A 57,671-nucleotide genomic window follows, 5' to 3' on the forward strand; every position below is an offset into this window, starting at 1 on the left:
ACCTCCGGGTTCTGAGGCCGACCATGCAGGCGCCTCGGAAGTTGAAGTGAAAAACAAGTTTTAATGCGGGGTAGAGCAGTCTGGTAGCTCGTCGGGCTCATAACCCGGAGGTCGTTGGTTCGAATCCAGCCCCCGCTACCACTATTGAAAAAAGCCAGTCAGAAACGACTGGCTTTTTGCGTTGCGGGAAAGTCGAAACGTCGGGCTCGCTTAATTCTTGTCGCGCTGCTTTTTAAGCCAGAGGATGATTGCGGCGGGCAGATGAGCTACGCCAAAAGAGGTCACGAAAACCCATGACGCAGCGAGCCCATGAGTGTCCGTGTAAACCTGGCTCATCGCCCAGCCAAAGCCTGCCCCAACCAACAGAAGCATGATGCGCCCGGCCCAAAGCTGGACGGTACCCCGAACCTGGAAAGCCAGGTGGTAATGAACCCACCCGGTGACCCCGAGGGCCAGAATTACAGCTGCTATCATTTTGCTTGGGCCCCGGTTGTATTATCAGCGAAACGGGTCCGGCCTTGCCCTGTGACCCTGTGGTCTTTTTGATCCGCTCCGGAGACCCGGCCGGATCAGGGCAGTGCGACGACCAGGCCGCTCTTTGTGGCCGCCATGGGAGTCTTGAAGACCCCTGTTTCGGTAAATTATCCTGAATTTTCAGCTAACCGCAAAGCCATCGTGGCTTTAAATTGGTACCCTTATTGGCAATATTGGTTTATGCGCCAGGCAGTAATCGCCCAGGAAACAACCTATATCCAACGTAAAACGGCGAAGGGGAGCTCCGTTGCTTTCTAAATGGGCGTTTACACTGGTGAGTCTTCTGGTTCCGCCGACCATCAGTGCCATGTCATTAACCCAGGCGCTGGGGATTGCCGGGCAGGAAGCTATCGCGCTGCGGGCGCTTTCGGCTGAAACCCGGCAGGCAGAGGCTGTTCATCAACAGTCCAGACAGGCCTGGTTCCCTTCTATCAGCGCTGACGCCTCCTGGCTGCGCGCGGACTCCTCCCTGATTACCGGGGTCCCGGTTCCCTCTCCGGGCATCCCACCCACCATCCAGCGCACGGATTTCGGCCCGGTGGAAGGCACAGTAAGTGGCGTACAGGTGGTCCAGCCTCTGTTTAATGCGGATGCCATCCAGTTACGACGAGCGGCATCATTGCAAGTTGATGCTCGTCGCCATGCTGAAGGGTGGGGGCAACAGGCCCTTCGTCTGGAGGTATCCCGTCTTTATTTCAACGTCCTGCGAGCGCAGCAACAGGTGGAAGCAACCCGGACGGCCGGTGATGCAGCGAGAGAGGCCGCCACGCTTGCACGTACCAGTTACCAGGAAGGGCTCTCATCGCTACTGGATACCAAACAGGCAGATGCCGAACTTGCTGCCATTCAGGCGCGTCTGGAGCATGCACAGGCAAACAGACGGCAGGCTCGGCTTGAGCTGAAAGGTCTGCTGGGAATGGCTTCTGATCAGCAACTGAAACTCTCAACCTCCCTGCCACGGCCGTCGCCGCCCGTCAGCCTTGATGCTGCTCAGGCACGAAAAGACCTGCAGGCACAGCAAAAAGCTGTGGCGGCAGCCCATGCAGATACCCGGGCATCTGAGGCCGGGTGGATCCCCAGAGTAAATCTTCTGGCCAGACAGCAGTGGGTTGAAGGCAATGAGCCTCTGGAACAAAATGCAGACGGTTGGCTGGTGGCCATCAACCTTCAATGGAGCATTTTTGACGGATTTGGCCGGCGGGGCAGAATTGCCGAATCCAGAGCGAAGGAACAGAAGGCCCGAATTGAACTAGATGGAATCAAACGTCGCATTCAACGGGAACAGGCCATCGCCATGAGCCGCTGGCAAGCCAGCTGGGCCGGCTGGCATGCAGCTCAAAAGGCAATTGAGGCGGCCAGTCGGGCGGAACAGCTCGCGTCACGACGCTATGAAGAGGGCATCGGTTCGATGACAGATCTCCTTGCCTCGCAGGCACGGCTTGACCGGCAACGCATGGCGCTTATCGACGCACGGTATCAGACCGTAATGGCGAGCATGAATTATTATCTTCAGTACGGTTACGACCCGATTGCCGCGGTTCCGGAGCAACTGCGATGAACACCTTCATACGCCCTCTGATCCTGCTCACTGTCCTGTTCTCTGCGATGGCAGGCTGTTCTGACCAGACGCCACCAGGTGTAGAGAAAACTCCTGAAACCCGGAGGGTAACCGTGGCTGAAGTCAGTGAATGGGATTACCCGTCAACCCGTCAGTTACCAGGCATTGTCAGGCCCGGAGCCCGCGCCATCCTCAGTACCCGAATCGCCGGTACCCTGATATCCGTTACCAGGGAGCCAGGGGACCCGGTAGTCACCGGCGAATTGCTGGCAACCATTGACGCCAGAGACATCAAGGCTGCCATTGCGGCCGCCCGGGAAAAGGTCACAGCAACCGAGGCTGCGGTTCAGCAAGCCCGGCTGGATAATGAGCGACTCCAGAAGCTTTATGAGGAGGATCTGATCGCGCGGGTGCGCACCGAAAGGGCCGGTGTCAGACTGAGGGAGCTGGAGGCGCAGCGCCAGGCGGCGCAATCCGAACTCAAAGCGCAGCAGGCCAATCTCAGCTATACCCGATTGAAAGCCCCGTTTGACGGGCTGGTCTCTGAAAAACTGGTGGACGCGGGCAGTTTTGTCGGCCCGGGACAGCCGCTGCTGATTCTGGAGGAGCGCCAGACCATGAGGGTTGACGTGCCCGTCTCCAGTAATCAGGCCGCCGCAATGAGGCCGGGGCAATCGCTCTCGGTCATTGTCGGTCCAGACAGGCAAATGCTCGAGGCACGATTGGTCGGGGTGATACCGGCGTTGAACGACACCGGCACTGGCCAGCGACTGCGGCTTGACCTGAGTGCGGATACCTCGGCCATCGCGCCGGGTCAGGTCGTCTCGGTAGTGGTGCCGTTGGCCGGCGTGGAACGGCAACAGCAGAATGCTGCATGGGTGGGCTTGCCGGAGGCGGCGCTCATCCGCCGGGGGCAACTGACCGGAGTGCTGGTGGTGAAGAGCCCGGATGAACAGGGGTCCGACGAACCGGCTGTGATTAATTTAAGATGGATCAAAACAGCGATCACGCCCGTTAACACGAGCGGCCTGATCCCCGTTAGTCACGGGCTTGACGTCGGTGATCGAGTCGTTCTGAATCCTTCTGCTGATCTGCAGGATGGCCAGCCGGTGATTATTGATAATGCTGGTGCAGTCGATGGGTGAGGATAAGGCACGGCTGGGTCTGGCAGGGCACATTGCCAACCGGCTGCTGGATTCTCCCGTGGTACCCCTTTTCGTAATCGCCTGTTTACTGCTGGGCGGTTACGCGCTTTTGATAACTCCCCGAGAGGATCGACCAGACATTGACGTGCCTACAGCCCTGGTGCTTCTGCCGTGGCCCGGCGCTGGCGTCCATCGGGTTGACGAGCAGCTTGCGCGTCGGGCGTCCAGTTGGGTCCATGAAATTGCTTCGGTCAACGAGGTGCGAAGCAGCAGCTCCAGTCATGCGGCCCTTCTCTCCATTGAATTCAAGGCGGGAACCAGCAAAGCCACCGCCTTTTCCCAGCTCAATGAAGTGTTTGACGGCCGCGCCGACGAACTGCCTGAAATGGCCGGCCCTGTAAAAATCCAGACCTTTGGCGAGGCAAGGCTGGTGGTTCTCCTTGCTACCATCGGCAGCAAGGTCCTTGGGCCCGGCCGCCTTGACGACCTGGCCGGCGAACTATCGGCAGAGGTTCTCACCATTTCCGGCGTGCGGGATATTGCGCGCTTTGGCGGCGACCGGGCTGCTATCAAGATCTTGCCCCGGCCAACGGATCTGGCTGCCAGGAAAATCCCCCTTAACCAGCTGGCCGAATCCGTTGCCGGGGCAACCCGCCAGGTGCCGGCAGGCCGGCTGGAGGGCAGGCCAGTAACAGACCTTCAGGCGGGAATGGCTTTTACCAGCACGACACAGCTTGGCCGCATACCGGTGGGTAGTGACGGTGGTGGCCCGGTGTATCTGGATGAAGTGGCGGATATCCGGATGGGCCGGGTCGAGCAAAATCAGGCCGTTCTGCACTGGCAACAGGGGCAGTCAGCTCCCTTTCCCGCCGTCACCCTGGCTGTAACCACGCTTGAAGGCATGAATGTCAGTGACATTACCCGGCAGGTGAATGAGCGTCTTGCGAAATTTGCGGACACAACACTGCCAGCTGACGTGCAGCTGGAAATCACCCACGATGCTGGTGCAGACGCTACAGACCGGGTTTACAATGTGCTGTTCCAGCTCCTCTCGGGTACCCTTGTCGTTGTCGGTATTATCTGGCTGGGGCTTGGCTGGCGGGCTGCCCTGATTATTGCCATCATGATGCCGGCCTCGCTTTCAGTTGTTCCCTATCTCTACCACCATCTCGACTTCACCCTTAACCCGGTATCCATCGCCGCAATGATCCTGGCCATTGGCATACTCTCGGACGATGCGGTGGTGATGCTGGAAAATGTGTCCCGTCATTTTCAGAGGGCCGGAGAAAAAACCCGCGAGTTGACGGTCAAGGCGGTAAACGAGGTGGGAAACCCGACAATTCTGGCCGACTTGCTGGTGGTGGCTACGCTATTGCCTACCGCCTACATCACCGGGGAAATGGGGCAGTATGTTCGGGCCATTCCGATTGGTGCCTCGGCCGCCGTTCTGTTTTCACTCCTGATTGCCCTCACCATTACGCCCTATTTCGGCTTTCGGCTTCTGACGGTGGATGCCGCTGCATCGGATAGCACCAGGGAAAACGGCCATGCCGGAAATCAGGCAACCGAAGACACCCCTTTCGTTGCCCGTTATCGCCGGATTCTTGCTCCGTTCCTGGCTGCAAACTGGCTGCGTTGGGCGTTCTATCTGGGCCTTGTGATCCTGCTTATAGCCAGCATGTCACTGGTGGCTTTCCGAAATGTCCAGATCGGGTTGACCCCTCTGCTGGACCGCAATCTGTTTGCCGTCAACATCGAACTGCCGCCTGCATCAACCCTGACCGAGTCGCTCACGGCTGCCTCGCAGATCAACCGCCACCTGCGGGCAATTCCGGAAGTCAGGGCAGTCACGGTCTATTCCGGGCTTTCCGCTCCCTTGATTTATCCACCCGAAACCATGCCTTCTCCCGAGCAAAGCGCACCCGGCGACCTGACACTGCATGTGATTCTGGTTCCGGAACACCAGCGGGACCGACAAAGTTATGAAGTCAGCCGGGAAATTGCACACAAGCTCGGTGATTGGCTGGAACCCTTTGACGGAAAAGGTCATGTAAGCCGAATCCCTTCCGGGCCCAGCAGCGACAGGGCCGTTACGGCAGAGATTTACGGGCCGGATCCGGAAACCCGGCGCGCGGTCGCTCAACAGATTGAGCAATGGCTCAGTAAACAGAAGGGCGTAATCTCCACCGATCAAAGCCCCTCACGACCACTTCCCACTCTCAATCTCGATGTTGATCCGGAGCGGGCCGCAACCTTCGGCGTTATCCCGGCGGAAGTAACCCGCAGCCTTTATCTTGCCATTCAGGGAGAAACTCTTGCTAACTGGTCAGGCAGGAAAAACTCCCGGGAGCCCATTCCGATCATACTGAGGTTGGCAAAACCGGACCGGGAAACAGAGCGGGCCATTAAAAGCCTGTATGTCATGAATGTCGACGGCCAGCCGGTATCCCTGGAGTCCGTCGTTGATTTCAACTACACAGCCGGGGAAGCCCCCCTGTTCCGGCGCGGGCTTTTGCCGGTAACAACGGTGTTTGCCGATCTGGACCGTTCCCGGGCACAACCCTTGACGGTACAGATGGAATCTCCGGTCCAGGTTGGCGATACCGAAGCACACTGGCTTGCACCACCGGATGAAGTCGGCAATTCACTGCTCTACTGGTCGGGCGAATGGGAAATGACACGGGATGTTTACCGGGACCTGGGAATAGCAGGGCTGATTGTTATGATTCTGATCTACGTGTTGCTGGCCGGCTGGTTTCGCTCATACCGTTTGCCTTTGTTGATCATGCTGCCAATTCCACTGATCTTCATCGGCGTGATTCCGGCACACTGGGCCTGGGGGATCAATATCGCCGGAACCGGTGTGCTCGGCGTCATCGCATTGGGCGGCATTGTCACCCGTAATGCCATTCTGCTTGTCGACTTCATTGAGAAAAGGCTGGACGACGGGATGGATCTGAAAGAAGCCGTCGTCCAGGCAGGAGCGCAGCGCACCAGGCCCATTATCCTTACCGCCGCCACCGTCATGTTCGGAAGCGGGGTTCTTATATTTGAACCCTCACTCGAACCACTGGGCCTGACCCTGGCAAGCGGTGTTCTTGTTTCCACCCTGCTCACCCTGGTGCTGATTCCTTTGCTTTACTTCCACGCTTTCAATAGCAGCGCGGGGAACAGCGATAAAAGATGAACCGGCTTTACTAAAAGACGCCGTAAGCCATCATGGCGTCGGCAACTTTTTTAAAACCGGCGATATTGGCCCCGCCCAGCGGCAACCCGGTCAAGCTGTTTTTGAATATCTGTTCGAAACCGAGAAACTTGAGAATACTTTGCGTAACCGTTGGATGAAAACGCAAGCCGCCTTTATACGGGCCCAGCGCGTGGTTGAACTGAACACGCCAGGCACGGTTCGCCCGAATATCGCCGTCATCGGTCTCCCACGAAACGCGGAAGGTGATGATACGATCAGGTTCAGTCAGTCGTTCAAGAATCTGTGCTTTGCGGTAGTCTTCATGCTCCAGATACCAGGGCATCACCGACTCGGCGACCTCTTCCACGGCTTGATGGAATTCCGCCTCGTGTGGATTCCGTTTTTTTAATCCCTTCATAAAGTGCTTAATTTCAGATGGATGTGCTGACATTGGGTTCTGCATCCTTATTCATCTGACAGTTTGTTAGTTTGAATTCCGACTATACCGCAGTTGCCGTCGCTGAACCGTGACCTTGCCTGGAAAGTAAATCCACATAGCTATCAAAGACCTACCGAACTGGTCATCCCTGAAGCCGCGACTCGGCTTACCTGCGCCTGAATAAGAGCGCTGCTTTTGGTGGCGAAAAAGGTCTGCTTTATTTTTAACGACACTCATTCGGCCCCGGAGTTTCAGCGAGGTGTTGAGTGTGATCGAGCGCTTGCATCCGCGTTTCGACGTGGAAGAGTATGGCCGGGTCGAGTGCAGCGAATCATTTCCGTTGCCGGCTTTGTGGCCTATTATTTGTTGCAACGTCGCGAAAGGCTACGTTGTCCCGCACTAAAAACAACAAGAGGTCAAAATCATGATTTACGCAAATCCTGGCAAAGAAGGCTCAGTCGTTTCTTTCAAATCCCGTTACGAGAACTACATTGGTGGCGAATGGGTCGCCCCGGTAAAAGGACAATACTTCGAGAACATCACACCGGTAACCGGCGAGGTGATCTGTGAAATTCCGCGCTCTGGTGCGGAAGACATCGAACTGGCTCTGGATGCCGCTCATAAGGCCGCTCCAGCCTGGGGTGCCACGTCCACCACCGAGCGCTCCAACATTTTGCTGAAAATTGCCGACCGCATTGAGCAGAACATCGAGATGCTTGCGGTCGCAGAAACCTGGGACAATGGTAAGGCCGTGCGTGAAACCATTAACGCCGACCTGCCACTGGCAGTTGATCACTTCCGCTATTTCGCCGGCTGTATCCGGGCTCAGGAAGATACCTCCAGTGCGATTGATAACAACACGGTTGCCTACCACTACCATGAGCCCCTGGGCGTGGTCGGCCAGATCATTCCGTGGAACTTCCCGATCCTGATGGCAACCTGGAAACTGGCGCCCTGTCTGGCGGCGGGCAATTGTACGATCATGAAGCCTGCGGAGCAGACCCCCGCCGGTCTTCTGGTACTGATGGAGCTGATTGGTGACCTGTTGCCACCAGGGGTTCTTAACATCGTTAATGGCTTTGGTATGGAGGCGGGCCAGGCGCTGGCCTCCAGCAAGCGCATCGCCAAGATCGCTTTCACCGGATCGACTCCCGTGGGTGCGCGCATCCTTGAATGCGCGGCAGAGAACATCATTCCTTCGACAGTCGAGTTGGGTGGCAAGTCTCCCAATATTTATTTCTCCGACGTTATGAAGGCAGAGCCCGAGTTTGTCGACAAGTGCATCGAAGGTCTGGTACTGGCGTTCTTCAACCAGGGCGAAGTGTGTACCTGTCCGTCTCGCGCTCTGGTGCAGGAAGACATGTATGAAGAGTTCATTGCCAAGGTTGTTGCCCGTACCAAGTCCATCAAGCGTGGCAACCCGCTGGATACAGACGTTCAGGTCGGTGCCCAGGCCAGCAAGGAGCAGTTCGACAAAATCATGTCCTACCTCGATATCGGCAAGCAGGAAGGTGCAGAAGTGCTGACCGGTGGCGGCCGTGAGGAAATGGGCGACGCCTACAACAATGGCTTCTATGTCCAGCCGACCCTGTTCAAGGGCCGCAACGATATGCGGGTGTTTCAGGAAGAAATCTTCGGGCCGGTTGTGGGTGTGACCACCTTCAAAGACGAAGCTGAAGCGGTGGCGATTGCCAACGATACCGAGTTTGGTCTGGGTGCCGGCCTGTGGACCCGTGATATTAACCGTGCCTACCGTGTAGGCCGTGCCATCCAGGCTGGTCGTGTGTGGACAAACTGTTATCACCAGTATCCGGCCCATGCCGCATTTGGTGGCTACAAGAAGTCGGGTATTGGTCGTGAAAACCACAAGATGGCGCTCGACCACTACCAGCAGACCAAGAACCTGCTGGTCAGCTATGACACCAATCCGCTAGGTTTCTTCTAACCCCGGCAGATTGAAGTTCTGGTACAAACAGGGCCTGATCACTCGGGCCGCATGTTGAGTCGGCACACGGAAGTGCCTTGCTGCCCGGCGACGCCGTCACCCGCTTGTTATGGGAACCCGGGCCGATGATCAAGAGAAATGACCTGCCGGCATTATTTGTTGGCATGATGGCAACGCTGGCAGGCGTCGGGGTTGCCCGCTTCGCTTATACGCCGCTGCTACCGGCGCTGGTGCAGCAGGACTGGTTTGCTGACAGTCAGGCAGCGTACCTGGGTGCAGCCAATCTGCTGGGTTACCTGATCGGCGCGCTGTCAGGTCACCGACTGTCTGAATGGATGCCACTTCGCCCGCTCATGGGCCTGTGTTTCGCCGCGATTGCCCTGAGTTTCATACTTTGCGCGCAACCGGCCAGCTTCGAGTGGTTCTTCGTCTGGCGGCTGGTAGCGGGGATCGCCGGCGCGATTCTGATTGTGGTAGGCCCTGCGACGGCCCTGACTGCGACACCTCTGGCTCGTCGTGCGACTGTTGGCACTTTGGTCTTTACCGGCATTGGCCTGGGTGCGCTGCTGTCGGCCTCGGTGGTTCCTCTGGTCATGCAGATCAGTCTGACGGCGACCTGGCTTACATTGGGAGGGCTCACCTTAGTGGCGGGTCTGGTCTGTGATCGCAGTTTGCGCCAGCTTTCCCGCTCCCCGGCGCCAGCCGCCATGACATCAGGCTCGCCACCTGAATTCAGGAGTGCTACCGGACTGGCGGTGCTGTGTGTCATGGCGGCTTATGCACTGGATGCCGTCGGCTTTGTTCCCCATACGGTATTCTGGGTGGATTACCTGGCTCGGGAGCAGGCACTTGGCACCGGGGCCGCTTCAATGCAGTGGGCGGTGTTCGGAATCGGCGCAGTCTGCGGACCATTGATCGCAGGATGGGTGGCTCAGAGATTGGGTTGCCAGACTGGGCTCACCCTGGCCTACATAACCAAGGCACTTGCCGTGGCTCTGCCTCTGCTGTCAATTGCCCTGGTCAGCCGGACCCTGTCTTCTTTCATCGTCGGTGCCATGGTACCTGGCATTGTGGCTCTGACCTCCGGGCGCATCGCCGAGTTGGTTGGCCCCGCCGAACATAAACGTTACTGGGGTTTTGCCACGGCAATGTTTGCGATCGCCCAGGCGCTGTCCGGTTATGCCATGTCGGCACTCTATGAGGCCTGGGGAAGTTACTACTTCCTGTTCTATATCGGCAGTGCCGCGCTTGCGTTCGGAGTAGCACTGACCGTTTTCAGCCGGTTCCTGAGTAAGACCAGAACCTACCCGGCCCCCTGATACCGAGGAGCTTGACAGAATGAGTTCGATGCAACACGGTTATTCAAATCACCAGAGGTACTGATGGAGAATCTATTGTCACCAGCAACCGGCTTTGAAGTGACCAGCCTGGAAGAGCTGGCTCCGATGGCAGACTATTCGCTGATGGATAGTCTGAACCCTGATCCCGATGCAACTCCGGATGGGGTTGACCAGAGGCCGCGGCAGGTCTTTACCGGGCATTATGTCCCGGTCATGCCAACACCCATTGAGGCACCTGAATACGTCGCTCACAGCAAAAGTCTGTTCCGCGAGTTAGGCTTTGCTGACAGCCTGGCACAGTCCCCTGATTTTGTCCGGATGTTTTCCGGCGACCTTTCGCAGGTTCCGGAGCCGCTGCGCAAGGTCGGTTGGGCATCTGGCTATGCGCTTTCCATCTATGGCACCGAGTTCGTTCAGCAGTGCCCGTTCCAGACCGGCAACGGCTACGGTGACGGCCGTGCAATTTCGGTGCTTGAGGCCAGTATTAACGGTCAACGCTGGGAAATGCAGTTAAAGGGTGGCGGTCGGACTCCCTACTGCCGCGGCGCTGACGGTCGGGCAGTCCTGCGTTCAAGCGTGCGGGAATTTCTGGCTCAGGAGCATATGCATGCGCTGGGAGTGCCTACCTCCCGGTCGCTGAGCCTGTACGTGTCGAAAACCGAGAAGGTGCGGCGGCCCTGGTACTCGAAGGGCTCCCGTATGTGGGATCCGGACCAGCTTATGGCAGAGCCGGTCGCGATCTGCACCCGGGTTGCACCATCATTCATCCGCGTGGGCCAGCTCGAACTCTTCAGTCGTCGCGCCCGCAAACAGGAGCATCCCGCGGCGATGGCGGAGCTCGAACAGCTCGTGCTTCACCTGATTGACCGGGAGTACGCGGATGTTATTGATCAGCAATCCGAGACACCCACAAAAGTCGTGACGCTCGCGCGCGAGTTCCGCAGCCGGCTTGCCTCCCTGGTTGCCAACTGGATTCGCGTCGGCTACTGCCAGGGCAATTTTAACAGTGATAACTGCGCCGCCGGCGGCTTCACACTGGATTACGGCCCCTTCGGGTTCTGCGAAGTGTTCGACCCCCATTTCCAGCCATGGACCGGTGGCGGAAGCCATTTCTCCTTTATGAACCAGCCCATGGCAGCGGAACAGAACTTCAGGATGTTCTGTTCGGCGTTGCGGCCGCTGCTGAACGGCCATCGGGAGGAACTGGCTGAGCTCGACCAGATTCAGGGCGACTTCATGACTGTGATGCAGGCGGAAATGGAAAAGATGTGGGCAGCGAAGCTGGGGCTTGATGCTTTTGATGCCGGGCTGTTCCGCGAACTTCTGACGTTGATGATGCAAACGCCAGTGGATTATACGCTTTTCTTCCGCGAGCTTTCGGCGCTACCAGACGATGTTGGACCACTTGAAAGGAGCTTTTACAGCTCGCTGGGTGAAGCAGCATCTGCCGATTCTGAAGGGCTGCGCAGGCGCTGGTCAGAATGGCTTGCGCAGTGGAAGTCGCGTGTTGGACTCGGCCCGGATAATGCGGACGGCAACCTGCTCTCCAGACGCGACAAGCTCTCCCGACAGATGAAGCTCGTCAATCCAGCCTATACGATGCGGGAGTGGTTGGTGGTACCTGTCTATCAGCAGGCAGCCGCGGGTGACTACCTGCCACTCAGAGAGCTGCAGGAGGTACTGACCCAACCCTACGAAGAGCAATCAGAAGAGACCCGGGAAAAATACGGCAGACTGAAGCCGTCAGCGCTGTTTAACCTCGGCGGAGTCTCTCACTACAGCTGCTCGTCCTGAGCGGGCCACCTGAACTCTGCACTTTTGACTTACTTATCGGGAGCGTGTCTTTATAATCCAATAATGCCCAGCTCCCTCCATCGATTCAGGTCGCCGGGATAACACCAACTCCTGACAACCCCGAGAGGTGGAGTGGCAATGAAAGTTTTATTGAGCGTTGGCGTGCTTTTCGTATTGGCAGGCTGTACCTCACCGGCCCTGGAATCGGGGACGGCAAGGGTCACTGGTGAAGCGCTTTACCTGGAACGAATGGCTGCGCCACCCAATGCCTGGCTGGAGGTCGTACTGGAGGACATCAGTCGTGCCGATGCGCCAGCCAGGGAAAACTCGGCAGGCTGCCAGCAACTTTTTCAGGAACGCTGCCCTGCGCAGATTGTCCCGGCATTGACCTGCACCTGAACCTGCTGCCTGATGGTGTTTACGTGCTGCGCGAGTCGTATCAGGATCGCGAAGCTGGTCCGTTTTTTGATATCGGGCCCTGTTCGCACGCTCGTTCCGGAGCGTTTTATTGGTGCCTGGCCGGACCAGTCCTGTCCGTCTGCGGTCCAGCGGGCGACGCTGGAGAATACCTATTGGCGGCTGACTCTGTTGGGCTCAGAGGGAGTTCAGCGGGTGCCAAACCAGCGTGAGCCCCACCTGGTATTTCACCTGGACGGGCGAGTGGCCGGTTCTGACGGTTGCAATGCCCTTGCTGGTTCGTACCAAAAGGAGGACTCGACGGTGACGTTTTCATCAATGGCGACAACTCTGAAAGCCTGCCTTGAGGGTATGGGGCAGGCAGAACAGTTCCGGGCCACGCTCGATAGCGTGACCGACTACCGGATTATTGGTCAGCATCTCGAAATGCGGGATGGCTCGGGCGACTTGCGCTTGCGGTTCGAGAGAGTTGCGCTTTATTGATGACGCAAGCCAGCGCTGAATGAGCCTGTTTCCTGCAATTTCCGGGTAGCACTGATTTACTGTTACCGACGGCATTGCCCGGGCACCAGGGTTCAGGGTGCGGAATCGTCAAGAGATTTACTGAGTTCGCGAACAACCACCCGGGCATATTCGTTCGCTGCTTTTTCCAGTGATTCCGGGTTGACTGTGCTTGAAAACATCTGCCAGACACTGGCACCGGAGTCTGCCTGAAAGAGGGTAGCCCGCAAGATGTACTCTGTCGTTTCCTTATAGGTGTCAGGAATCGACATTGCCTCCATATAAGTCGCCGAGGCCAGAGGGCCATAACTAACCGTAATAGGATTGAACACAACGTGATGAGGAATATGCTCAACCTGTTTGTTTTTACGGACCAGAGACACTGTTAAAACGCTGTCGGCGCGGTCCGCCTGCAGCCGCGCCTGAACCTGCTGCTTCAGTTTCTGGGGGTCTTTCCATGACAGAGAGGGGGCAGGGCCGTACTCAGTGGCCTCAAAGCCTGCCTTATTGAGGCGAACGACCAGCGCCGACTCCATCACATTCCTGTTTGGCTCCCTCGGGCTTACAGCCAGAACCAGAATATGCTCTGGCGACTGGATAGTGCCGGGCGCTGTTTTGATACTTTTTACTTCAGGACCGCCAGCGCAGCCGGCAAGCGCTACCAGGCCAAAAATCAAGCTCAGGGCGGTTGCCGCCAGTGTTGTTCTTGTCATCATGGTTTCCTTGCCAGATTAATGATTACAGTTTGCGTCCCGGACTACCGATATAGAGATAGATCGATTGACTTGACCGCTCCTCGATACGGTGCACCGAAACCGCCGGAGATTGTCCGCCCTTTTGCAGAAATACCGTCGCCATGCCAGCTGCCTCGCCATTACGCTCACGAACTTTTTCTTCCGGTTGCCATTCCGGCCCAAGGCAGCCGGATATCTTTTCCACTGTCTGGCTGTAGCGGGCTCGGGCGACCTCGGGGTCCGGCGCGCCAATCGAACAGACATACGCAGAATCCCCGTCACCCCATGCCCAGATTTCACAGTGTCCCCTGATAAGTTCTTCCTTAGCACGATAGATCGTCAACGATCTGAAGTTAGAGCCGCTTTTACGGAAATCTGAAAACCCGGTGGGGTAATCAGTCACGATATTCTGCATAGTGGCGCAAGGATCGTCGGTGCCACTTTGAATAGTTTCCTGAAAGGCGCATCCGCCCAGTGAAAGAGAAAGTGCCAGCAAGGTGAGTGAGAAGGGCAGTCGGCGCATCATTCTTGGTCCATACAAAGTGTTGATCGAAGGTCTGGTTTCCTCGACTTCGCGTATTTAGGTGCGACCTGCAGTAATTAGCGTTTGTAGGTTACCGAACCATCGCACCGAGTGGAAGAGCTCCCGGTTCTTTCATAAAAAGCGGCAGAGACACCCAGGATCTCTGAGAATAATAAGGAAAAGCAATGTTGAAACAAGGATACGCCCGCCCCCACGTGTGTAACCAGCCTGGAAGCTCGTGTGCCCTGATCGTCTGCCTTTCTCATGTTGCTGCTGGTCGCTCCAAGCCGGGCTGGGCAGCTTGTTTTGCGTTAGTCATGGCGCTGGCAGTGCTACCGTTCACGCTGGCCGCTGCTGAAAACCCCGATTGGACCGGAGTCTGGGACACCAAGTGGCGAAACGGTGGTACCCTCATGGAACTTCGGCAAAGCGGCGATCGGGTTGTCGGTTCCTACCCCGGTTTTGGCGGCTCGGTTGAAGGCGTGATCAAAGATAACCAGTTATCGGGTACCTGGTCCGATGCGGCGGGTGAAGGTGTATTGACGTTCGTCATGTCACCGGACCAACAAAGCTTCATGGGGCGTTTCGGCACCGGAGAGTGGTGGACAGGTGTCCGTTCGGACAAGCAATTAGGGGAAACCCTTTCCGGTTCTTTCGACGCTTCGAGTGCTGAATCCGCACTGCTGTCCTTTCTCGAAGCCGGTAATAACGCCAGCGAAGGAAGAAGTGACCGGTTCGGCGTTGTTTTACCTCTGCTGGACTTTTCAGAATTTGAGCAACCACTGACGCTCTACGATCGCATTGATCTCGCCCGCCTGTTGTTTCAGATTGTTGACCGCCTGACCTTCAGAATTCAGGCACTGCGGCCGGACAGCGATCTTGATGGTGCCCGGGAGTACACCGTCACGCTGAGTCAGGCAGGCACCAATGCATCCTACCCGCTAACATTCCATGCAAGCACGACTGCAGGAGCAACAGGCTCCCGCTCGTGGCAAATCATTGTTCCCCCGGAACAGGACATGAAACAGTCGCTCGCGGCTCTACTGCAGAGTCGCGACGGAACGGTACCGCATCCGGAGGAGCATCACGACCTCAAGTCACCGCGCGATACCATGCGAACTTTTCTGGAACAGTGGGCGAGTGCCCGAAGCGGCCAGTCAGAGCTGTTTCTTAAAACAATGGATCTGTCACAAATTGCAGCGGCCGTGCGTGAGGACGAGGGAATGCTGCTTGGCGAATATCTGATCGGCATTCTCCATCGCATTGGCCTGCCATTACGCCAGGAAATACCTGACGACCCGAATCGTCAGGCAGCCTACACGCACTTTATACATCCTGAGGGGAAAGTGGCAATTCAGCCAGTCGAGCAGGCGGATGGATCGCTTCGCTGGCAGTTCAATTCCGACACCATCGCTAGCGTGCGCCAGCTTTTTATTGCAATGGAAGATATGCCGCTGGCCCAGGAAAGCCGGACCTGGGAGCCAACGCCGTTTTTTGAAATTCGTAACAGCGCTCGCGGCATTCATCGTGCCCTGCTTAAAGAGTCTGGTGCGGGGATGGAGATGTGGCAGTGGATTGCGCTGTTGCTGCTGTTGGTCATCAGTATTCCGGTGAGTTGGGCCTTTACATGGCTGACTGCGAAAATATTCCGGCTCAATGAAAATGGGGAAGACCAGTCGCTATCACCCAAGGCGCGCTTCCTATGGCCTCTGCGCCTTATTCTGGTTGCCGGTCTTGGCCTGCTTGCGCTCGGGATTCTGGGTCTTCCCCAGCCCGTGGATATACCACTGCGCGTTTTCATCGGGGTGATCCTCTCCATTGCCGGCGGCTGGCTTGCCTATCACCTGGTAGATAAAGTAAGCGAAGTAATGGGTGTCCACGCCCATAGTTACTTCCGCTACCGGAATGAAATTCTGCGGTCGCTGGTCACGTCAATGGCCAAACTTGCAGTCGTCATCGGTGCAATCCTGTTGCTGGCAGAGATTCTGTCAATTCCGTATCAGGGCGTGATCGCAGGTCTTGGTATCGGTGGACTCGCAGTTGCACTGGCTGCTCGCAGCACGCTGGAAAACCTGATTGGCGGCATTACGCTTTATGCTGACAAGCCGGTTGAAGTAGGGGATTTTTGTTGCTTCGGAGACCATATGGGCGTCGTCGAGGGTATCGGCCTGCGATCCGTAAAAATACGTTCTCTAGACCACTCCATCATTACCGTGCCCAACGCTGAGTTCGTAAACCTGAACATCGAAAATCTCACGCGGCGCCACCAAATGTTGCTGCAGACCAAGATAAATTTTCGTTATGAGACCAAACCAGACCAACTACGCTGGCTTCTGGCAGAGATTCGCAAGTTGTTGCTTCAGCATCCTATGGTGGCGCCCGAACCCGCACGTGCCAGATTCGCCGGCTTCGGCAACCACTCGATGGACATCGAAATATTCGCCTATATCAAAACGAACGACTTCAGCGAGTTTTTCAGTATCCGAGAAGATATTTTCCTTCGCTTGATCGATATTGTCGAAGAGTCAGGCACTGCCTTCGCGTTCCCCTCCACCATCAATTACCTTGCAAGGGACTCAGGCATGGATGGCGAGCGTGCCTCCCGGATCGAGGCAATCATGCGCGAACTGCGCGCAGGCCAGAAACTGCCTTTCCCGGAATTTGACAAAGAAACCCGGGCAGAGTTGAGCGATTCCCTCGATTACCCTCCGAAAGGCTCGGTCGATTCAGGGCACAGGGATAACACTAACTCCTCACGCAACCCAGGGGCGGATTAGATATGAAAGTATTATTAAGTATTTTTACAGTTCTCGTGCTGGCAGGCTGCGCCTCCCTGACGCCGGATTCCGGGACTGCCAGGGTTACCGGCGAAGCTATTTACCTCGAACGTATTGCCATGCCACCGAATGTCCGGCTGGAAGTTACACTGGAAGACATCAGTCTTGCCGATGCGCCGGCTGAGCGAATTGCCGAAGTTACGATCAGGGAAGCAGGTCAACCACCTTACCCGTTCACCATCGAATACGATGAGGAACAGATTGATCCACGCCATACCTATCGACTGGCAGCGCGCCTTTATGATGGTGAGAACCTGTTGTTTGCGACCGATGAGATCCATCAGGTTATTACCCGCGGCTTCCCGTCCGAGGCCACTTTGCGGCTACGGCCCGTTCGGAGTGATGATGCCCGTGGAAAAGCGAGCCGTTTGCCAGCGACATTTTCAGGAACCTTACCCTGCGCCGACTGCCCGGGCATCGATATGCACCTTAATCTGCTGCCCGATGGCGCATATATGCTGCGTGAAGCCTACCAGGGTAAGGATGCCGGTCCATTTTTTGACATCGGGCGTTATCTTCACTCATCGGATGGCCGGGAGATCATTCTCCACGGCGGAAAAGAGGCCCCGAAGAGGTTTGAGAGGATAGGCACGGAAGAATTGCGATTGCTCGACATGGATGGTCAACGCATCGAGTCCGAACTTAACTACAGCCTGTCCAGGCTCCCCACATTCGAGGCGCTTGAGCCACGCTTGTTACTCGGGGGCCAATACCGCTATATGGCCGGCGCTGGCCGGTTCAGAGAATGCCTGACCGGCCTGGAAATGCCGGTGGCTACCGAGGCTGATAATCGGGCCCTTGAGGAAGCGTACCTCGCCGCCAGCGGGGAGCCGGGAGAAGAAATGAGGGTCAGTCTTGAAGGTCAGTTGGCCCAGCGTATGCCAATGGAGGGTCCGGACCCGGTCCTAACGCTCGTTCCGGAACGTTTTATTGGTGTCTGGCCGGACCTGTCCTGCCCGTCGCCTATTCAGTTGGCAACGTTGCAGAATACCTACTGGCGTCTCACTTCACTGGGTTCAGAAGGCGTCCAGCGGGCGCAAAACCAGCGCGAACCGCACCTCGTTTTCCATGAAGGCGGGCGGGTAGCCGGCTCCGATGGCTGCAACGCGCTTACCGGGTCTTACAAAACAGAGGGCTCGAAAGTGATGTTTACCCAGTTGGCTACGACCCGAAAAGCATGCCTGGAAGGCATGGAGCAGGCAGAGGAATTCCGGGACACCCTCGACAGTATCACCGACTACCGGATTGTTGGAAATCATCTCGAAATGCGAGACAACACAGGCCACTTCCGCTTGCGGTTCGAGAGGGTTGCGCTCTATTAAGCTCACTTTTCCAGCCTCGGATCGTTCAGTGACAGATTCGTTTTTCCTGAAACACACAACAGGCGAACAAAAAAGATGACATCTATCCTGATGCTAACATTTGGCCTGGTGGCTGCGACCGTGCTGATTCATACCGCCTTTTTAACCTTGTCGATGAGATGGCTGTCAGGTCTTAATGCTGGACATGAGCGTAATTTCGATTTCTGGCCGCTTACATGGCTTTTTGTAAGGTTGGTATGGATTCTTCTTATCAGTCACACGGCCCAGATAGTCATCTGGGCCTGCTTTTATTATTGGGGCGGCGCACTTTCGTATTTTGAATCTGCTGTTTACTTCTCAGGTGTAACTTACACGACCATTGGGTATGGCGATCTGGTGGTCACCCCCCCCTGGCGCATTATCGCGACGGTCGAGGGGCTGACCGGCATTGTCATGTGCAGCCTTTCTGCGGCTTTTTTCTTCTCGGTCATGACCCGTTTATTCCTTGACCGCCAGCCCTGATTTGCCAGCGTTTCAAGGGAGTCCGCTAGAGAGTTAACCGTCCTGACCCAGACAAAGGATATTAGAAGATGAAAGCGTCATTTTTTCACTCTGTTTTTGCTTTCAAGTCTGTTTCCCAGATTTGGCGTATTTAGGTAGGATTAACATTAATTAGCTCTTTTAGACGAGCAAATCATTGATCCTGGCGACAAAGCGCGCCCTGCTACCACCCGAGCAACAGAGATACTCAGGCCCCAGAGAACAAAAAGGAAAATCAATGTTGAAAATCCGGCACCCCCAGAATCGCCTCAGCATGAAACCCGCAAGGTTTTTTGCGCTGTTTGTGTGTGTTGCTTTTCTTATCGCTGGCTGCTCAGAGCCAGTTGAGACGACACAAAACGCACCGGTCGCGGTTTCCGTGGTGACGGTTAGCAGCTCTGAAGTAAGGCCATCCCGGGAGTTCGTAGCCAGAACCGCCCCCTCCGCGAGAGCGGATATTTCGGCCCGCATCGAGGGTGAAATCCAGGAAATCAATTTTAAAGAAGGCGCCCGGGTCGAAAAAGGTCAACTGCTGGTTCGCCTGGAAGACACTGTCGCCAGTGCAACCCTTAGTCAGGCTCAAGCGGAGCTGACGGCATCCCGTGCGGAGCTGGCCTCGGCCACCAGAAACCTGGAGCGAGGTGAAGAGGTTGCTGGCAAAGGTTTCCTTTCAGCGGCTGACCTGGACAAACTCCAGGATCGTTTCAGTGCTGCGCAAGGGCGCCTGCAAACTGCACAAGCCGCTTTGCAGAAAGCCCAGAACAACCTGGGCTATACCGAAATCCGGGCGCCATTCGATGGCTGGATCGGCAAGCTCAATTTCGATGTCGGTGCTGTTGTCAGTCCCTCTAGCGGGCCGATTACCGAGATTCTGGTGACAGATCCTATCTATGTAGGTTTCCAGGTTAACGAGGCGGATTACATCGGTTATCGCCGTGCCGGAGAAGAAGCTGCCAGCAACCTTGCCAGCAACCTTGAGCTTTACCTGACCTTACCGGACGGGCAGCGATATGCTGCCGCTGGCGTCCTGGATTTCGCGGACGTCCAGACCGACGCGTCCACTGGCACCGTTGCCATGCGCGCGGTCTTCCCCAATTCAGCCTCAGTTCTGGTGCCTGGGCTTTACGTCACTTTGCATATTCAGGGCCAGGCAGGTGAAGACCGGATTCTGGTACCTCAGGTGGCCTTGCAGGAAACACTCGAGGGCAAATTTGTGCTGGTAGTCAATGACCAGGAACAGGTAGCGCAGCGCTTTATCACCACAGGCCCTCGCAGAGGCGCCATGATCGTTGCCGAGACCGGCCTGGAAGTCGGCGATCGGGTCATAGTCGAAGGCATGCAAAAAGTGCGGTCCGGGGTAACTGTAGCCCCGGTACAGAAACTCATCGCCCCCGAAACAGGCGTACTCACCACTGGTGATGGGGCCTCGAAATGATAAGCAGTGTCTTTATTCAGCGACCGAAGTTTGCCTTTGTCATTTCCATTCTGATAACCCTTGCAGGCCTGCTGGCCCTGCGAGGACTGCCGGTCAATATGTATCCGGATATGGCGCCACCCCAGATTCAGGTGTCGGCTTCTATGCCTGGTGCCGGTTCGCAGGTTGTAGAGGAGTCGGTTATCCGGCCCATTGAGCAACAGCTCAATGGTGTGGAAGGAATGATTTACATCGAGTCGACCGCATCCAGTGATGGTGCGGCCAAGATAACGCTGACCTTTGAAAGCGGCACTGATACGGATATTGCTCAGGTAAACGTGCAGAATCGCGTTGCACTGGCTGAACCCTTTTTGCCGGATGAGGTACGACGGCAGGGCGTGGTTGTCAGCAAACAGGCTGGCAACATGTTGATGGGTATCAACCTGACCTCTGAGCGGCCGGATCTTGACGGTGTTTTTCTCAGTAATTTTGCGTCCAATAACCTGGTCGAGGCCCTGGGACGTGTGCCCGGTGTTGGCTCCGCTGAAGTCATGGGCGCGAAAGATTACAGTATGCGGATCTGGCTGGACCCCCAGCGTATGTCGGCGCTTGACATTACCGTTTCCGAAGTAGCCGCGGCATTGAGGGAACAGAACCAGATTGTAGCTGCCGGTAAGCTGGGCCAGTCACCGGTGCCCGCTGGTCAGCAATTTGTGTACAGCATACAGAGCCGCGAGCGGCTCTCGGATCCCGACGAATTTGCCCAGACCATTCTAAGGGCGAAATCCGATGGCGGGTTCGTGCGCCTGCAGGACATCGGTCGCATCGAGCTGGGCTCGCGCTCCTACGCGTCAACGGCCAAGCTGAACAATCGTGATACCGCATTCGTGGTGATTTATCAGCTACCGGATGCCAACGCACTGGATGTTGCAGAAAAGGTCAAAAAGGTTGTCAATGACGCAGCCCCCGCGTTTCCGGACGGTGTAAAGCACAGCATCCTGTTCGACAGCACCGATTTCATCAGCCGCTCCATCGACGAAGTCGTCATCACCCTGTTACAGGCCGTCGGGCTCGTCATACTGGTGGTTTTCCTGTTCCTGCAGAACTGGCGGGCCACCCTTATTCCCAGTATCGCCATTCCGGTCTCGCTCATTGGCACCTTTGCCGTCATGGCGGCGCTCGGCTATTCCATCAATACCATTACCCTGTTCGGGCTGGTGCTCGCCATCGGCATTGTGGTGGACGATGCCATTGTCGTCATTGAAAACGTCGAACGGCTGCTGAAAGAAGAGAAATTACCGATCCGCGAGGCGGTCACAAAAGCCATGGGCGAAGTGACTGGCCCGGTCATCGCCACCACCCTGGTTCTTTTGGCTGTGTTTGTACCGGTTGGTTTCATGCCTGGCATCACCGGCGAGTTGTACAAACAGTTTTCCGTAACCATTTCCGTCGCGGTAATCATTTCATCCATTAACGCCTTGACCCTGAGCCCGGCACTTTGTGTTGCTTTATTGGGTCGCACTGACAGCAAACCCATAAAGTGGTTAAGCCCTGTCGAGAAAGCGATTACCAGCAGCACCAGAGGCTACGACAGATTGGTAACGCAGCTGCTTCGCAAGGGCGCTCTCATGGGCCTGGCACTGGGGGCAATCCTGTTGGCAAGCGCGGGCCTGTTCAAGGCCGTACCCGCTGCATTTGTGCCACCGGAAGACCAGGGCTTCCTGTTTGTGGATGTTCAGTTGCCGGATGCCGCAGCACTTGAGCGTACCGATGCTGTGCTGGAAAAAGTCACGGAACTGGTTCTGCAAGACCCTGCGGTGACCGACTTTATTACGGTATCGGGGTTTTCCCTCTTGGGGGGCGCAAACTCGAACAACGGCCTGGGCATCGTCACCCTGAAAGACTGGGAGGAGCGTGAAGACGAAACTCTTGGTCTGGGACAGGTGATTCCCCGCCTTTCGTCGAGCCTGTGGTCTATTTCAGAAGCGCAAGTCATGATATTCAACCCGCCGCCCATTCCGGGGCTTGGCACATCCTCCGGATTCGACTTTCGGCTTCAGGATAGCCAGGGCCGGGATGTGTCCGATCTGTCCCAGGTGATGAACGGGCTTATTTTCGAGGCCAACGAGCATGAGGCGCTGTCTCGGGTCTACAGCACCTACCGCGCCAACACCCCCCAATATCTTTTGAACGTGGACCGGAATAAAGCCAAAGCAATGGGCATCCAACTGTCAGACATTTTCTCCACCCTTCAGACCCAGATGGGCTCTTTGTACGTCAACGATTTCACCCGTTTTGGCAAGAACTACCGGGTATTGTTGCAGGCAGAAGGCAGCTACCGACAAGAGCCCGAAGACCTTTCCTACTACAAGGTCCGCAATCAGCAGGGTGACATGGTGCCACTTACGACGCTGGCTTCCCTTGAACCTGTTCTTGGCCCATCCACTATCCAGCATTTCAATCTCAAACGCTCGGTAACCATTTCCGGTGAAGCAGCGTCCGGTTATGCCAGTGGTGATGCAATTCAGGCAATGGAAAGCCTGGCTGAGAGCTTGCCACAAGGCTATGAATTCAGCTGGGCAGGACAAAGCCTGCAAGAGATACAGGCTGGCAGCCTGGCAGCGGCGATCTTCCTGCTGGCCATTGTGCTCGTCTATCTGTTTCTGGTTGCCCAGTACGAAAGCTGGACCCTGCCATTAGCGGTTATTGGTGCCGTGCCACTGGCCATGTTTGGCGCGATGGGCGGGCTCTGGGCGTTTGGGATGGCAAACAACATCTACGCCCAGGTAGGACTGGTGCTTCTGATTGGCCTGTCGACCAAAACCGCCATCCTTATTGTTGAATTTGCTATGCAGCTGAAACAATCCGGTATGGCCACAGCAGAAGCGGCCAGACAAGCCGCCGCGCTGCGGTTCCGCGCCGTTCTGATGACAGCGCTCTCGTTCGTGCTGGGCGTTTTGCCCCTGGTCTTTGCCAGCGGCGCCGGCGCGGCCAGCCGGGTCAGCCTGGGTGTGACGGTACTTTTCGGGATGGTGGCAGCCACCGTATTGGGAACCCTGCTGGTGCCGATTTTCTATCAGTGGATTCAGACTGCGCGGGATCGGTTCCACGGCTGAGGGTTCTTTCGCCTGCCTCCCCATCAGGCACGCCCTGCTCACTGATTCTCATCTCCCGGGTTGCAGACCCGGTTGGTGTTCAGTAGCAGGAATTGGGAGACGACTCCGGATTGACTTCTCCGGCGACTTCTTCCGGATCAATGCCATTGCTGACAAGAACTTCCCGCACAAAATTCACCTGGGCGAGAATCCTGTCGGCATCATCTCCATACTCAAACCGGTTGACCTCTACCGGCTGGGGCATGAAGGTGAAGGCGGTTTTCAGGGCATCAAGGGTATCTTTGTCAGACATGGGTCATCCTTCCGGCAACTGGCCACTGGCCTGGGTTTTGCGTTTGCGCTTGTGTTCGTACAGCCGCTGGTCGGCGGCGCGTAACAACTGGTCCGGCAAGCATAGTCCGGCCTCTTCGGAACTCGCTGCGCCGCAGCTGAAGGACGCCTTCAAATGCGTGTCCTGCCAGCCGAATCCTGCCTCTTCAAAATGCGTGATGAAACGCAGGCCAATCTGGTTTGCGGATGCCAGATCCTGATTGGGCAGCAGCACCACAAATTCGTCGCCGGCAAAGCGGAAAATCGAATCGCCCTCCCGCAGCAACGACTGAAACTGATTGGCGACAAAGCACAGATAGGCGTCGCCGCAGTCATGGCCGTAAGTGTCGTTCACCTGTTTGAAGTCGTCGCAGTCGATGAATAGGATCGACAATGGCAGGTTGTAACGGCGCGCACGGCTCAGCTCCTGACTCATGGTCTCGTCCAGATCACGGCGGTTACGCAGCCCGGTCAGCGGGTCTCGCGTGGCCAGGCGTCGCAGCTGTTCCCGGGCCCAGACACTGGTCAGACCGATGGACGCCTTTACCGCCAGCTGCTCCAGGAAGAAGGCCTCCATGCCGGGCTGATACCGGCCTGGGTCCTGGCTGCCGAGAATCAGCCCGCCGATGACACGTTCATCCATCAGCAGTGGAAGGGCGGCCAGCGAGCCAACGCTCGGGCGAATGTCAGCGGGAACCAGTTGACGAAAGCGCTGGGGCCTGTTGATCAATGCAGGCATGCGGGTATTTCCGACCAGCCGGATGAAATCCACGGTGGATAGCCGGTGCACGGTAACCAGTGCGCCCTGCTCGGCAAGCGCCGTGCACAGGCGCTCGTTGTTCTCGATATCGGTCAGCACCAGCCAGACCCAGTCCAGCCCAAAGCGCTTGCGTACAAGATCTGTCAGCCTGTCCAGAAAACTCGTGCTATCACTGAGGTTCATCACCTCAACCTCGACTTCGAACAGGGCACGTGCGATCCGCTCACTGCGACGGGCGTGGTCAATCAGTTCGTTGAGGTCGATTGAATGATCGCGTGGTGCTGGCATTAGCGAGTCATGTTCCATGAAGCGATGGAGTTATCGGCTATCGCCACTTGATACCTCGAACCCGGGCAAATCGCAAGTTTTGGCGAGATTATGGACCTGATACAGGGCGGTTCATTGGTCGGGGTAATTGGAAATCCCGAATGGGATATGGACCATGGGGATATCCCCGGCATCGGACTCCAGGTGTGATCTCTGGTCGTCAAAGAACATATGGGGCTTGAGCACGTTCAAAATCCGGTCTTTCTTCATGCCCCCCAGAAAGAAAACCTCATTGGCGTCCACGCCCCAGTGCTCCAGCGTGGTAATGACCCGTTCATGGGACGGTGCGTTCCGGGCCGTTACGATGGCCGTTCTCAATACCCTGTGGTAATCCGGATTGTCTGCCAGGGCCTGGTCTTCCAGCTTTTGCAGGTGGGAGATCTTGCGGAAAAGACCGGCCAGAGGCCCCGGGCTGTGGGGGATGTGGGCACGTGAAGTTTCATGCTCCTGAAAATCTTTCAGAGAACCTCCCTGGTAAACCTGCTCTGAGGCATCGTCGGCAATGACGCCATCAAAGTCGAAGGCAATTCGAAGCTCCGCATCATCCTGGGTGTCTACGACCTTGCTTGGTAACACTGTCCCCGCGGGGTGGCCGTAATCGATGGCCCGGGATACATCGGACTCATTGGCGGACAGAAACAGCGACGCATTGAATGCAGGAATGTAGGCATACGGCGATTTACCCTCCAGAAAGGCCGCACGGGAGATGTCCAGGCCATAGTGATGAATAGAGTGAAACACCCGCTTGCCGGTAATCGCCGAATTCCGTGACAGCAATACCACCTCTACCGGGCATTTCTCCGGAAATTTCCCGTTAATGCTGAGAAAACGCCGGACGAAAGGGAAGGCCACGCCCTTGCCCAACGGCTTGTCCAGATTGGCTTCCTGATACCGGCGATACGCCTTTTCGCCCTGTCCTCTGAACACGCTATCAGATTCCTTCAGATCGAACAGCGCACTGGAAGCAACGGCGATAACAAGTTTCTGATCTATCGGGTAGGGCATTGTTGCTCCGGTGCCGGGTCGGATGTGGAGTCCATCATGAAATCATAGTCCGCCGGGAACAACCTGCACTGCACTCGCTTGGCGTTGGCGTGTCCTCCTGATAGCCTGATTACTGTTTTTTCTGACAAGGCTCCGTTGCAGTGAAGCTGCCGGTTGAAGGGTACGATGTGCTGAGGCATGGCAAATGATGTTCCTGAATCGTGTAGGCGTCTACGGCACTCTCAAAAAAGGCCAGTCAAACCATGACTTTCTGAGCAGCGCCCGCTTTGTCGGGCGCTGTCAACTGAACCAGATCACGCTTTATGACACTGGCCCTTTTCCGGCTGCGAAACTCGAACCCAGTGATGGCATCGAGGTTGAATTCTACGATATCAACAGCAAGACCTTTGCCCGGCTGGACGAACTTGAAGGTTATAATTCGCAGGCGCCCCGGTCTGGCGAGTATGATCGTCGCCAGTTGGAAACGCCTTTCGGGCCGGCCTGGATCTATATATACAATGACGATGTCTCCTGGCTGCCGCAGATCCGCAGGGGCGGATGGTTTTGCTGACCATGTAACTGACCGGACACCGGGGGTTGCTGTATGAATTGGGGCGAGAATTTCGAACAAATCCGGATCCAGACCTCCGGCGCTGCTATCAACCTGGTGCATGGCGGGCAGGGCAAACAGCCGCTTTTGCTGCTTCACGGCTATCCCCAGACTCACGTTATGTGGCACCGGGTCATTCCTCTTCTGGAGCCACACTTCCACCTGATCTGTCCCGATCTCCGCGGTTACGGTGACAGTGAGAAGCCACACCCGGCCCCCGACCACAGTACCTATTCAAAACGGGCCATGGCCGCGGACATGGCAGAGTTAATGACCGGGCTGGGCCATGAGCAGTTTCTGGTGGCTGGGCATGACCGCGGCGCGCGGGTGGCTCACAGGTTGGCACTGGATTATCCGGAACGGGTCAGCCGGGCCTGTGTCATGGACATAGCCCCGACTTTTCACATGTTCGCCCACACCGACCAGCACTTTGCCACCGGCTACTATCACTGGTTTTTCCTGATCCAGCCGGACGGGCTGCCGGAGCGGATGATCGGTGCTGATCCGGAATATTTCCTGAACCAGAAGCTCAGGCGCTGGAGCGGTTCCGACGCCCACTTTGACCCCGAAGCAGTGGCCGAGTATCTGCGCTGTTTCAGCGATCCTGTAACGATTCACGCTTCCTGCGAGGATTACCGGGCCGCGGCAACCATTGATCTAAAACACGATGAGCAGGACCGGCACCGTAAAATCCGGTGTCCGTTGCTGGTTCTCTGGGGCAAACAGGGTTTTGTTCACCGCACCTATGATGTGCTTGAGGTATGGCGTGATTATGCCCACCAGCCGGAAGGCCGGTCACTGGACTGCGGGCATTTTCTGGCGGAGGAGGCGCCGGAGCCGGTGGCCCGGGAGCTACTGAATTTTTTCAGATAGGGGCAGGATCAGAGTGTCGCCGGAATGCCCTGGAACAGAACCCAGTCCTGCATCCTGAGCTCGAATTCACCAGCCTGGCGTCCGGACACAAACAGGCTCACGGAAGCCAGATTGCGGAGATTCAGTGGTTCTGCATCTGTCACGGTCCTGCCGCGCCAGGTGGGGATGAAATTGCTGAAGGGTAGCTGTATCCGGCGCCATTGATCCGTGTCCGGTGTAAAGCTGTGCTGGTACACGATGCTGCGCCGGTCGGTGCTGTTTCGAAGCCCGACCTTGTAGGTTTTACCATCGCCGAGAACCGGCAGTTCGATACCCGTCCAGCCGGTTGCGTCCAGGGGTTTGACGAGGTCTGCCTTGGCCGAAGCGAAACCGCCGCCGTTATCAAGGCGCACGGTGCCGTAAAAGCGGCCGTATCCCGGTTCCGGGCTGACAACCGCGCCGTCGGATTGGCCGCCCATCACGCGGTCACCGAGAGTTGTCCAGTGCAGCGCTTCGTCCTGGCTGCCAAACCTGACCAGGGTCTGGCGCCGGAGCGCCTGGTTGTCACCGGATCCGGTTTTCATCTGTTACCATCCCTTCTGCGTTTTTTTCAGTCCCGGATGGTCGAATCGACCCCGGACGATTAGCGTCGGTGGATCTGTTCCAGCCGCTCCGCCGGTTGTTCAGATTTTACAGCAGCTGTTGCTGCGGGGTCCGGATTGAGGGCGATCAGGACAATTGTCAGGACCGCAAGCAGGAGGGGGACAACAAGTCCTGCGATTTCAATGACATCAAAGACAATTGGCTCGGGTTCAACCGCGCTGATGTCGTCCAGGTTCTGCATTGGGTGTGCCTTTATAATGTCCGGATGGTTGCCACTGTTGAGGTGTGTCACAGGGTTGTGATTTTATGCCCTGGTGAGGAGGTTGGCAATCGATTAAAGCGTCCGGCAGAACGGGTTTTGATGGTCGCGCCTTGATTGGCCGGGGCCGGAAAATCGGGAAATTTTGATCCAGAGCGGTGAAGCGCCTTAGCGTTGCTCTTAAAATAAGGTAGTATAGACGCTACGTCCGGATGGCAGGCTGGTCCAGCCTGCCAGTCAGTATCCATAACAGCGGATTAGCCGCACAGATACAGGTCAACCGAACTCATCGAGGAAACCTTGCGCCATGATTTACTATGTCCACGAACTGAGCCGCCTTGCTCTCACTCCGGCCCGTATGCTGGCTAACGGCCAGAGCACGGTACTTCGGCATCGGTTGAACCCATTTTCAAGGGTTCCGGGGACCCGCAGCATTGCCTCGGCCCTGAATGTATTCGACGATCTCACCAGGCGTTACCCGAAGCCATCCTTCAATCTGGATACCACGGTTTGTGATGGCGAGACAGTTCTGGTCAGCGAGACCATCGTCAAGCGCAAGCCCTTCTGCCAGTTAAAGCACTTTCAGCGCAATATTGATCGCCCGGATGATCCCAAGCTTCTTATCGTCGCGCCCCTGTCCGGTCATTTTGCGTCGCTGCTCAAGGGCACTGTGGAAACCATGTTGCCGGGTCACGATGTGTACATCACCGACTGGCGCGACGCCTGTATGGTGCCGGTTTCCGATGGCAATTTCAGTCTCGACGACTACATCGATTATGTGATTGATTTTATCAATTACCTGGGCCCGGACACCCACGTGCTGGCGGTCTGCCAGCCGGTTGTGCCGGTGCTGGCGGCTACTGCCCTGATGGCCCAGGACAATCATCCCTCGGCGCCACGCTCCCTGGCTCTGATGAGTGGCCCGGTGGATGGGCGCGTTGACCCGACAGAACCCTGTGAAGTGGCAAAGAAGCACAAGCTTTCCTGGTTCAAACGCAACCTGATCCATACCGTGCCGGCCCCTTACCCGGGCGCCATGCGCAAGGTTTATCCGGGATTTTTGCAGCTGTCGGGGTTCATCAACATGAACTTTGACCGTCATGTGGATGCCTATCGGGGACTGTTCCGGTCTATTCGCGATGATGATGCCGGCGAAGTTGCACGTCACCGGGAGTTTTACAACGAATATCTGGCAGTGATGGACCTGCCCGACAAGTACTATCTGCAAACCATTGAGCGGGTTTTCAAGGAATTCCATCTGGCAAAGGGCTGTTTCAAGCACCGTGGCAGGCTGGTAGAGCCCTCGGCTATCACCAAAACCGCACTGATGACCATAGAGGGCGAGAAAGACGACATCTCCAGTCCTGGCCAGACCCGCGCAGCCCATGCCCTGTGCACTGGTATTCCCGAGGAGCGGCGGGTACATCACCTGCAGCCCGGAGTTGGTCATTATGGCACCTTCAATGGCCGCCGCTGGCGTGAGGAGATTGCGCCCAGGCTTCAGAAATTTATTCGCAGCGCCTGAGTGATCTATTACTGAGGTATCTTATTGTACCCGCACCCCTTTGCCAGCTTGTGCTGGTGGCTTAACATGAACAGGCGGGTGCAAACCGGAGGAGAACATCCATGACAAAAAAGCCTATCCGGCCTGTTGACGTCGGTGATAAAGAGCCAAGAACATTGCGCAAATCTCTGGTCACTGCCGGTCGGCATGGCGGTCATCTGGTCACTAGTTCGGTCTTGAGACGCCTCAAGGGTGGCCGGCCCAACCCGGTCAGCGTCAAGAGCGTGACCAAACCCTTTGCCCGCTTTACCCTGAAATTCGCCACCCAGCCGGATGCCATCATTACGTCCCAGATGCGCCTGGTGCAGAACACTGCCATGCTGGGCGGCGGAACCATGGTGAGCCTGATCAGCCGGGAGCCGATCCGGCTGGTGGCACCTGAACGGGGCGATGGTCGCTTCAAGGACATTGCCTGGACCGAGCGGACCTACTTCAACTTTCTACAGCAAGCCTACCTGATGTCGGACCGCTGGATCATGGACACCATTGATGACGTCAGGGGCCTTGATGAGAAGGATCATGAAAAAGTCCGCTTTTTTACCAGTCAGGTCATTTCGGCAATGTCGCCAAGCAATTTCGTTCTGACCAACCCTGAGGTGTTACGAGAAACCCTGGACCATCGCGGGCGAAATCTGGTTCATGGCTTTGCCAATTTCATGCGGGATGTCGATGCTGCCGATGGCCGGCTGCTTTTCAGAATGACCGACCCCGATGCCTTCGAGGTTGGTGTGAACCTGGCTGACACCCCGGGTGAGATTGTCTACCAGAACGATCTGATGCAGTTGATCCAGTACCGGCCTACAACTGAGACAGTACACCGCCGGCCGCTGCTGGTGGTGCCGCCATGGATTAACAAGTATTACATTCTGGATCTGGGCGCGAAGAAGTCATTCATTCGCTACTGGGTGGATAAAGGCCACACGGTTTTCGTCGTTTCCTGGGTAAACCCGGGTAAAGAGCATGCCAACAAGGGTTTCGAAGACTATATGCTTGAAGGCCCTGTGGCCGCACTGGACGCCATTCAGCAAGCCACCGGCGAGAGCGAGGTCAACACGGTCGGTTACTGTATCGGTGGGACCCTGCTGGGCTCTACGCTGTCATGGCTGGCAGCCCGCGATGACGACCGGGTCAAGAGCGCTACCTTTTTCACCAGCCTGCTGGATTTTTCAGATGTTGGCGAGCTGGGGGTTTTCATTGATGAAGACATGATCAGCAAGATGGAAAAAGCCATGAAAAAGCAGGGCTATCTTGAGGGTGGTTCCATGGCTGCATCATTCAATATGCTGCGCGCGGATAGCCTTATCTGGTCGTTCTATATTAACAATTACCTGATGGGCCGCGACACCCCGGCTTTTGACCTGTTGTACTGGAACACAGACAATACCCGCTTACCCGGTGCCATGCACAGTTTCTACCTGCGCAACATGTATCTTGAAAACCGCCTGGCCAAGCCCGGTGGTATTTCCCTTGCAGGAACACCGATCGACCTCTCCAGGGTTAAAGTGCCGGCCTATTTTGCCTCGGCGATGGAAGACCATATTGCGCCCTGGAAATCCTGCTACAAAGGGTCACGCTATCTGGGCGGACCGGTTCGTTTCGTGTTGGGGGGCTCTGGCCATATTGCAGGCATCATCAATCCGCCATACAAGAATAAATACGGCTATCGGGTAAACGAGAACACTGACCTGCCAGCGGATGAGTGGCTTGCCGGAGCAGAAGAATACGAGGGCTCCTGGTGGCCGGACTGGGTCAAGTGGGCTGAACAGTTCAGTGGCGGTGAAGTGCCGGCGAGAATGCCGGGAGAAGGGGAGTTGCCGGTTATTGAAGCCGCGCCCGGGTCCTATGTGCGTAATGAGCCGGCGCCGCCAACCCCTGTGCAAAGCAGACCGGCACCTGAGAAAGACAAGCCGGCAACCAAAGCCGTTCCCGCCAAGCGCACAAGCCGGAAGCCGGCAGCGGCAGGCAAAACCACGCAAAGCCAGAAAAGTTCAAATTCGGTGAAAGCGAGCTGATCTTCAGCTCGCTCGGTTGCGGGGCCCGCTGATTCAAGCGGGCCCGGCACCATGCCCGAAAGTATTCAAGCCGCAAAAGCCTTCCCCCTCCTTGTAGTCCCAGCGACCGCAGTTCTGATTGAAATCGCGTTAATGTCCATCTATACCAGAAGAACCGGATTGATAAGATCGCGGCGGAACCGACCCGGTCTGAGTGCATCTGCAATCTGGCTTCCGTCATCACCAGAGATGTGCAACGTTAATCCAGTTGTCTGCCACTGTGTAACATCGTCACATACCGGGATCAGATTCATGACTAACATGAAGGCTCTTTACCAATATTGAGACAGGAGTAATGTCATGAAAAAACAGGTCTGTGCTTCAGTTATGGGTCTTGTGCTCGCCTCTGCGTCCACGGGAGCCGCCGCCGAGGAATGGGATTTCCTTGCCGGCCTCAGCGACGATTACCAGGCAAAACCCAGCCTGGCACTGGTCGGGGGCATTATGGACCCGGACTCGGGATCGCTCGATTCTGGTGCGGTCTATGGGGTGGAGTTTTCCCTGAACTGTCCGCTGCTCCAGCCGCCGAGCAACCGCATCCGTCAGCAACTGAGCCTGACCCAGTTTGATGAGGACGGTGTGGAGATCACCAGCCTGGAACTCAGTCCTCACTACGTGGTACCCATGAGTGAAAATCTCGAAATCGGCTTCGGGCCGGGTTTCGGCGTTCTGGATGTGGAAGCCGGCCCTGAGGATGAGATGCTGTTTGGGGTCCACGCCGGTGCCAGTGTGCATTATCGCCAGGGCGCCTTCTTTGCTGGCGCCGAGGCGCGTTATCTGGTCACCACCGAAGAGCGCTTTGGTGGCACCGACCGGGACGCCGATAACGCCCGTGTGTTGCTTAAAGTGGGCATAAACCTCTAGGCCGAGCGGGTCTGAAGCAGCGCGGCTGCCAGGTCTTCAGTTAGCGGGCCTGGCCGCTGTCCCCCGGGCAGGGCCCGGGCCCTGTCCTGGCTTTCCGGGTCCTTTGGCGCCAGCCATTTGCCAAGGCCCGGGTGGCAGGAATATGTTGGTCATGGCAGTTCCTCGCGCCAGTGTTTTACCCTGACCTGGGTTTTGATTGCCTCGATAATCTCGTTCAGCAGACTGATCAGAGCCTCGTTCTGAACGTTCTCACCTTCCTTGTTTTGTTCCTCCGGGAATGGCAGAAAGACATTCACGATATCTTCGATAAAGGCGTGGTTCGATGACGTCGCCAGATCCTCGAGAATCTGGTGGATAACATTGGCCACGATGTCGCCGACACATTCTTCCAGTGTCTCCTGAATAGTGGGTCCCACTACCGGAAGAAATTTCAGCCGGGACAGTTCCAGATTCTGCTTCAGCGCGTTGTCTACTCGGTTCTCCAGATAGCTGCGCAGGGCGCCACGGTTGGGCACGTAACCTTCCTGAGCGGCCTCGGCGACCCGCTGCGAGAGCCAGTTCGAGATCATTTCCCGCCGGGGGTGGAGAATGTCCTGCTGAATGCGGTCAAAAAGCGGTGAACCTCTTTGTAATTCCTCCTGGACGCCGGACAGAACCTTGATCACGATCCGGTCGGATAGCTCCTCCAGAAACGCATCGTAATAGAAACTGATAAATTTGAAGAGTCTGGTCTGGGTAAAGTCGATTACCTTGTACTGGTGCAGGCGATAGATAATGGAAATCACCCGCAGAACCCGCAAAAAGCGGAAGCTGCCTACCGGTATGCAGCCGACAATGTCGTACCAGTGTATGAAAGGGTAAAAATACCAGCGGGCATAGACCCTGGCTTTGACCGCATAGCCCCAGCGCACCACAAATTCGGTGAGGAAAACGGCCACGAACATCAGATCGTAAACAATAAAATTACGGTGGATGGGCTGATAGAATTCATTGATGGACGGGGAAATGGAACCAAGTCCGTTCTGGATAATCTCAAAGCCATAGACTGAATCGAAAATAATAAAGGCCAGGTTGATAATCAGCAGGCCCAACATCAGAAAATCAATGGTGAACCAGATCAACTGATGGCTCTTTCTGAGATTCTCCGTATTTACTTTTAGCATTCAGGCGCCTGATTCCAATGATCCTCAGGGTCATTAGCCTACCATGGATTAACTTGACCTGACCCACTGAAACTAAGAGTGTTGACCGGCTGTTTATTTTTATTTTAACAAGACTGCAAGAGACCGGATGTACAACCTACTACCTTCCCAGTTGCGCCTTCGGGTCCTGACTGGCCTGTTCCTGCTTGTGATGGCGGCACCTGTGTGCCTGGCAGACCAGATAATCGTGGAAATAAAAGGCGACTACCCGGGATTGCAGGAAAATGCCGAGGCTTTTATTCAACAGGTAAATGGGCGCTCCGCCGACAGACTGCGCAGGTACGCGGACACTGCCCGAAGCCAGGTACGCAAGGCTCTGAGAGCGCTGGGCTATTACCAGCCGGACATTGACTGGAGTATCAGCCAGCCAGGGGACCAGGACGCGCCCGCACAACTGATGCTGTCAGTGGTCCCCGGTGAGCCGGTTCGCATCCGCTCGCGGACGGTAACAATCAGGGGGCCGGCCAGTGATGACGGGGAGTTCAACCTGGACCTGCCGTCCCGGCCCGCAGTGGGCGATGTGCTGCACCACGGGCAGTACAACTCCCTGCGCCAGACGATTCAGAATGCCGCCAGCAGGCTGGGGTATTTCAACGGCCAATTTGAAGTCCGGCGGCTGGCCGTCAATCCTGAAGAGAAAGCGGCGGACATTACTCTGGTGTATGAAAGCGGACAGCGGTTCCGGTTGGGAGAGGTCCGGTTCAGTGATGGCCATGGATTTGATCCCTCCCTGCTTGATCGGTTTGTAAGCTTTGAACCCGGCTCATATTACCATTCACGCAAGATTACAAAGCTCAACAGTGACCTGGCCAACAGCGGCTATTTTGCCAGTGTGGATGTGGATGCCAGCCCGACCAGTGCAGATAACGGAACAATTCCCGTAACCGTGGCTTTGCGAACCCGCGATCCGCGTTCAGTGGCGGGAGGAATTGGCTTTTCCACCGACGTCGGGCCACGGCTGAGAGGCACCTGGCGGGAACACTGGATCAATTCGAAGGGCCACCGCCGCGGCGCTGAGACCGAGCTGGCGGCACCGCGTCAGAACATTTCCGGTTGGTATGAGGTGCCACTGGACCCACCGATGACGGATTCGATCCGGTTCTCCGCCGGTTATCAGCGTGAGGATATTGAGGAAGTTGAGTCCGAACTGTTTACCCTTGCCAGCCGATGGAATCATCAACTGGACAGCGGCTGGATGCAGACCGCATCGGTCAGGCTGGAAGAGGAAAGATTCCGCTTCGGCGATGGCTTCAGCGAACGGAGCCGTTTGGTGCTTCCGGGTATCGGGTATTCCAAACTGCAGGCAGATTCGGCCTTCGACCCGTCCCGAGGCTATCACTTGTCGGTAGAAGTAACTGGCTCCCAGAGAGCCGCGTTTTCCAGTACTGATATCCTCCATGTCGAGATGCTTGCCAAGGGCCTTTATACGCTTGCGGATAATCACCGGTTTCTGGCCCGCGCCCGCGTGGGCGGCGTTGGTACCAACCGATTTTCGGATGTGCCGCCGTCATTGCGGTTTTTTGCCGGCGGTGATCAGAGCGTACGAGGCTACCGTTATGAAGCCCTATCGCCGAAAGACGAAGATGGGATTGGTATTGGTGGCCGGTTCGTGCTGGTAGGCAGCATGGAATATCAGTACCAGTTTGCCAAAGCCTGGCGGACGGCGGTCTTCGTGGATGAGGGCAACGCCATTGATGATCCCTTTGATCCACTGGCGACCGGAGTCGGAGTCGGAATCCGCTGGATAAGCCCGCTCGGGCCACTGCGCCTGGATATTGCCAAAGGACTGGACCCTCGCTTTGGCGGCGAATGGCGGGTGCACTTCTCTATGGGGCCAGAACTATGACCGACACCAGGAAACCAGCAGCATCCGAGGGCCAGGAAATGCCCGGAGCCAGACCCCACAGGCTCAGATTCTGGCTGTTGACGATGCTTACAATAGTCGTGCTGCTGCCGCTAGTGCTGGTCAGTGCGCTGTTGTTGGCGCTCAGGTCTGAAACCGGCACTGCATGGGTGATTGAACAGGTGCCGGGGCTGACGGTTAGCCGGGCGCAGGGCTCGTTGCTGGGGCAATGGCAGGCCGGAGCACTGACCTGGCAGGGTTTTGGCGTTGGCGTGGACGTGACTGAACCATTCATTGAATGGTCTCCGGGCTGTCTGTTGGGTAAAGAAGTCTGCCTGGACCGGCTTGAGGCCCGGGCCGTTGATGTCAGTCTGCTTACTCCTGCGTCCGATGGCACTGGACCGACCACGATCAGCCTTCCCGACGTTAATCTGCCAGTTGCGTTAAGAATAGGCTCAGTCGATATTGGCCCACTCACCTTGAACGGAGATGCAATCTGGGACCGCTTCCGGTTCGGGGCCAGTGGTTCGGGTTCTGACTGGTCGGTTTCCCGGCTGAGTATTCAGCGTGAAGCGCTTGAACTTGATGCTTCCGGCCGGCTGCAGACCCGGGGAGACTGGCCACTGGATCTGATGGTTGAAGCCCGGCTGCCGCCGCCAGAAGGCGACGAGTGGCTGCTGGATCTGAATCTGACCGGCAGCGCCACCAAACTGCGGGTGCGTGGAAACAGTCAAGGTTACCTCAACGCCAGCGTGTCAGGGCGAACCGAACCCCTGAAACCGGCGCTTCCGGCCCGGCTCCGGGTTCAGACTGAAAGCTTCAAAGCCACCGCCAATCTACCCGATACGCTGACTCTGCTGGATACCGACATCACTCTCTCCGGAAGTCTGGCGGACGGTTTCAGAGTGGACGCGAAGGGCCAGCTCCCGGGCGTGACCAGCAATGTCGCGATGAGGCTGCAGGGCCTGGTGACCACCACCGGCGCCCGCAAGCTGGACCTTCGTCTGACGGGGCAGGGCACCGGTGATTCAGCTACGGGCGCCGCATCGGTTAACGGCGACGTTAGCTGGCAGGACGCGCTGTCTGTTGATGCAAAAGTGGCTCTGGACGCTTTTGCCTGGTTTAACCTGGTTCCCGGTGTCGAGCCGCCGCCCGTTGTGCTGAGGCGGTTTGACGGTGATGTCGCTTATCAGGATGGGCAGTACAACGCCACGCTGGAGGCAGTGGTGGCCAGCCCCCAGGGTCCGGCAAACCTGGCAGCAGATATTGCGGGCGATATGGAATCCCTGGAAGTGTCCGGGCTGCGGGTCAATACCGGAGCCGGTTTCCTTGGCGGCCGCGCCCGGGTTGGCTTTGCCGGGCCATTGACCTGGCAGGCCTCACTGGAACTGAGCCAGTTCAATCCCGGGTACTGGGTACCCGCCCTTGCGGCCAGTCTGAACGGTGAAGTGACAAGCGAGGGCACAATCCCGTCTGAGGGCGGGCCCTCTATTCAGGCAGCCTGGGATCTTCAGGGTACCTGGCAGGCCAGTGAAGCCGAACTTCGGGGCCGGCTGGATCAGGCTGGCGATACGCTGGTGCTGTCGGATCTCGAGTTGCAGGTGGATGAGAACCAACTTTCCGGGCGGGGCGAATGGGGGCCGGTACTGGCCGGTGAGTTCCGGCTGGTTATGCCGGAACCACAGCTTTTCCTTCCCGCGCTGGCGGGTAATTTTGCAGGCGGGGTATCAATCAGCGGTTCACCCGAATCGCCCCTGGGTTCGGTATCACTGACCGGTACGGGGCTGAGCTGGCAAGACCGGGTTGAAGTTGAAAGCCTGGACTTGTCCGCCAGCCTGTCCGCCGGTCAGACGATCAAGGGCGATCTGACGGCGACCAATGTCGAGGCGGTGGGGCAGACGCTGGAGACTCTGGCTCTGGATCTGTCAGGTACCCAGGACGATCATCGCCTGGATATCAGCGCCGCTCACCGCGAGGCGAGGGTGCTGCTGAGTTTTGCCGGAGCATTGGGGCCTGAGTTCTCGACCTGGGCGGGGCAGCTTGCCAGGGGAGAAATCGATGTCACCAGCCAGGATCAGTTCTGGCGTCTGAATCAGCCCGCCGATCTGGCCTACAGCCAGGCCGGTCGGCTGACCTTTGGCAAGCACTGCTGGATGTGGCAGGACGCCAGCGTTTGTGCGGGTCAGCAGACGCTGCTGCCGGACCCGTCCCTGGATTATCGAGTCAGGAAATTCCCGACAACGGCGCTGTCGCCCCTGGTACCGGAAACCCTGAGGTGGAATACCCTCCTGAATGCGGATCTCTCCCTCGATAGCCCGGCGACCGGCCCTGAGGGCAGCCTTTCGGTCAATGCCGGAAGCGGTGAATTTTCTGTGCTTAACGGTGATGAATGGGAAACCTTCGAATACACCGCCCTGTCGACCCGGCTTGACCTTCTGCCCCGGCAGGCGGATCTGGCCTTTGCCCTGGAAGGACCACGGCTGGGAGCTCTGGTTGCAGATGTGAGCATCGATCCTGAATCCGGGGAACGGAATCTGGATGGCAGTTTCCGGATTTCAGGGCTGGACATCGCGCTGGCCTCGGTTTTTGCCGGGCTTGAGGAGGTTCAGGGCCAGCTCAATGGCCAGGGCCGGATTTCCGGCCCGTTGATGAAACCAGCCGTTGATGGCAGGTTGGTGGTGACAGGGGGGCAGATCTCGGATCCCTCGCTGCCGCTGCCTCTGAATAAAATAACCGTTGATATTGCGCTCAATGGCTATACGGCCGACCTTTCCGGCCGCTGGACCAGTAACGAACGCAGTTCCGGCGTCCTGAAGGGCACCGCCAGCTGGCAATCTGATCCTCAGGTGAACCTGCGCCTGACCGGTAAGCGCCTGCCGTTTCAGTATGATCCCTACGCCAGCGTCGAGATTGAGCCGGACCTGCAGATAGCCTTTGACCACGACGGATTAAGCATCAGCGGACAATTGGACGTTCCGCGGGGTTCAATCGAAATCAGTAAACTGCCAAATCAGGCAGTCTCGGTCTCTGATGACGAGGTGATCGTGGGCGTTGACCGGGAAGAGCCGCAACCGCTCCCGCTTGAAATGAACGTCACGGTGACCGTCGGCGAAGATCTGGTGTCGTTTAACGGGTTTGAGGTCACTGGCAATCTGGAGGGCACCCTTCGCATTGGCAACGACATGGACACGCGCGGCACGCTCCGGCTGATGAACGGCCGTTACGAAGCCTACGGCCAGGAGCTTGAACTGCGACGCGCACGCCTGCTTTTCACCGGTCCACTGTCTGAGCCCTATCTCGACATTGAAGCGATTCGCCGGGTTGACACAGTCATTGCCGGAATTCGCCTGACCGGCCCGGTTTCCGCGCCCCAGACAGAAGTGTTCTCAGAGCCGGAGATGCCTCAGACCGATGCGCTGTCGTACCTTGTTCTGGGTCGGCCACCCCAGAGCCAGAGTCAGAGCCAGGGAGAGGAAGGGCAGATCCGTAATGCCGCGATTGCACTGGGATTGAACCGGGCTTCCGGCATTACCCGGGGTATCGGTGAGGAACTCGGAATACGGGAACTGACTCTGGAAACAGAAGGCTCCGGCGATCAGGCCGCCGTGGTGGCCAGTGGCTATCTGACGGATGACCTCAGCCTGCGCTATGGAGTGGGGCTTTTCGAGCCTTTCACCACCGTGGCGCTGCGTTATGATCTGGGGCGGTATTTCTATCTTGAGGCCGCCAGCGGCCTGGCGGCATCGCTCGATATTTTCTATACCCGTGACTTCTGAACAATCACCCCATGCTCTGCCGGTTTCAACCTCGGGGCGCCGGTTTATCCAGCCGGGCAAGCTTGCGTTCTTCCGCGGCCTGAACAAAGTGGCGGAAGATGCGGCGGTGGCCAGCGTGGTACATCAGGTATTCCGGGTGCCACTGAATGCCCATCAGCCACTGCCCAGTGGTGTTTTCGATGGCCTGCACGAAGTAGTCCTTGTCCACCCCCACGACCCGCAGATGCCGGCCCAGCCGCTTGATGCTCTGGCTGTGAATGCGATTTGCTCCGATAACCGGGTGTTTCATAACCTCGATCAGCCGGCTGCCCTGAACCAGCCGGACCGTCTGTAAAGGCAGCAGCAGCGGTCGGTGTTTGGTATGCCTGCGCAGGGGGGTCACGTTCTGGCACAGGGAGCCGCCGCGAAAAATATTGATGAGCTGCGCACCGCGACAGATCCCCAGCACCGGAATACCCAGCGTTTCGGCGTGGGACAAAAGGTGGAAATCGGTATTATCACGGGGGCGATCATAATTCGCCGTGACCGCCGGTTCCTGCCCGTAACGGGATGGATGAACGTGGGTGCCACCGGAGAGCACCAGGCCATCGAGCAGAGAGACATCAATATGTGAGCCGGGCCGGATGGTGTGCGTGCGGGCACCTTGCAGGCGCAGCGAGAAATTGATCAGCCGGTGGGCCAGAGTACGTCTGGCCGGGCCGCTGATGCCGATGGTCAGGCCCGGATGCTCCGGTTTTTCTGCTGGTATTTCAGGCTCTAGTTCAGACATAGTCCCGTTCGCGAAGCCATTGGTTAGTCGTTTCAACCCAGTTTTGCGTCAGGTTGCGCAGGCTGAGCTTCCGGCTCTCCCGGAAGACCCTGTTCAGGGCGGCAAGGTCCGTGGTACTGGCCACCAGTTGCTCAAGTATCACCCAGTCATTCCAAACGGTGGAAAAATGCCACACCGAATTGTCAATATCGCTGTCCGGCAGACGGTAGTGAAGCGTTGGCCGGCTCTTGATACGGATGTCGTCGACATAGCTTGCCAGCAGCTTCTTGTCAATGTGGGCGAACAATGGCAGCAGGTCCAGCGCCTTGTTACGGGTCGGGTTATGGTGCAGGTAGTCTTGCATCAGCTGCTTCATGTCCGGCTCGTAATCTTCCGCGATCAGCAGGTCGATGTAAGCGCTGCTCCAGGGCTCGATATAGGTCGTGAGCTTGCGGCTGATATCCACCTGGTGGCGAGCTTTGAGCCAGTCATACAGTGCTGCAAATGCCCGTAAATACCGCAGCAGGGTAGCGGGTTCCAGATCTGGCAGTTCCGGGTTCAATTGCAGACCGAAGGCATAATAGATGGCTTCGCGGGTGCCGAGTGCGCCGGCTTCTCTCAGCTCATCGCAAAGCATTTCCATCCGCTCGAGTTCGGTGAATGGCAGCGGTGGCGAGATAATTTCCATTGGCACGATTTTTTCGGCTGCGGCGTCAATCACGCTCATGGCGTGGCCGCCCAGTTCACGCACGGACTGGGGAAGGCGGGCGTCCTGCAGGTCCAGATCCTTGATCGGATCGGAATCCAGCTCAATAGTAAAAGCCCCCAGGTCGGTGTTGACTTCGGAGACGTAGCGGGAGACCTGATGGCTGTCACCGCCCAGCAGACTGCTGCAGAGCGTAATCAGTTCATGGTAGCCGAGTCCCGAGAGTTCAATTTCAACGCCAACCCTTCGTGGTGCACCTTCTTTGGTATTGAGGATATCCGGCATTCTGCATCTGCTACTCATGTTCTCGCCTTTGGGGAAAATTAATCAAACCATAATACAGACATATTACCGGAGCGTGGTGACGATCCACCCAATGGTGGGCTAAAAAAACGGCGGCCGACTTTACACTGGATGAAACACTGTATATAGTTGCAATACTGTATATAAAAACAGGCATCTTTGAGGCGAGCGAATGAAACTGACAGCGAGGCAAACACAGGTACTGGAGATTATCCGCCGTTCCGTCGATGAAACCGGATACCCGCCTACCCGTGCCGAAATTGCGGCAGAGCTGGGCTTTCGTTCAGCCAATGCTGCCGAAGAACATCTCCGGGCTCTGGCGCGCAAGGGAGCGATCGAAATGGTGCCGGGTGCCAGTCGTGGCATCCGCTTGCCGGAGACGGAGGAAGACCTGGGGCTGCCGGTTATCGGACAGGTTGCGGCGGGCAGCCCGATTCTCGCCCAGGAGCACATTGAAGATCATTGCACAGTGCGGCCTGAATTCTTTTCGCCGTCTGCCGATTACCTGCTGCGTGTCCGGGGCATGAGCATGAAAGACATCGGCATTCTCGATGGCGACCTGCTGGCGGTCCATCGAACCCAGGATGTCCGCAACGGTCAGGTTGTTGTAGCGCGGGTCGGTGAGGACGAGGTGACGGTCAAACGCTTCCGTAAGGAGGGGTCAAAAGTACTGCTGATTGCAGAGAATGACGAGTTTGATCCGATTGAAATTGACCTGACCGAGCAGGAACTGTTTATCGAAGGGCTGGGTGTGGGCGTGATCCGTCGTTCGGATCTCCACTGAGCAGGCCTGGCTAACGGATTTAAAAGAGCGGGTGAGGCACATCATGGAACAACTCAGCTTTAATCAGAATCTGGCGTATGCCAATCACACAAACCAGCGGGTGCCTGCGGGTCTGCCTGGCCAGGGTGTCCGGAGTACCGCAGAAACAGGTGTCAGAACGCCTTCGCCGGTCGCTGGCCCGACAACCGGAGCAGCAACAGGGAATGTCACTGAAATCATCATGCCCGAAGGGCAGGTAGAAAATTTCCAGTTATTACTTCCGATGCTGACCCAGTTGAATCAGGAGAAGCGATGGCTTGCCTGGATCGACCCACCCCAGAGTCTGGTTGGCAAATGGCAGAAAATGCGGGGCATTGTCGCCGGCGAGTTGCTGGTGTTGCGCTCAACGCCAGAGCATCCGGCGGGCGACCTTGCCGAGCGTGCCTTGAGCGCGGGCACCTGCCATGCCGTTGTGATGTGGACACAAAAGCTCGGGCGCAAGTCACTTTCGGCGCTGGAACAGGCGTCAGCAAAAGGGAACAGTCATGGGGTCGTGCTGCGTCAACGTTAGTCAGAGGCTCCCCGGATTTCAGTGAAGTGTATACGAGTGCCGGATGGCCGGTGTGTCCACTTCATCTTCCTCAAATTCAATGTCATGGCTGATATCGCCTGCAGCTTCAATGCCGGCAGCGATCATTGCTTTGGCAACGGCCATATCCCGGTCTTCCATCATTTCTTTGGCCTCTGATGAAAAGGAAATCCTGACCAGGGGCGCGCTGTCGTCGTCAACCCGACGCAGGGCGTATTCGCCGTCGTTCAGTTGTACTATTTCAAAAAAAGAAGGTGACATTTTTACAGCCTTTCAGTTTGCTCCCCCGAGCTGCGTCAGCGGTGGTCTCACCATTCGCTGTGGCGGTCCTCAAGGGTGTCGATAAAATGTTTGAGCTCTGCCAGTGTCCGGGACAGGGCCTTTGCAGACCGATCTGGCCCGTTCGCAACGGCCACCGCAATGATGTTCTCATCGCTCACGGTTTTTTTGGCGGGCGGTGGGCGGGTCTGGTCATATTCGAGTTGATCAAGATGAGTCCACCAGTTCGAGGTGCCGTTGGCAAGCGCATCAAATTCTGCGATTTCCGGGATGTTATCACCAAGCTGTGCCCGCATTTCTTCCAATGTCCCCGGCTCGCTGCGTTTGTCCTGATAAAGCCGTGTAACCATAACCAGTAACAGCTGGCGCGACCGCAGACACAGCTCAACCGCACCCTGCCATAAAGCCTCCTGCAGCGGTAATGACTCCGCCTCGTCAAGCTGTACGAGCAGGGTTCTGGCAAGATAGATTTTCCGGGATACCAATGAATACCACTGTGATGCCATTAACTACCTGCCGGAACCCGTTACGAATATGGCCCCCACCATCAGGGGACAGCGGTTATCATATCATTTATCCTGCACAAATTCTTGGTTTACGGTTCTGCCGGATGGACTCCCGGGAATCGGTTCAGGCCTGGACGCATTTGGCAATCCGCCGCGGGGAGCAAAAGATGACAGAAAATCGGCTTGATGCCATCGATACGCTGATCGAACACCTGAAAACAGCGCTCTCGGAGCGGGACTGGAGTGAGGTGTCGAGGCTGACCCGGTTGATCCCGCCCACCGTAAAGCCGGTGATGGAGGCTCTGGAATCAGGGGAGCTGGAACCGGAGCCGGTCCGCAACCGTCTGGCTGAAATTCAGGACTTTTGTGGCCGAGCGGATATTTCAGCACAGGAGGCGAAGGCCGAGGCCCGGAAGGCGCTGGCGGCTATCAATCAGAATCGAAGCGCTGCCAGGGCCTACCAGGATGTCTCGGTTAATCCCCGAAAGTAGCGTCATAAAATTGACTCTCGCAGAGGTTCAGTCTTAAATACGGCAGAAACTTTTGCTCAAGAGATCCGATTTTAATGTCCAGGAATAATAAAGTGCTGGTTCTCAGCGAGGATGGCGAGACAAGACGCGACATCCTCACCATCCTCGAATTTATCGGTGAAGAGGAGATATCCGCAGGGAATGAGGCTCTGGCTCTGCTGGCGGATCCGCAGGCACTGGAGGAAGTGTCCGTTGTTATTCTTGACGGCAACGATACCTCGGTGCAGAGCACCGTTACCACCATCAGCCAGTCCACCCGGGGCGTGCCTGTACTCATGGTGGGTGACCCCGATCTGCCCGGACTGCCGGCCGAAGCTGCCAGCAGAATCATTGCCCGGATGGAGTGGCCGCTGAATTACACCAAGTTTGTGGATTCACTGTATCGGGCCCAGATTTTCCGTGACCAGTATACCCGTACCCGGGAACGCGGCCAGCAGCGCGGCCTGTTGTTGTTCCGCAGTCTGGTGGGTACCAGTCGCAGAATCCAGTCAGTGCGCCAGCTGATGGAGCAGGTGGCGGACAAGGATGTCAGTGTGATGATTACCGGTGAATCCGGAACCGGCAAGGAAGTTGTTGCCCGCAACCTGCACTATCATTCTGCCCGCCGCGACCGGCCCTTTGTACCGGTTAACTGCGGTGCCATTCCCGCGGAGCTTCTGGAGAGCGAGCTCTTCGGCCATGAAAAAGGGGCGTTCACCGGTGCCATCACCGCCCGGATAGGGCGCTTCGAGCTTGCCGAAGGGGGCACCCTGTTCCTTGATGAAATTGGCGACATGCCGCTGAACATGCAGGTAAAAATCCTGCGGGTGCTGCAGGAGCGCACGTTTGAAAAAGTGGGCAGCAACCGGACCCAGTCAACGAACGTCCGGGTGATTGCGGCTACTCATAAAAACCTGGAGGACATGATAGTGGAGGGCGACTTCCGGGAAGATCTGTATTATCGCCTCAATGTCTTCCCTATCGAAATGCCGGCCTTGCGGGAGCGGGTGGAAGACATTCCCCTGCTGATCAACGAGCTGATATCCCGCATGGAAAAGGAAAAGCGCGGTTCCCTGCGAATGAATTCTGCCGCCATCATGAGCCTTTGCCGGCACGAGTGGCCTGGCAACGTCCGTGAACTGGCCAACCTGGTTGAGCGTCTGGCCATCATGCACCCGTATGGTGTGATCGGCGTCCAGGAGTTGCCCAGGAAATTCCGCTACGTGGATGATTTCGATGAGAACCCGCCGCTTGAAGATTCCGACCTGTCTGGCGGCATTCCCGCGCTTGTTGGCCTTGATGCGCCAGCTTTGCTGCCAGTTAATGGCATTGACCTGAAAGACTACCTGTCCAGCCTTGAGAAGCAGCTGATCCAGCAGGCACTGGATGAGGCTGGCGGGGTGGTTGCACGGGCTGCAGAAAAGCTGCGGATCCGCCGGACTACGCTGGTTGAAAAGGTCCGCAAATACGGTCTCCGGGATGAGGAATCCGAAGAGATCTGAATCGATCAGCTGATTTCCAACGGCGTCAAAGGTTCGTAACCTTTGGCGCCGTTGTGCTTTCAGCGCGACAGAAAACCGTCATTCCAGCCTTTCAGGATTTTCTTTCCTATTGAAAAATATACTAAAAGTAAATCTGGCACAGTCCTAGCTTGGTCCTTTGCGAAGAGCACTGCAAAGTTTATGGAAACGATCCATCCGAATTGGTGCGGGCCGGCTTCAGGGCCTGATCAGAGGGCGAGTTTATGAGTCATTTACAGTTTGTAGTTCAGTCAGCATCGGAGGGATCATCCTCCGCCAATGCCGCTGCTGATGTTAACGACAAAGTGACCGCTTTATTTCCCGAACAAGATGACGAAGCCGTGGGTACCGCGCTGGATCTGTTCAACCAGATGTCGCGGCAGATCACCGATTCCTACCGGACTCTGGAATCACGGGTCAATCAGCTCTCCGGCGAACTGACGGCGGAATCCCGCCAGCGTCAGGTGGAACTGGAGCAGAAAGAAGAACTGGCCGACCGCCTTTCGACCCTGTTACAGGCGCTGCCTGCCGGTGTCGTGGTGCTGGATAGCCAGGGGGTGGTCACCCAGGCCAACCCGGCCGCTATTACATTACTGGGCGAACCTCTGGACGGCGAGCGCTGGGTAGAGGTTATCCGCCGCTGCTTTGCGCCACGACGAGACGATGGCCACGAAGTGTCTCTCAAGGACGGACGCCGTGTCAGCATTGAAATCCGGACCATGGAAAACCAGCCCGGCCAGTTGATTCTGCTGACGGATCTGACCGAGACCCGCCAGCTTCAGAGTCAGCTCGCCCATGCCCAGCGTCTGTCCGCTATGGGCAAAATGGTGGCGTCTCTGGCCCATCAGATTCGCACTCCCTTATCAGCGGCGATACTTTACGGTGGCCACCTTGGTCAGCCGGATCTTGACGAAGAGCTGCGCCAGCGCTGCGCGTCCCGGCTGATGTCCCGGCTGACCCATCTGGAGCAACAGGTGCGGGATATGCTCATCTTTGCCCGGGGTGAAACCCGACTGGCCGAGGAATTATCGACCGAAAGTGTAGCCCAGGCGCTGAAAGCGGCCATTGAAGGTTTGCGCCTGCCGCCAGAAGTGCAGATTGATCTGGACGGCAACGTGACTGATCAGTCGATGTTGTGTAACCGCGATGCGCTGGTCGGTGCCTGCACCAATCTTGTCAATAACAGCATTGAAGCGGGGGCCAGAAACATCAGCATTGTGCTGCACCAGCGCGAACATGAGCTGATGATCCGGGTCTCTGATGATGGCCCCGGTTTTTCAACCGACCAGACCAGCCAGATGCTTGAAGCCTTCTATACCACCAAGTCCCACGGCACCGGACTCGGGTTGGCCGTTGTTCAGGCCGTTGTTAAAGCCCATCAGGGCAGCTTTCATATCGACTCGCCTGCGGATGGCGGTGCGACGGCGACCGTTTTGCTGCCGTTATTGCGCGCCGCTAAAGGCGGTCGGCAATCAAAAGACAATAAGTGACCGGAGGTATTCATGGCCAAGGCCCAGATTCTGATTGTTGAAGACGACCACGATCTGCGTGAGGCGCTGGTCACCACTCTGGAGCTGGCAAAGTTCCGGGTGCGGGAGGCTGCAGATGCCGAACAGGCCCTTGATTGCCTGGCGGACGGACCCGTGGATATGGTGGTCAGCGACGTCAACATGCCGGGCCTTTCTGGTCATGACCTGCTTTTCCAGGTTCAGAAGCTGTATCCGGGATTGCCAATGATGCTGATTACCGCATACGGCCAGATCAGCCACGCCGTATCTGCCATGCAGGCGGGGGCGATCGATTATCTGGTGAAACCCTTTGAACCCTCGGTGCTGGTCGATGCGGTCAGCCGGATTGTCGGCTGCAGTCAGAACCGGGGCAGTGATGCGCCTGTTGCCGAAGATCCCGTCAGCAAGCGGCTGTTTCAGCTTGCGGCCAAAGTGGCGGCCAGTGACTCGACGGTGATGATCTCCGGGGAAAGCGGCACCGGCAAGGAAGTGCTGGCACGGTACATTCACCAGCAGTCGCCCCGGTCAGAACAGCCATTTGTGGCCATCAACTGTGCGGCCATTCCGGAAAACATGCTGGAGGCCATCCTGTTTGGCCATGAACGGGGCGCCTTTACCGGAGCCGTGGCGTCAGCACCCGGCAAGTTTGAACAGGCCAATGGCGGGACCATTCTGCTTGATGAAATTTCAGAGATGGATATGGGGCTTCAGTCCAAGCTGCTACGGGTTCTTCAGGAGCGTGAGGTTGAACGTGTGGGCGGGCGCAAGACCATTGCTCTGGATGTACGGGTAATTGCCACCACCAACAGGAACCTTGGTCACTATGTCCGTGAGGGCCAGTTCCGGGAAGATCTGTATTACCGCCTGACCGTATTCCCCATGCACTGGCAGCCCTTGCGGGAACGACCCCTGGATATTCTGCCGCTGGCGAGCTCGTTGCTGAAGGGACATTGCCGCAAGATGAAGCTGACCGGTATCACCTTTGCCCCGGATGCCAGGCAGGCGCTGACCGCGCATCAATGGCCGGGCAACGTAAGGGAACTGGACAACGCCCTGCAGCGGGCTCTGGTCCTGCATCAGGGAAATGTTATACACGCCAGTGACCTGTGTCTGGAACTGGGCATTAATGGCCGTACTGAGCCGGCTGCACCAGCCGCTGTCGCCGCCACAGCCGGAGACTACCCTGCATCCGGTGCAATCCCGGCTGACCAGGGTATGGCAGATACCGAAAGTCTGTTGACCGAAGTGGAGGTGCCGGCCCGGAGTGAGTCCGTGACTTCCCTGGGCGACGAAGTCCGTGAGCGGGAGTTCAGGATAATCATCGAAGCGTTACGAAAAGAGCGTGGCCGACGGAACCGCGCGGCAGAGCAGCTGGGCATAAGTCCAAGGACACTCCGCTACAAGCTGGCCCAGATGCGGGACGCCGGTATTGATCTGAATGCCGAGCTCGCAATCGCCTGAAGCCTGGAGGTGTGGACTTCGAATGGCACCTTCGGGTGCTTTTTTTTGTCAAAAGACCGTCACCCGTTATTCCGGGATTTCAGGAAAATCTCTCAATATACTGAAATTCAATGAATTTAAATGGTTGGCCTTTAATTTGCTTAAACCTCATTAATTCGTGAATTCGTACACAAGCAGACTGGGTAAGAGTCTGTCCGGGAGAGACAACCATGGTTCAGCGTGCCGACATCAACAGCGTTCTTTCCGAAATCCGCAACATGCGCAGTCAGATGATGGACAATCAGCGGATTCAGCAGGACAACACAGTTCGCGGGCAGGTCGACCGGCCTGCCGGTGTGCAGGAAACCCAGCAGACCTCCCAGGTTCCGAAATTCAGCGATCTGCTGAGCCAGGCTGTGGGCTCGGTCAATGAGCTGCAGCAAACCTCCAGCAGTCTGAAAACCGCGTATGACATGGGTGACCCCAACGTCGATATCACCCGGGTGATGATTGCTTCCGAGAAAGCGTCCATCTCCTTCGAGGCGTTGACCCAGGTGAGAAACCGCGTGGTGCAGTCCTACGAAGACATTATGAACATGCCGATCTGATAGCGGAGTAAATCCATGGCCAGCGTACCTGCCCAGACTGCAAGCGCCAATATGCCGGCAACCCAGAGCGGGTCCGGCTCTGACGGCGCGGAAGGTGCCGAAAATCGCAGTGATCTGATGTTCGGTTTCAATCGGCTTAACCTGCTGCGACAGATCGGCCTGATGGTCGGGCTTGCTGCCAGCGTCGCCCTGGGTGTCTCCGTGGTGCTCTGGGCCCAGGAGCCGAACTATCAGCCAGTGGTCGGCGATATGTCCGGTTATAACCCCCAGGATGTCACCACTATTCTGAGCACCAACAATATCGAATATCGCATGGACCCCCGCACCGGGGCGCTTCTGGTTCCGGCCGAACAGGTATACGACGCGCGGCTCAAGCTGGCCGCCGAAGGTGTGACGGACGAACAGACCATTGGCTATGAACTGCTGGATCAGGACCGGGGTCTGGGAACCTCCCAGTTCATGGAAACCATCAGCTACCGTCGCGGGCTGGAAGGGGAATTGTCACGCACGATCGGCAGCATGCGCGCCGTGCGCTCTGCCCGGGTGCACCTGGCCATGCCTGAGCGCTCGGTGTTCGTTCGCGACGCCCGCGAGCCTACGGCCTCGGTGTTTCTGGAAGTGTTTGCCGGCCGCCGTCTTGAGCAGGAGCAGATCGCCGCCATCATGAATCTTGTTGCCGGCAGCATTCCCCAGATGAAAAAAGATAACGTCACGGTGGTTGATCAGAGTGGCAACCTGCTGACCGGGCAGGACCAGGGCGGTGAAACCCGCCAGATGGAAGACCAGTATGAATATACCAGCCGCGTGGAGGATCGCCTGACCCGCCGGGTGGCCTCGCTGGTTCGCCCTGTGGTGGGCGAGGGCCGGTTTCGCGCGGAAGTAACGGCAGACCTGGATTTCTCCTCGGTGGAGCAGGCCGAAGAACTGTTTAATCCGGACCAGCAGGCGGTTCGAAGTGAGCGGTCGATGACAGATCGGCGTTCGGACGGCGCTGCCCGCGGTATTCCCGGAGCCCTGACGAATCAGCCACCGGCCAATGCAACTGCGCCCGAGCAGGCTGACGCCGGTAATGGCGAGGAAGGGGGTGCGCCGCCAGCACCGGTTAATGTGCGTGAAGAATCGACCCGCAATTATGAGATGGATCGCACCGTCAGTTATATCCGTCAGGAGTATGGTCGCATCAATCGATTGAACGTTGCGCTCGCGGTAGACGACATGAGGGTGGTAAATCCGGACACTGGTGAAGCCACCTACGAACCATGGCCCGAGGCCGAACTGCAGCGCCTGACCATGCTGGTTCGCGATGCCGTGGGTTACTCGGCAGCCCGGGGTGACAGTGTCACGGTCATGAATACGGCCTTTGCCCCGGAACAGGAAATGGAATTTACTCAGCCGGATTTCTGGGAGCAGCCCTGGTTCTGGGACCTGATGAAGCAGGTACTGGCCGGCCTGGTTGTGCTGGTGCTGATCCTGGGCCTGTTGCGCCCGACATTGAAATCATTGTCTGGCGGCGACCGGACCCAGGATGGCGAGGGCCAGGGCCGCAATGACGGTATGGACGGCATTGAAGGTGATGATGCTCTGCGAGAGGCGATGAACAGCCAGGATGCACTGCTGTTGCCGGATGCCTCGGACAGTTATGATAGGCAGCTGAATGCATTGAAGGGGCTGGTTGCCGAAGACCCGGCGAGGGTATCCCAGGTGATGCGGCAATGGGTGAATATCGATGACTGATGACAAGGGGCGTGCCGACGACACGTCGCAGAAACCGCAACGCAAAATCCCGCGGGTCGAGCAGGCGGCCATTCTGCTGATGTCACTGGGCGAAAGTGACGCGGCGCAGGTGCTCAAGCATATGGGTCCGAAGGAAGTACAGCGGGTCGGCACTGCCATGGCGCAGATGAAAGACGTCAGCAAAGACGAAGTTACCTATGTGCTGAACAATTTTATCGAGGCCGTTGGCGGTCAGACCGGGCTCGGGGTGGGTAACGATGAATATATCCGTACCATGCTGTCCCAGGCTCTGGGCGACGATAAGGCGTCCAGCCTGATCGACCGGATCCTGATCGGCGGCAATACCAAGGGTCTGGATACTCTTAAATGGATGGAGCCCCGCGCCGTGGGCGATATCATCCGTTACGAGCATCCCCAGATTCAGGCTATTGTTATTTCTTACCTTGATCCCGATCAGGCCGCGGAGATCCTCGGCACACTTGATGACAAAGTCCGTCTGGACGTGATGATGCGGATAGCCTCACTCGAAAGTATTCAGCCCCAGGCCCTGCAGGAACTGAACGATATACTGGAAAAGCAGTTCCTGGGTGGTTCTGCTGCCCAGACCAGCCGCATCGGTGGTGTCAAACGCGCCGCCGACATCATGAACTTCATGGAACGCAGCTCTGAAGGCGTGCTGATGGATTCGATCAAGGAAATGGATCCGGATCTGGCTTCCACAATTGAAGACCTGATGTTTGTCTTCGATAATCTGGCGGAAATCGACGACCGGGGCGTTCAGGCATTGCTGCGCGAAGTGTCTTCCGAAGTGCTGGTGGTGGCACTGAAAGGTGCGGATGATGCGGTCAAGGACAAGATTTTCAAGAATATGTCCAAACGCGCTTCCGAGCTTCTGCAGGATGACCTTGAGGCCAAGGGCCCGGTCAAGGTCAGTGAAGTCGAGTCGGCTCAGAAAGACATTATCACTATTGCACGCCGTATGGCCGAGGCCGGTGAAATTACCCTCGGTGGTTCCGGCGAGGAAATGATGTGATGCTGATGTGATGAAAGACCCTCGCCGCAACCTCGACCGTATTCCCAAGGAAAACCTCACAGCCTATGAGCGCTGGGAGCTTCCGTTGCTGGATGCCACAGGAAACGAGGTGGCGCGTGAGGAAGAGCGAAATGTCAGACCACTGACTGCCGGTGACATCGAAGAAATCCGTCAGGTTGCCCATGCTGACGGCTTTGAAGAAGGTCGCAAAGAAGGCTTTGAAGCCGGCCACAAGGAAGGACTGGAAAACGGTCACAGTGAAGGTTTTGCCGCGGGCGAAAAAGCGGGCCGGACTCACGGCGAAGAACAGGGCCTGGAACAGAGCCGTCAGGATGTCGAGACAAAGCTTGAGCGTCTTGAAGAGCTGATGGGCGAGCTGCTGTTGCCCATTCGGCGGCACCAGGACGAGATTGAAACTGCGCTGGTCAATCTAACCACAGTGTTGTCCAGAGCCGTGCTTTACCGCGAGCTGGCTTTGGATTCGTCCCAGATCGTCGCCGTTGTCAGAAAAGCCATGGCCTCCCTGCCTTCGACCAGTGAAAACGTGCGCATACATATTCACCCCGACGACTACCAGTTTGTCGGTGACGTTGCCGATCGCTTCGAAGCAAAGACATCGGTGGTGGAAGATGCGGCCATCATGCGCGGTGGATGCAGACTCGAAACCCGCCACAGCCTGGTCGACTTTACCATTGAGAAGCGCTTCCAGAAGGCGGTCCAGGATATGCTGAGCGAAGAACCGGATCAGCAATCCCCGGGCGACGGCGAAGGCATGGATGCGATCATGGATGACCTGACCGATTTCCGCCGGGATGTGTTGAATCCGCAAGAGAACGAGGCCACTGACCCCGAAGGAAAGGGTTCAACCCGGGAGGACGACGATGACGGCAAGGCTGGCTGAACGCCTGAGCAGTTTGCAAAAAGGCCTTGCCAGTGAGCCCGAACCGGAGCTTTCCGGGCGCCTCACGCGCATGGTCGGTCTGACCCTTGAGTGTGTCGGCTGCCCGATGGTGGTGGGGGATCGTTGTGTCATTACCGGCCAGGGCACCGGCACCGTTGAGGCCGAAGTGGTTGGCTTTGAGGATGAGCGGGTCTATCTGATGCCACTCACGGCGATCGAAGGGCTGCGTCCCGGTGCCCGGGTGGTTCCCCTGTCTATAGCCAGCCGGGTGCCGGTCGGCCCGGAACTGCTGGGCCGGGTGGTGAACGGTAACGGCGAGCCTCTGGACGGCAAGGGACCGCTGCAGACCGAAAAGCGGGTTTCCCTCAGTGGCGATATTATCAACCCGCTGGACCGGGCGCCGGTGCGCAAATCCATGGACGTGGGGATTCGGGCGATCAATTCACTGCTGACCGTGGGGCAGGGCCAGCGCCTGGGCCTGTTTGCCGGTAGTGGCGTGGGCAAGAGTGTGCTGCTGGGCATGATGACCCGCTTTACCGACGCCGATATCACCGTGGTCGGGCTGATCGGCGAACGGGGCCGGGAAGTCAAGGAATTCATCGAGGATATTCTGGGTGATGAAGGCCTTGCCCGCTCTGTGGTGGTCGCCTCGCCGGCAGACGATTCCCCCCTGATGCGCCTGCGTGCAGCCATGCTCACTACCCGCATCGCGGAGTACTACCGGGATCAGGGCAAGCGGGTGCTGCTACTGATGGACTCACTGACCCGATACGCCCAGGCACAACGGGAGATTGCGCTGGCCGTTGGCGAACCACCTGCAACCAAGGGTTATCCGCCTTCGGTCTTTGCCAAATTACCCCAGCTGGTTGAACGTACCGGTAACGGTCGCCCGGGTGGTGGCTCGATTACCGCGTTTTACACCGTTCTTACCGAGGGCGATGACCAGCAGGATCCGATTGCCGACGCCGCCCGGGCAATTCTGGATGGACACATCGTGTTGTCCCGTCGGCTTGCGGAAGAAGGCCATTATCCGGCAATTGATGTGGAAGCTTCCATCAGCCGGGTAATGCCGCAGGTGACCGATACCGCTCATTTCACCCGGGCCCAGCGCTTCAAGCAGGTTTATTCCCGCTACCAGCAGGCCCGGGATCTGATCAGCGTGGGGGCCTATGTCAAGGGCTCTGACCCGGAAACCGATTTTGCCATTGCTCACATTGCCAACATGGGCCAGTTCCTGCAGCAGGGCCTGAACGATAGCGCAGGGCTTGAGGAAAGTATCGATCAGTTGATGGCCGTGGTTCCGGAGCGCCGCTCTCCGGACCGTCCCAAAATGCCGCCGGCCAGCGGCCGCACTGAGGCCGGCTGATGCTTCGCTCGCAGCGGCTTCAGGTGGTCCTGAAACTGGAGGAGCAGAAAGAGCATCGGGCCCTGGAAAAAATGGCCGAGGCGCAAAAAGCTCATGATGCCCAGCGTCAGCAGATTGACAACCTGGAGCGCTATCAACAGGAGTACCGCGATCAGATCCGGGCGAATCAGCAGGGGGTTGTGGCGGTTTCCCGCCTGCAGGCATGGCAGGCTTTTATCGCCCAACTGGATCAAGTGATCGGGCAGCAACAGGCATTGCTTGATCAGACCCGGACAAAGCTGGACGCCTGTCGCGAGCAGTGGCGATTGGCGTGGGAGCGTCGTCGGGGCATGGAAAAGTACATTGCAACCTGTCGCCGCAAGGAACAGCAGCAGAGCGACGCCAGAGAGCAGAAACTGGCTGATGAAGCCGCCAACCGGTTCTATCAGCGCCGCAGGTAGGCGTATTCCCGCTACAGATGCAAAACCGCACCATTCGGCTATCCTTGCACCTGAGAGTCATTGATTTTTCAGCTCTCTGCCCATGCACCTCATGGAGACTTCTGAATGCCGATCCACACACATCGCAGTAACGATGACCAGACCCTGACCATTGGTATCGAAGGGCGGTTTGATTTCAGCACTCACCAGGAGTTCCGTAACGCCTACGAGCAGGAAGGCCGTGAAGTGCAGAATTTTGTTGTGGATCTGTCCGACACCACCTATCTGGACAGCTCCGCACTCGGGATGCTGTTGTTGCTCCGCGATTTTGCCGGCGGCGACGCCTCGCGAATTGAAATCAGGAACTGTAACAACGATGTGCAGCGCATACTGACGATCTCGAATTTCGGAAAGCTTTTCGCGATCAAATGATCGATGTCGCAGGATCACCTGGCAAGACCCTGAAAATTCTGATTGCTGACGACAGTGACAGCGACCGGCTGATTCTCGCAAAGCTGATGAAGCGGCTTGGCCACGAGGTCAGGGCGGCTGCCAATGGCGATGAGGCAGTCGCCATCTTCAACGATTACCAGCCGGATATTGTCCTGCTGGACGTGCTGATGCCGGTGATGGATGGCATCACTGCTGCACGGAATATCAAGGAGCTGGCGGGCGAAACACTGGTGCCAGTGATTTTCCTGACCTCCCTGACCGATGCGGATGCGCTGGCCCGCTGCCTGGACGCCGGTGGCGATGACTTCCTGACCAAGCCCTACAATAAGTTGATTATTCAGGCCAAGCTCGGCGCCTTTGACCGGATGCGGCAGATGCACCGGACCCTGAGCCGGCAACGCAACCTGATCAGCGAGCGCAATAACCAGTTGCTGGAAGAGCAGCAGCTGGCCAAGCGCGTGTTCGATAATATCGCCCATACCGGTTGCCTGAACGCCGATAATATCCGCTATTACGTGTCGCCGATGTCGATTTTCAACGGTGATATCCTGTTTGCCTGCTCACGCCCGGCCGGAGGCATGCATATCCTGGTTGGCGATTTCACCGGCCACGGTTTGCCTGCCGCTATCGGCGCCCTGCCGATTGCGGAAATCTTTTACGGTATGACCAGTATGGGTTTCAGCGCCAGTGACGTGCTGCGGCAAATCAATGACAAGCTCACGCGGATTCTTCCGGCTGGCATGTTCTGCTGCGCGGCAATGGTTCAGGCCGATTTCCGGTTGAACCAGCTGCAAATCTGGAACGGTGGCTTGCCAGACGCGGTTCTGTTCAGAGACCGTGGCGCGCGGCAGCTTATCGCCTCTCGCCATCTGCCGCTCGGGGTTCTGGATCCGGCCCGGTTCGATGCTGCCATGGAGCTGTTTCAGACCAGCGCCGGTGATACGCTGCTGCTGATGACAGACGGTGTGCTTGAGGCGGAAAACGGGGAAGCCGAGAGGTATGGAGAGACCCGCCTGCAACGTGCATTCGACGATGCACCCGCTAACAGCGCCCCGGACAGTATGATTGACACCCTGCTGGGTGCCATCCGGGAATTTACCGGCGAGCGGGCCGGGCAGGATGACCTGACCCTGGTATCACTGAAGATGGTGGCGTCTTCGCAATTCCATGAGGCGGCTGAAAAGTTACCGCAATTGACGCTGACAGGCCCCTCTCATTGGCATTGCGTCTATGAAGTGCGGGAGCAGACCCTGGCCCAGTTCAGCCCACTGCCACTATTGTTACATATCTGTATGGAGGTTCCGGGGCTACGAAGCAAAAGCTCGGATATTTACACGCTGCTGGCCGAACTTTATAACAACGCTCTGGAGCATGGGGTACTGGGTCTGTCCTCGGAACTGAAAGCGTCATCGGACGGTTTCAGCTATTATTATGAAGAGCGTGAGCGTAGGCTCGGCAAGGTAGCCGGGCACTGGATAAGGTTTGAGCTGACACACTCAATGAGCGAGCTTGGTGGACAGTTGAAAATCGTCTGTGAAGACAGCGGCTCGGGATTTGATATTTCCCGGCTTCAGAGCAGGGCTGATTGCGTTGACACCAGTTACAGTGGCCGTGGATTGATGCTGATGCGAAAGCTGGGAAATTTTCTGCGTTATGCGGAGTATGGCAACCGGGCAGAAATTGTTTATGATTGGAAGCTTGGCATTGAATAAGCCGGAGGTTGGTCATGAATGACAAACCGCATCTAGATGAGGAAGCGCTGACAGAACTTCAGGAGGTCATGGAAGATGAGTTTGATATTCTCATTGAAACCTACCTCAGGGATTCGTGCGACCGGATAAGTTACCTCAGGACCGCGATCGGGTCCTCTGACCCTGATACTTTTACCAAGACCGCCCACAGTTTCAAAGGGAGTTCCGTGAATATCGGCGCGCCCCGGCTGGGCGCGCTCTGTCTGAAAGCCGAGGAGGCCGGTCGGGAAAACCGGTTGGGCGATGCGGCGACTGTGGTGGATGCTATTGAATCGGAGTTCCAGCGCGTTGAAAAGACCCTGAAGCGGTTTCTCGCCTGATATCGTCGCCTTCGACGGTGGCATTGCTTTTGCTTGGTTATGGGAAAGTCCCGGGAAGCTGAGTGCATTATAAGACTCAGCGTCCGTTCTCCCCTAAAAGCGGCAAGAGGTTGCCATGTCACAGATGGTTTTCCCCCAGAATCTTCCGAAAAGCGCGCCTTCCGAGGCCGCCAGCTCCTCCGGGTCACCAGGACGGGGCAATGAAAAATCCGGTGAAAGCTCATTCGATGCTGTCTCCCGGTCTGAGCAGAAACGACTGGATGCCCGCGAGGCAAAGAAACCTGAAACAGCAGGACCGGCGGAACAGAATCGGCAGGCAGAGGCAAAAGCGGCAAAGTCAGAGGCTGAGCGAAGGTCGGCTGAAGCCGCCGATGCGGCAAAGGCTCGTGACGATAAGTCTGCCAGGGCTGAAGATTCCGGCGAAGCCATCGGGCAGACGCATGCCGCTGATGGCGAGCAATCGCTTGAGCCTGATGGCGATAAATCACTGGTCGCATCCCCGCTGACCTTTGCCGACCTCCAGTCCCTGATCACTCCGTTACCGGGCCAGGGTGCGACCGTTTCGGCAGAGGATGCAGCCGCGTCGCTCGATGTTCAGGGGCTGCCATTGGTCCAGAATACCTTTACATCAATGGCGGGCATCAGTGGAAACGGAGAAACTGCTGCAATGGCGATTCAGACCCTGGGCCTCGGTGGGCAAGGGAAAAATGCTTCTATGACCCTTCAGGCACCGGGCCAGGCCGGTTCTCCGACCGCGATCGCGCTTGCGGAAAGCCTGCTGGCCGGGGTAACCGGTGACGGCGGCAAGGCTTCTGACACCGCGCTGCTGCAGAATGCGATCCGCTTCCAGGGCGGGCTGGAATCTGTCAGCGCCCAGGCAAACGCG

50 protein-coding genes and 1 tRNA gene (1 of these 51 running past the window's edge) are annotated in these 57,671 nt (G+C 57.1%); 37 read left to right on the forward strand and 14 right to left on the reverse strand.

Going from position 1 to position 57,671, the window contains the following annotated elements; genetic code table 11:
* The first annotated feature begins 64 nt into the window (after positions 1-64).
* Positions 65-141 (forward strand) — tRNA-Met (locus VJ956_RS13905).
* 69 nt (positions 142-210) lie between these two features.
* Here the strand turns inward: VJ956_RS13905 and VJ956_RS13910 are convergent.
* Positions 211-474, reverse strand: coding sequence for a hypothetical protein (locus VJ956_RS13910; RefSeq protein ID WP_324085639.1), 264 nt, complete (start codon positions 472-474; stop codon positions 211-213).
* Between the two features lie 307 nt (positions 475-781).
* On the opposite strand from VJ956_RS13910, the gene VJ956_RS13915 reads away from it, so the two are divergent.
* Genes VJ956_RS13915 through VJ956_RS13925 form a run of 3 tightly spaced genes read left to right on the forward strand, consistent with a single transcriptional unit; the run spans position 782 to position 6,424 of the window.
* Complete coding sequence (locus tag VJ956_RS13915) at positions 782-2,092, forward strand: TolC family protein (RefSeq protein WP_324085640.1); 1,311 nt, start codon at positions 782-784, stop codon at positions 2,090-2,092.
* Complete coding sequence (locus VJ956_RS13920) at positions 2,089-3,237, forward strand: efflux RND transporter periplasmic adaptor subunit (protein ID WP_324085641.1); 1,149 nt, start codon at positions 2,089-2,091, stop codon at positions 3,235-3,237. Before VJ956_RS13915 ends, VJ956_RS13920 begins: the two co-directional genes overlap by 4 nt.
* Positions 3,230-6,424, forward strand: coding sequence for an efflux RND transporter permease subunit (locus tag VJ956_RS13925; RefSeq protein WP_324085642.1), 3,195 nt, complete (start codon positions 3,230-3,232; stop codon positions 6,422-6,424). The genes VJ956_RS13920 and VJ956_RS13925 overlap by 8 nt, the downstream gene beginning before the upstream one ends.
* Positions 6,425-6,434: 10 nt before the next feature.
* Here VJ956_RS13925 and VJ956_RS13930 read toward each other — a convergent pair whose 3' ends face one another.
* Entirely contained in the window at positions 6,435-6,875 is a 441-nt protein-coding gene (locus VJ956_RS13930) for a Glu/Leu/Phe/Val dehydrogenase dimerization domain-containing protein (RefSeq protein WP_324085643.1), read from the reverse strand.
* Between the two features lie 412 nt (positions 6,876-7,287).
* Here VJ956_RS13930 and VJ956_RS13935 point away from each other — a divergent pair, with 412 nt between their 5' ends.
* The 5 genes from VJ956_RS13935 to VJ956_RS13955 all read left to right on the forward strand — a co-directional run bounded on the left by VJ956_RS13935 (position 7,288) and on the right by VJ956_RS13955 (position 12,842).
* Positions 7,288-8,808: an aldehyde dehydrogenase family protein gene (locus VJ956_RS13935; protein WP_324085644.1), complete on the forward strand. Its 1,521-nt coding sequence runs from the start codon at positions 7,288-7,290 to the stop codon at positions 8,806-8,808.
* A gap of 125 nt (positions 8,809-8,933) precedes the next feature.
* Entirely contained in the window at positions 8,934-10,127 is a 1,194-nt protein-coding gene (locus tag VJ956_RS13940) for a YbfB/YjiJ family MFS transporter (RefSeq protein ID WP_324085645.1), read from the forward strand.
* Between the two features lie 63 nt (positions 10,128-10,190).
* A complete protein-coding gene (locus VJ956_RS13945) occupies positions 10,191-11,942 on the forward strand; it encodes a protein adenylyltransferase SelO (RefSeq protein WP_324085646.1) in 1,752 nt (583 codons plus the stop codon).
* A gap of 138 nt (positions 11,943-12,080) precedes the next feature.
* Positions 12,081-12,341 (forward strand): YbaY family lipoprotein, encoded by a 261-nt coding sequence (locus VJ956_RS13950; protein ID WP_324085647.1) that lies wholly within the window; start codon positions 12,081-12,083, stop codon positions 12,339-12,341.
* A 66-nt stretch (positions 12,342-12,407) separates the two neighbouring features.
* Positions 12,408-12,842, forward strand: coding sequence for an META domain-containing protein (locus VJ956_RS13955; protein WP_324085648.1), 435 nt, complete (start codon positions 12,408-12,410; stop codon positions 12,840-12,842).
* Positions 12,843-12,934: 92 nt separating this feature from the next.
* Here VJ956_RS13955 and VJ956_RS13960 read toward each other — a convergent pair whose 3' ends face one another.
* Both VJ956_RS13960 and VJ956_RS13965 read right to left on the reverse strand, forming a co-directional pair.
* Positions 12,935-13,576, reverse strand: coding sequence for a hypothetical protein (locus VJ956_RS13960; protein ID WP_324085649.1), 642 nt, complete (start codon positions 13,574-13,576; stop codon positions 12,935-12,937).
* A 22-nt stretch (positions 13,577-13,598) separates the two neighbouring features.
* Positions 13,599-14,120, reverse strand: coding sequence for a hypothetical protein (locus tag VJ956_RS13965; RefSeq protein ID WP_324085650.1), 522 nt, complete (start codon positions 14,118-14,120; stop codon positions 13,599-13,601).
* Between the two features lie 182 nt (positions 14,121-14,302).
* On the opposite strand from VJ956_RS13965, the gene VJ956_RS13970 reads away from it, so the two are divergent.
* The 5 genes from VJ956_RS13970 to VJ956_RS13990 all read left to right on the forward strand — a co-directional run bounded on the left by VJ956_RS13970 (position 14,303) and on the right by VJ956_RS13990 (position 23,325).
* Positions 14,303-16,894 (forward strand): mechanosensitive ion channel family protein, encoded by a 2,592-nt coding sequence (locus VJ956_RS13970; RefSeq protein WP_324085651.1) that lies wholly within the window; start codon positions 14,303-14,305, stop codon positions 16,892-16,894.
* Between the two features lie 2 nt (positions 16,895-16,896).
* A complete protein-coding gene (locus tag VJ956_RS13975; protein ID WP_324085652.1) occupies positions 16,897-18,276 on the forward strand; it encodes a YbaY family lipoprotein in 1,380 nt (459 codons plus the stop codon).
* A 75-nt stretch (positions 18,277-18,351) separates the two neighbouring features.
* The gene (locus VJ956_RS13980; RefSeq protein WP_324085653.1) at positions 18,352-18,777 is read left to right on the forward strand and encodes a potassium channel family protein; all 426 of its coding nucleotides are present in this window, start codon (positions 18,352-18,354) and stop codon (positions 18,775-18,777) included.
* A 256-nt stretch (positions 18,778-19,033) separates the two neighbouring features.
* The gene (locus tag VJ956_RS13985) at positions 19,034-20,230 is read left to right on the forward strand and encodes an efflux RND transporter periplasmic adaptor subunit (protein WP_324085654.1); all 1,197 of its coding nucleotides are present in this window, start codon (positions 19,034-19,036) and stop codon (positions 20,228-20,230) included.
* The gene (locus VJ956_RS13990) at positions 20,227-23,325 is read left to right on the forward strand and encodes a multidrug efflux RND transporter permease subunit (RefSeq protein WP_324085655.1); all 3,099 of its coding nucleotides are present in this window, start codon (positions 20,227-20,229) and stop codon (positions 23,323-23,325) included. The genes VJ956_RS13985 and VJ956_RS13990 overlap by 4 nt, the downstream gene beginning before the upstream one ends.
* A 79-nt stretch (positions 23,326-23,404) precedes the next feature.
* Here the strand turns inward: VJ956_RS13990 and VJ956_RS13995 are convergent, their stop codons facing one another.
* The 3 genes from VJ956_RS13995 to VJ956_RS14005 form a co-directional block, all read right to left on the reverse strand.
* Positions 23,405-23,617 carry a penicillin-binding protein gene (locus VJ956_RS13995; protein WP_324085656.1) on the reverse strand — a complete coding sequence of 71 codons (213 nt, stop codon included), beginning with the start codon at positions 23,615-23,617 and terminating at the stop codon, positions 23,405-23,407.
* Between the two features lie 3 nt (positions 23,618-23,620).
* Complete coding sequence (locus tag VJ956_RS14000) at positions 23,621-24,682, reverse strand: GGDEF domain-containing protein (protein WP_324085657.1); 1,062 nt, start codon at positions 24,680-24,682, stop codon at positions 23,621-23,623.
* A 111-nt stretch (positions 24,683-24,793) separates the two neighbouring features.
* Positions 24,794-25,726 (reverse strand): 5'-nucleotidase, encoded by a 933-nt coding sequence (locus VJ956_RS14005; RefSeq protein ID WP_324085658.1) that lies wholly within the window; start codon positions 25,724-25,726, stop codon positions 24,794-24,796.
* A gap of 184 nt (positions 25,727-25,910) precedes the next feature.
* Here VJ956_RS14005 and VJ956_RS14010 point away from each other — a divergent pair, with 184 nt between their 5' ends.
* A complete protein-coding gene (locus VJ956_RS14010) occupies positions 25,911-26,276 on the forward strand; it encodes a gamma-glutamylcyclotransferase family protein (protein WP_324085659.1) in 366 nt (121 codons plus the stop codon).
* A 33-nt stretch (positions 26,277-26,309) separates the two neighbouring features.
* Entirely contained in the window at positions 26,310-27,188 is an 879-nt protein-coding gene (locus VJ956_RS14015) for an alpha/beta hydrolase (protein WP_324085660.1), read from the forward strand.
* Positions 27,189-27,196: 8 nt separating this feature from the next.
* Here the strand turns inward: VJ956_RS14015 and VJ956_RS14020 are convergent, their stop codons facing one another.
* Both VJ956_RS14020 and VJ956_RS14025 read right to left on the reverse strand, forming a co-directional pair.
* On the reverse strand, positions 27,197-27,751 hold the full coding sequence (locus VJ956_RS14020) for a CIA30 family protein (RefSeq protein ID WP_324085661.1): 555 nt from the start codon (positions 27,749-27,751) through the stop codon (positions 27,197-27,199).
* Positions 27,752-27,810: 59 nt separating this feature from the next.
* Positions 27,811-28,011 carry a hypothetical protein gene (locus VJ956_RS14025; RefSeq protein ID WP_324085662.1) on the reverse strand — a complete coding sequence of 67 codons (201 nt, stop codon included), beginning with the start codon at positions 28,009-28,011 and terminating at the stop codon, positions 27,811-27,813.
* 325 nt (positions 28,012-28,336) lie between these two features.
* Here VJ956_RS14025 and VJ956_RS14030 point away from each other — a divergent pair, with 325 nt between their 5' ends.
* The 3 genes from VJ956_RS14030 (at position 28,337) to VJ956_RS14040 (ending at position 32,508) form a co-directional block, all read left to right on the forward strand.
* On the forward strand, positions 28,337-29,554 hold the full coding sequence (locus VJ956_RS14030; RefSeq protein WP_324085663.1) for a polyhydroxyalkanoate depolymerase: 1,218 nt from the start codon (positions 28,337-28,339) through the stop codon (positions 29,552-29,554).
* Between the two features lie 101 nt (positions 29,555-29,655).
* Positions 29,656-31,605: a class I poly(R)-hydroxyalkanoic acid synthase gene (gene phaC / locus VJ956_RS14035; RefSeq protein ID WP_324085664.1), complete on the forward strand. Its 1,950-nt coding sequence runs from the start codon at positions 29,656-29,658 to the stop codon at positions 31,603-31,605.
* A gap of 339 nt (positions 31,606-31,944) precedes the next feature.
* On the forward strand, positions 31,945-32,508 hold the full coding sequence (locus VJ956_RS14040; protein ID WP_324085665.1) for a hypothetical protein: 564 nt from the start codon (positions 31,945-31,947) through the stop codon (positions 32,506-32,508).
* A gap of 149 nt (positions 32,509-32,657) precedes the next feature.
* Here VJ956_RS14040 and VJ956_RS14045 read toward each other — a convergent pair whose 3' ends face one another.
* A complete protein-coding gene (locus VJ956_RS14045; protein WP_324085666.1) occupies positions 32,658-33,671 on the reverse strand; it encodes a hypothetical protein in 1,014 nt (337 codons plus the stop codon).
* Positions 33,672-33,798: 127 nt separating this feature from the next.
* On the opposite strand from VJ956_RS14045, the gene VJ956_RS14050 reads away from it, so the two are divergent.
* Positions 33,799-35,556 (forward strand): autotransporter assembly complex family protein, encoded by a 1,758-nt coding sequence (locus VJ956_RS14050; protein ID WP_324085667.1) that lies wholly within the window; start codon positions 33,799-33,801, stop codon positions 35,554-35,556.
* Positions 35,553-39,329: a translocation/assembly module TamB domain-containing protein gene (locus VJ956_RS14055; RefSeq protein ID WP_324085668.1), complete on the forward strand. Its 3,777-nt coding sequence runs from the start codon at positions 35,553-35,555 to the stop codon at positions 39,327-39,329. Before VJ956_RS14050 ends, VJ956_RS14055 begins: the two co-directional genes overlap by 4 nt.
* Before the next feature lie 25 nt (positions 39,330-39,354).
* Here the strand turns inward: VJ956_RS14055 and VJ956_RS14060 are convergent, their stop codons facing one another.
* Both VJ956_RS14060 and VJ956_RS14065 read right to left on the reverse strand, forming a co-directional pair.
* Positions 39,355-40,098 carry a gamma-glutamyl-gamma-aminobutyrate hydrolase family protein gene (locus VJ956_RS14060; RefSeq protein ID WP_324085669.1) on the reverse strand — a complete coding sequence of 248 codons (744 nt, stop codon included), beginning with the start codon at positions 40,096-40,098 and terminating at the stop codon, positions 39,355-39,357.
* Complete coding sequence (locus VJ956_RS14065) at positions 40,091-41,086, reverse strand: amidoligase family protein (RefSeq protein WP_324085670.1); 996 nt, start codon at positions 41,084-41,086, stop codon at positions 40,091-40,093. Before VJ956_RS14065 ends, VJ956_RS14060 begins: the two co-directional genes overlap by 8 nt.
* A 172-nt stretch (positions 41,087-41,258) precedes the next feature.
* On the opposite strand from VJ956_RS14065, the gene lexA reads away from it, so the two are divergent.
* The gene (gene lexA, locus VJ956_RS14070) at positions 41,259-41,870 is read left to right on the forward strand and encodes a transcriptional repressor LexA (RefSeq protein WP_324085671.1); all 612 of its coding nucleotides are present in this window, start codon (positions 41,259-41,261) and stop codon (positions 41,868-41,870) included.
* Positions 41,871-41,913: 43 nt separating this feature from the next.
* A complete protein-coding gene (locus tag VJ956_RS14075; protein WP_324085672.1) occupies positions 41,914-42,420 on the forward strand; it encodes a cell division inhibitor SulA in 507 nt (168 codons plus the stop codon).
* 18 nt (positions 42,421-42,438) lie between these two features.
* Here the strand turns inward: VJ956_RS14075 and VJ956_RS14080 are convergent, their stop codons facing one another.
* Positions 42,439-42,699 carry a hypothetical protein gene (locus VJ956_RS14080; RefSeq protein ID WP_324085673.1) on the reverse strand — a complete coding sequence of 87 codons (261 nt, stop codon included), beginning with the start codon at positions 42,697-42,699 and terminating at the stop codon, positions 42,439-42,441.
* A 47-nt stretch (positions 42,700-42,746) separates the two neighbouring features.
* A complete protein-coding gene (locus tag VJ956_RS14085) occupies positions 42,747-43,223 on the reverse strand; it encodes a DUF6586 family protein (RefSeq protein ID WP_324085674.1) in 477 nt (158 codons plus the stop codon).
* 167 nt (positions 43,224-43,390) lie between these two features.
* On the opposite strand from VJ956_RS14085, the gene VJ956_RS14090 reads away from it, so the two are divergent.
* The 14 genes from VJ956_RS14090 to VJ956_RS14155 form a co-directional block, all read left to right on the forward strand.
* Positions 43,391-43,714 (forward strand): SOS cell division inhibitor, encoded by a 324-nt coding sequence (locus VJ956_RS14090; protein WP_324085675.1) that lies wholly within the window; start codon positions 43,391-43,393, stop codon positions 43,712-43,714.
* A gap of 74 nt (positions 43,715-43,788) precedes the next feature.
* Positions 43,789-45,234: a sigma-54 dependent transcriptional regulator gene (locus tag VJ956_RS14095; protein ID WP_324085676.1), complete on the forward strand. Its 1,446-nt coding sequence runs from the start codon at positions 43,789-43,791 to the stop codon at positions 45,232-45,234.
* A 242-nt stretch (positions 45,235-45,476) separates the two neighbouring features.
* Positions 45,477-46,742 carry a sensor histidine kinase gene (locus tag VJ956_RS14100; protein ID WP_324085677.1) on the forward strand — a complete coding sequence of 422 codons (1,266 nt, stop codon included), beginning with the start codon at positions 45,477-45,479 and terminating at the stop codon, positions 46,740-46,742.
* A 12-nt stretch (positions 46,743-46,754) separates the two neighbouring features.
* Entirely contained in the window at positions 46,755-48,221 is a 1,467-nt protein-coding gene (locus VJ956_RS14105; RefSeq protein ID WP_324085678.1) for a sigma-54 dependent transcriptional regulator, read from the forward strand.
* Positions 48,222-48,430: 209 nt separating this feature from the next.
* Positions 48,431-48,808 (forward strand): flagellar hook-basal body complex protein FliE, encoded by a 378-nt coding sequence (fliE, locus tag VJ956_RS14110; protein ID WP_324085679.1) that lies wholly within the window; start codon positions 48,431-48,433, stop codon positions 48,806-48,808.
* Between the two features lie 15 nt (positions 48,809-48,823).
* On the forward strand, positions 48,824-50,542 hold the full coding sequence (gene fliF / locus VJ956_RS14115; protein WP_324085680.1) for a flagellar basal-body MS-ring/collar protein FliF: 1,719 nt from the start codon (positions 48,824-48,826) through the stop codon (positions 50,540-50,542).
* On the forward strand, positions 50,535-51,575 hold the full coding sequence (fliG, locus tag VJ956_RS14120) for a flagellar motor switch protein FliG (protein WP_324085681.1): 1,041 nt from the start codon (positions 50,535-50,537) through the stop codon (positions 51,573-51,575). Before fliF ends, fliG begins: the two co-directional genes overlap by 8 nt.
* A 10-nt stretch (positions 51,576-51,585) precedes the next feature.
* Positions 51,586-52,476: a flagellar assembly protein FliH gene (locus tag VJ956_RS14125; protein WP_324085682.1), complete on the forward strand. Its 891-nt coding sequence runs from the start codon at positions 51,586-51,588 to the stop codon at positions 52,474-52,476.
* Positions 52,457-53,842 (forward strand): flagellar protein export ATPase FliI, encoded by a 1,386-nt coding sequence (gene fliI, locus VJ956_RS14130; protein WP_324085683.1) that lies wholly within the window; start codon positions 52,457-52,459, stop codon positions 53,840-53,842. The genes VJ956_RS14125 and fliI overlap by 20 nt, the downstream gene beginning before the upstream one ends.
* Positions 53,842-54,282: a flagellar export protein FliJ gene (gene fliJ, locus VJ956_RS14135; protein ID WP_324085684.1), complete on the forward strand. Its 441-nt coding sequence runs from the start codon at positions 53,842-53,844 to the stop codon at positions 54,280-54,282. Before fliI ends, fliJ begins: the two co-directional genes overlap by 1 nt.
* 105 nt (positions 54,283-54,387) lie before the next feature.
* Positions 54,388-54,693: an STAS domain-containing protein gene (locus VJ956_RS14140; RefSeq protein ID WP_324085685.1), complete on the forward strand. Its 306-nt coding sequence runs from the start codon at positions 54,388-54,390 to the stop codon at positions 54,691-54,693.
* A complete protein-coding gene (locus tag VJ956_RS14145; RefSeq protein WP_324085686.1) occupies positions 54,690-56,426 on the forward strand; it encodes an ATP-binding SpoIIE family protein phosphatase in 1,737 nt (578 codons plus the stop codon). Before VJ956_RS14140 ends, VJ956_RS14145 begins: the two co-directional genes overlap by 4 nt.
* Positions 56,427-56,440: 14 nt before the next feature.
* Positions 56,441-56,785: an Hpt domain-containing protein gene (locus tag VJ956_RS14150; RefSeq protein ID WP_324085687.1), complete on the forward strand. Its 345-nt coding sequence runs from the start codon at positions 56,441-56,443 to the stop codon at positions 56,783-56,785.
* 115 nt (positions 56,786-56,900) lie between these two features.
* A protein-coding gene (locus VJ956_RS14155) for a flagellar hook-length control protein FliK (protein WP_324085688.1) crosses the window boundary here: on the forward strand, positions 56,901-57,671 show its 5' portion. The gene runs 483 nt beyond the window's last position; 771 of the gene's 1,254 nt are visible here — the first part of the coding sequence; its start codon is at positions 56,901-56,903; its stop codon lies beyond the right edge, outside the window.

This window comes from Marinobacter sp. (assembly GCF_035268745.1).
Classification (GTDB): domain Bacteria; phylum Pseudomonadota; class Gammaproteobacteria; order Pseudomonadales; family Oleiphilaceae; genus Marinobacter.

Coding starts and splice junctions, on each gene's coding strand:
- phaC (WP_324085664.1), top strand. CDS start 29,656: ATGACAAAAAAGCCTATCCGGCCTGTTGACGTCGGTGATAAAGAGCCA.
- VJ956_RS13990 (WP_324085655.1), top strand. CDS start 20,227: ATGATAAGCAGTGTCTTTATTCAGCGACCGAAGTTTGCCTTTGTCATT.
- fliF (WP_324085680.1), top strand. CDS start 48,824: ATGGCCAGCGTACCTGCCCAGACTGCAAGCGCCAATATGCCGGCAACC.
- VJ956_RS14065 (WP_324085670.1), bottom strand. CDS start 41,086: ATGAGTAGCAGATGCAGAATGCCGGATATCCTCAATACCAAAGAAGGT.
- fliG (WP_324085681.1), top strand. CDS start 50,535: ATGACTGATGACAAGGGGCGTGCCGACGACACGTCGCAGAAACCGCAA.
- VJ956_RS13925 (WP_324085642.1), top strand. CDS start 3,230: ATGGGTGAGGATAAGGCACGGCTGGGTCTGGCAGGGCACATTGCCAAC.
- VJ956_RS14000 (WP_324085657.1), bottom strand. CDS start 24,682: ATGCCAGCACCACGCGATCATTCAATCGACCTCAACGAACTGATTGAC.
- VJ956_RS14090 (WP_324085675.1), top strand. CDS start 43,391: ATGACAGAAAATCGGCTTGATGCCATCGATACGCTGATCGAACACCTG.
- VJ956_RS13920 (WP_324085641.1), top strand. CDS start 2,089: ATGAACACCTTCATACGCCCTCTGATCCTGCTCACTGTCCTGTTCTCT.
- VJ956_RS14030 (WP_324085663.1), top strand. CDS start 28,337: ATGATTTACTATGTCCACGAACTGAGCCGCCTTGCTCTCACTCCGGCC.
- VJ956_RS13945 (WP_324085646.1), top strand. CDS start 10,191: ATGGAGAATCTATTGTCACCAGCAACCGGCTTTGAAGTGACCAGCCTG.
- VJ956_RS14125 (WP_324085682.1), top strand. CDS start 51,586: ATGAAAGACCCTCGCCGCAACCTCGACCGTATTCCCAAGGAAAACCTC.
- lexA (WP_324085671.1), top strand. CDS start 41,259: ATGAAACTGACAGCGAGGCAAACACAGGTACTGGAGATTATCCGCCGT.
- VJ956_RS14100 (WP_324085677.1), top strand. CDS start 45,477: ATGAGTCATTTACAGTTTGTAGTTCAGTCAGCATCGGAGGGATCATCC.
- VJ956_RS14060 (WP_324085669.1), bottom strand. CDS start 40,098: ATGTCTGAACTAGAGCCTGAAATACCAGCAGAAAAACCGGAGCATCCG.
- VJ956_RS13985 (WP_324085654.1), top strand. CDS start 19,034: ATGTTGAAAATCCGGCACCCCCAGAATCGCCTCAGCATGAAACCCGCA.
- VJ956_RS13965 (WP_324085650.1), bottom strand. CDS start 14,120: ATGATGCGCCGACTGCCCTTCTCACTCACCTTGCTGGCACTTTCTCTT.
- VJ956_RS14095 (WP_324085676.1), top strand. CDS start 43,789: ATGTCCAGGAATAATAAAGTGCTGGTTCTCAGCGAGGATGGCGAGACA.
- fliI (WP_324085683.1), top strand. CDS start 52,457: ATGACGGCAAGGCTGGCTGAACGCCTGAGCAGTTTGCAAAAAGGCCTT.
- VJ956_RS14025 (WP_324085662.1), bottom strand. CDS start 28,011: ATGCAGAACCTGGACGACATCAGCGCGGTTGAACCCGAGCCAATTGTC.
- VJ956_RS13960 (WP_324085649.1), bottom strand. CDS start 13,576: ATGATGACAAGAACAACACTGGCGGCAACCGCCCTGAGCTTGATTTTT.
- fliE (WP_324085679.1), top strand. CDS start 48,431: ATGGTTCAGCGTGCCGACATCAACAGCGTTCTTTCCGAAATCCGCAAC.
- VJ956_RS13995 (WP_324085656.1), bottom strand. CDS start 23,617: ATGTCTGACAAAGATACCCTTGATGCCCTGAAAACCGCCTTCACCTTC.
- VJ956_RS13975 (WP_324085652.1), top strand. CDS start 16,897: ATGAAAGTATTATTAAGTATTTTTACAGTTCTCGTGCTGGCAGGCTGC.
- VJ956_RS13980 (WP_324085653.1), top strand. CDS start 18,352: ATGACATCTATCCTGATGCTAACATTTGGCCTGGTGGCTGCGACCGTG.
- VJ956_RS14010 (WP_324085659.1), top strand. CDS start 25,911: ATGATGTTCCTGAATCGTGTAGGCGTCTACGGCACTCTCAAAAAAGGC.
- VJ956_RS14145 (WP_324085686.1), top strand. CDS start 54,690: ATGATCGATGTCGCAGGATCACCTGGCAAGACCCTGAAAATTCTGATT.
- VJ956_RS14150 (WP_324085687.1), top strand. CDS start 56,441: ATGAATGACAAACCGCATCTAGATGAGGAAGCGCTGACAGAACTTCAG.
- VJ956_RS14075 (WP_324085672.1), top strand. CDS start 41,914: ATGGAACAACTCAGCTTTAATCAGAATCTGGCGTATGCCAATCACACA.
- VJ956_RS13950 (WP_324085647.1), top strand. CDS start 12,081: ATGAAAGTTTTATTGAGCGTTGGCGTGCTTTTCGTATTGGCAGGCTGT.
- VJ956_RS14105 (WP_324085678.1), top strand. CDS start 46,755: ATGGCCAAGGCCCAGATTCTGATTGTTGAAGACGACCACGATCTGCGT.
- VJ956_RS14055 (WP_324085668.1), top strand. CDS start 35,553: ATGACCGACACCAGGAAACCAGCAGCATCCGAGGGCCAGGAAATGCCC.
- VJ956_RS14085 (WP_324085674.1), bottom strand. CDS start 43,223: ATGGCATCACAGTGGTATTCATTGGTATCCCGGAAAATCTATCTTGCC.
- VJ956_RS14005 (WP_324085658.1), bottom strand. CDS start 25,726: ATGCCCTACCCGATAGATCAGAAACTTGTTATCGCCGTTGCTTCCAGT.
- VJ956_RS13940 (WP_324085645.1), top strand. CDS start 8,934: ATGATCAAGAGAAATGACCTGCCGGCATTATTTGTTGGCATGATGGCA.
- VJ956_RS14020 (WP_324085661.1), bottom strand. CDS start 27,751: ATGAAAACCGGATCCGGTGACAACCAGGCGCTCCGGCGCCAGACCCTG.
- VJ956_RS13935 (WP_324085644.1), top strand. CDS start 7,288: ATGATTTACGCAAATCCTGGCAAAGAAGGCTCAGTCGTTTCTTTCAAA.
- VJ956_RS14015 (WP_324085660.1), top strand. CDS start 26,310: ATGAATTGGGGCGAGAATTTCGAACAAATCCGGATCCAGACCTCCGGC.
- VJ956_RS13910 (WP_324085639.1), bottom strand. CDS start 474: ATGATAGCAGCTGTAATTCTGGCCCTCGGGGTCACCGGGTGGGTTCAT.
- VJ956_RS14040 (WP_324085665.1), top strand. CDS start 31,945: ATGAAAAAACAGGTCTGTGCTTCAGTTATGGGTCTTGTGCTCGCCTCT.
- fliJ (WP_324085684.1), top strand. CDS start 53,842: ATGCTTCGCTCGCAGCGGCTTCAGGTGGTCCTGAAACTGGAGGAGCAG.
- VJ956_RS14080 (WP_324085673.1), bottom strand. CDS start 42,699: ATGTCACCTTCTTTTTTTGAAATAGTACAACTGAACGACGGCGAATAC.
- VJ956_RS14045 (WP_324085666.1), bottom strand. CDS start 33,671: ATGCTAAAAGTAAATACGGAGAATCTCAGAAAGAGCCATCAGTTGATC.
- VJ956_RS13970 (WP_324085651.1), top strand. CDS start 14,303: ATGTTGAAACAAGGATACGCCCGCCCCCACGTGTGTAACCAGCCTGGA.
- VJ956_RS14140 (WP_324085685.1), top strand. CDS start 54,388: ATGCCGATCCACACACATCGCAGTAACGATGACCAGACCCTGACCATT.
- VJ956_RS14050 (WP_324085667.1), top strand. CDS start 33,799: ATGTACAACCTACTACCTTCCCAGTTGCGCCTTCGGGTCCTGACTGGC.
- VJ956_RS13930 (WP_324085643.1), bottom strand. CDS start 6,875: ATGTCAGCACATCCATCTGAAATTAAGCACTTTATGAAGGGATTAAAA.